Source organism: Andreprevotia chitinilytica DSM 18519 (assembly GCF_000711875.1).
GTDB classification, from domain to species: Bacteria; Pseudomonadota; Gammaproteobacteria; order Burkholderiales; family Chitinibacteraceae; genus Andreprevotia; species Andreprevotia chitinilytica.
Map to the genome: position 1 here is coordinate 1 of NZ_JONM01000004.1, position 57,671 is coordinate 57,671.

At 59.2% G+C, this 57,671-nt stretch carries 54 protein-coding genes (1 of these 54 running past the window's edge); 29 read left to right on the forward strand and 25 right to left on the reverse strand.

The features are described 5' to 3' along the window. The coding region (locus tag BR41_RS06590; protein WP_156970585.1) for a helix-turn-helix domain-containing protein at positions 1-257 on the reverse strand (257 nt) is incomplete at its 3' end. A 198-nt stretch (positions 258-455) separates the two neighbouring features. On the opposite strand from BR41_RS06590, the gene BR41_RS06595 reads away from it, so the two are divergent. The 7 genes from BR41_RS06595 (at position 456) to BR41_RS06630 (ending at position 9,122) form a co-directional block, all read left to right on the forward strand. After that, positions 456-1,097, forward strand: a complete 642-nt coding sequence (locus tag BR41_RS06595; RefSeq protein ID WP_169741259.1) for a FecR family protein — start codon at positions 456-458, stop codon at positions 1,095-1,097. A 44-nt stretch (positions 1,098-1,141) separates the two neighbouring features. After that, positions 1,142-1,387, forward strand: a complete 246-nt coding sequence (locus BR41_RS06600; RefSeq protein WP_035054432.1) for a hypothetical protein — start codon at positions 1,142-1,144, stop codon at positions 1,385-1,387. 416 nt (positions 1,388-1,803) lie between these two features. Next, on the forward strand, positions 1,804-2,562 hold the full coding sequence (locus BR41_RS06610) for a sulfite exporter TauE/SafE family protein (protein ID WP_035054436.1): 759 nt from the start codon (positions 1,804-1,806) through the stop codon (positions 2,560-2,562). Positions 2,563-3,136: 574 nt separating this feature from the next. Continuing rightward, positions 3,137-3,967 (forward strand): NAD(+) diphosphatase, encoded by an 831-nt coding sequence (gene nudC, locus BR41_RS06615; RefSeq protein WP_051710375.1) that lies wholly within the window; start codon positions 3,137-3,139, stop codon positions 3,965-3,967. A 375-nt stretch (positions 3,968-4,342) separates the two neighbouring features. Next, positions 4,343-5,779 (forward strand): TIGR01777 family oxidoreductase, encoded by a 1,437-nt coding sequence (locus BR41_RS06620; protein WP_035054438.1) that lies wholly within the window; start codon positions 4,343-4,345, stop codon positions 5,777-5,779. A gap of 3 nt (positions 5,780-5,782) precedes the next feature. Beyond that, positions 5,783-6,304 carry a DUF4166 domain-containing protein gene (locus BR41_RS06625; protein WP_035054440.1) on the forward strand — a complete coding sequence of 174 codons (522 nt, stop codon included), beginning with the start codon at positions 5,783-5,785 and terminating at the stop codon, positions 6,302-6,304. 379 nt (positions 6,305-6,683) lie between these two features. After that, the gene (locus tag BR41_RS06630) at positions 6,684-9,122 is read left to right on the forward strand and encodes a PEP-utilizing enzyme (protein WP_035054441.1); all 2,439 of its coding nucleotides are present in this window, start codon (positions 6,684-6,686) and stop codon (positions 9,120-9,122) included. Positions 9,123-9,129: 7 nt separating this feature from the next. On the opposite strand, the gene BR41_RS06635 is transcribed toward BR41_RS06630, so the two are convergent. Beyond that, entirely contained in the window at positions 9,130-10,287 is a 1,158-nt protein-coding gene (locus BR41_RS06635; protein WP_035054443.1) for a benzoate/H(+) symporter BenE family transporter, read from the reverse strand. Between the two features lie 867 nt (positions 10,288-11,154). Here BR41_RS06635 and BR41_RS06645 point away from each other — a divergent pair. From BR41_RS06645 to BR41_RS06680, 8 genes are all read left to right on the forward strand, one after another. After that, positions 11,155-12,066: a DMT family transporter gene (locus BR41_RS06645; protein WP_035054447.1), complete on the forward strand. Its 912-nt coding sequence runs from the start codon at positions 11,155-11,157 to the stop codon at positions 12,064-12,066. Positions 12,067-12,113: 47 nt separating this feature from the next. After that, a complete protein-coding gene (locus BR41_RS25390) occupies positions 12,114-12,689 on the forward strand; it encodes a sugar O-acetyltransferase (RefSeq protein WP_051710377.1) in 576 nt (191 codons plus the stop codon). A gap of 291 nt (positions 12,690-12,980) precedes the next feature. Then, positions 12,981-13,466 carry a 5-(carboxyamino)imidazole ribonucleotide mutase gene (gene purE, locus BR41_RS06655; protein ID WP_035054921.1) on the forward strand — a complete coding sequence of 162 codons (486 nt, stop codon included), beginning with the start codon at positions 12,981-12,983 and terminating at the stop codon, positions 13,464-13,466. A gap of 13 nt (positions 13,467-13,479) precedes the next feature. Continuing rightward, complete coding sequence (locus BR41_RS06660; RefSeq protein WP_035054453.1) at positions 13,480-13,752, forward strand: hypothetical protein; 273 nt, start codon at positions 13,480-13,482, stop codon at positions 13,750-13,752. After that, positions 13,752-14,891 carry a 5-(carboxyamino)imidazole ribonucleotide synthase gene (locus tag BR41_RS06665; protein WP_035054455.1) on the forward strand — a complete coding sequence of 380 codons (1,140 nt, stop codon included), beginning with the start codon at positions 13,752-13,754 and terminating at the stop codon, positions 14,889-14,891. The genes BR41_RS06660 and BR41_RS06665 overlap by 1 nt, the downstream gene beginning before the upstream one ends. Beyond that, on the forward strand, positions 14,892-15,575 hold the full coding sequence (locus BR41_RS06670; protein WP_035054458.1) for a DNA alkylation repair protein: 684 nt from the start codon (positions 14,892-14,894) through the stop codon (positions 15,573-15,575). A 243-nt stretch (positions 15,576-15,818) separates the two neighbouring features. Further along, complete coding sequence (locus BR41_RS06675) at positions 15,819-17,738, forward strand: GAF domain-containing protein (protein ID WP_035054460.1); 1,920 nt, start codon at positions 15,819-15,821, stop codon at positions 17,736-17,738. A gap of 429 nt (positions 17,739-18,167) precedes the next feature. Continuing rightward, positions 18,168-18,692, forward strand: a complete 525-nt coding sequence (locus tag BR41_RS06680) for an REP-associated tyrosine transposase (protein WP_035054462.1) — start codon at positions 18,168-18,170, stop codon at positions 18,690-18,692. A 236-nt stretch (positions 18,693-18,928) separates the two neighbouring features. On the opposite strand, the gene BR41_RS23510 is transcribed toward BR41_RS06680, so the two are convergent. Together BR41_RS23510 and BR41_RS06685 are read right to left on the reverse strand one after the other, a co-directional pair. Continuing rightward, the gene (locus BR41_RS23510) at positions 18,929-19,180 is read right to left on the reverse strand and encodes a DUF3761 domain-containing protein (protein ID WP_084186890.1); all 252 of its coding nucleotides are present in this window, start codon (positions 19,178-19,180) and stop codon (positions 18,929-18,931) included. A gap of 38 nt (positions 19,181-19,218) precedes the next feature. Then, positions 19,219-19,557: a DUF2185 domain-containing protein gene (locus tag BR41_RS06685; RefSeq protein WP_035054464.1), complete on the reverse strand. Its 339-nt coding sequence runs from the start codon at positions 19,555-19,557 to the stop codon at positions 19,219-19,221. Positions 19,558-19,677: 120 nt separating this feature from the next. Between BR41_RS06685 and BR41_RS06690 the strand changes: the two genes are divergently transcribed. Next, entirely contained in the window at positions 19,678-20,556 is an 879-nt protein-coding gene (locus BR41_RS06690; RefSeq protein ID WP_035054466.1) for a phosphoribosylaminoimidazolesuccinocarboxamide synthase, read from the forward strand. Between the two features lie 59 nt (positions 20,557-20,615). On the opposite strand, the gene wrbA is transcribed toward BR41_RS06690, so the two are convergent. Both wrbA and BR41_RS06700 read right to left on the reverse strand, forming a co-directional pair. After that, entirely contained in the window at positions 20,616-21,218 is a 603-nt protein-coding gene (wrbA, locus tag BR41_RS06695; RefSeq protein WP_035054467.1) for an NAD(P)H:quinone oxidoreductase, read from the reverse strand. Positions 21,219-21,360: 142 nt separating this feature from the next. Continuing rightward, a complete protein-coding gene (locus BR41_RS06700; RefSeq protein ID WP_169741260.1) occupies positions 21,361-22,440 on the reverse strand; it encodes a GGDEF domain-containing protein in 1,080 nt (359 codons plus the stop codon). A gap of 276 nt (positions 22,441-22,716) precedes the next feature. Here BR41_RS06700 and BR41_RS06705 point away from each other — a divergent pair, with 276 nt between their 5' ends. After that, positions 22,717-23,658 (forward strand): carbohydrate kinase family protein, encoded by a 942-nt coding sequence (locus BR41_RS06705; RefSeq protein WP_035054471.1) that lies wholly within the window; start codon positions 22,717-22,719, stop codon positions 23,656-23,658. A gap of 93 nt (positions 23,659-23,751) precedes the next feature. After that, entirely contained in the window at positions 23,752-24,366 is a 615-nt protein-coding gene (gene trhA / locus BR41_RS06710; protein ID WP_035054473.1) for a PAQR family membrane homeostasis protein TrhA, read from the forward strand. A gap of 141 nt (positions 24,367-24,507) precedes the next feature. On the opposite strand, the gene BR41_RS06715 is transcribed toward trhA, so the two are convergent. From BR41_RS06715 to rpmH, 14 genes are all read right to left on the reverse strand, one after another. Then, the gene (locus BR41_RS06715) at positions 24,508-25,305 is read right to left on the reverse strand and encodes a sulfite exporter TauE/SafE family protein (RefSeq protein WP_035054475.1); all 798 of its coding nucleotides are present in this window, start codon (positions 25,303-25,305) and stop codon (positions 24,508-24,510) included. Continuing rightward, a complete protein-coding gene (locus BR41_RS06720) occupies positions 25,305-26,285 on the reverse strand; it encodes a bile acid:sodium symporter family protein (protein ID WP_035054477.1) in 981 nt (326 codons plus the stop codon). Before BR41_RS06720 ends, BR41_RS06715 begins: the two co-directional genes overlap by 1 nt. Before the next feature lie 69 nt (positions 26,286-26,354). Further along, entirely contained in the window at positions 26,355-26,807 is a 453-nt protein-coding gene (locus tag BR41_RS06725; protein WP_035054478.1) for an EVE domain-containing protein, read from the reverse strand. Next, positions 26,807-27,127, reverse strand: a complete 321-nt coding sequence (locus BR41_RS06730) for a YkgJ family cysteine cluster protein (RefSeq protein WP_084186891.1) — start codon at positions 27,125-27,127, stop codon at positions 26,807-26,809. The genes BR41_RS06725 and BR41_RS06730 overlap by 1 nt, the downstream gene beginning before the upstream one ends. A 137-nt stretch (positions 27,128-27,264) precedes the next feature. Further along, positions 27,265-28,050 (reverse strand): sulfite exporter TauE/SafE family protein, encoded by a 786-nt coding sequence (locus BR41_RS06735; protein WP_245615820.1) that lies wholly within the window; start codon positions 28,048-28,050, stop codon positions 27,265-27,267. A gap of 159 nt (positions 28,051-28,209) precedes the next feature. Beyond that, positions 28,210-28,770 (reverse strand): kinase inhibitor, encoded by a 561-nt coding sequence (locus BR41_RS06740; protein ID WP_051710379.1) that lies wholly within the window; start codon positions 28,768-28,770, stop codon positions 28,210-28,212. Positions 28,771-29,041: 271 nt separating this feature from the next. After that, positions 29,042-29,869: a helix-turn-helix transcriptional regulator gene (locus BR41_RS06745; RefSeq protein WP_156970586.1), complete on the reverse strand. Its 828-nt coding sequence runs from the start codon at positions 29,867-29,869 to the stop codon at positions 29,042-29,044. Then, positions 29,866-31,002: an Hsp70 family protein gene (locus BR41_RS06750; RefSeq protein ID WP_245615821.1), complete on the reverse strand. Its 1,137-nt coding sequence runs from the start codon at positions 31,000-31,002 to the stop codon at positions 29,866-29,868. Before BR41_RS06750 ends, BR41_RS06745 begins: the two co-directional genes overlap by 4 nt. Before the next feature lie 206 nt (positions 31,003-31,208). After that, a complete protein-coding gene (locus tag BR41_RS25395; protein WP_281173998.1) occupies positions 31,209-31,337 on the reverse strand; it encodes a hypothetical protein in 129 nt (42 codons plus the stop codon). 115 nt (positions 31,338-31,452) lie between these two features. Next, positions 31,453-32,787, reverse strand: coding sequence for a tRNA uridine-5-carboxymethylaminomethyl(34) synthesis GTPase MnmE (gene mnmE, locus BR41_RS06755; protein WP_035054486.1), 1,335 nt, complete (start codon positions 32,785-32,787; stop codon positions 31,453-31,455). 76 nt (positions 32,788-32,863) lie between these two features. Further along, positions 32,864-34,510: a membrane protein insertase YidC gene (gene yidC, locus BR41_RS06760; RefSeq protein WP_035054488.1), complete on the reverse strand. Its 1,647-nt coding sequence runs from the start codon at positions 34,508-34,510 to the stop codon at positions 32,864-32,866. Between the two features lie 24 nt (positions 34,511-34,534). Beyond that, positions 34,535-34,744 (reverse strand): membrane protein insertion efficiency factor YidD, encoded by a 210-nt coding sequence (gene yidD / locus BR41_RS23515; protein WP_084186893.1) that lies wholly within the window; start codon positions 34,742-34,744, stop codon positions 34,535-34,537. Next, positions 34,729-35,094 (reverse strand): ribonuclease P protein component, encoded by a 366-nt coding sequence (gene rnpA, locus BR41_RS06765; RefSeq protein ID WP_373278334.1) that lies wholly within the window; start codon positions 35,092-35,094, stop codon positions 34,729-34,731. Before rnpA ends, yidD begins: the two co-directional genes overlap by 16 nt. A gap of 45 nt (positions 35,095-35,139) precedes the next feature. Further along, a complete protein-coding gene (gene rpmH, locus BR41_RS23520) occupies positions 35,140-35,274 on the reverse strand; it encodes a 50S ribosomal protein L34 (RefSeq protein WP_084186894.1) in 135 nt (44 codons plus the stop codon). A 262-nt stretch (positions 35,275-35,536) separates the two neighbouring features. Here rpmH and dnaA point away from each other — a divergent pair, with 262 nt between their 5' ends. From dnaA to BR41_RS06800, 7 genes are all read left to right on the forward strand, one after another. Beyond that, the gene (gene dnaA / locus BR41_RS06770) at positions 35,537-36,910 is read left to right on the forward strand and encodes a chromosomal replication initiator protein DnaA (protein ID WP_035054489.1); all 1,374 of its coding nucleotides are present in this window, start codon (positions 35,537-35,539) and stop codon (positions 36,908-36,910) included. A 151-nt stretch (positions 36,911-37,061) separates the two neighbouring features. After that, positions 37,062-38,168 (forward strand): DNA polymerase III subunit beta, encoded by a 1,107-nt coding sequence (gene dnaN, locus BR41_RS06775; RefSeq protein WP_035054491.1) that lies wholly within the window; start codon positions 37,062-37,064, stop codon positions 38,166-38,168. Positions 38,169-38,233: 65 nt separating this feature from the next. Next, positions 38,234-40,657, forward strand: a complete 2,424-nt coding sequence (gyrB, locus tag BR41_RS06780) for a DNA topoisomerase (ATP-hydrolyzing) subunit B (protein WP_035054493.1) — start codon at positions 38,234-38,236, stop codon at positions 40,655-40,657. 629 nt (positions 40,658-41,286) lie between these two features. Then, positions 41,287-42,756, forward strand: coding sequence for an ATP-binding protein (locus BR41_RS06785; RefSeq protein ID WP_035054928.1), 1,470 nt, complete (start codon positions 41,287-41,289; stop codon positions 42,754-42,756). Between the two features lie 2 nt (positions 42,757-42,758). Continuing rightward, complete coding sequence (locus tag BR41_RS06790) at positions 42,759-45,464, forward strand: Z1 domain-containing protein (RefSeq protein ID WP_051710383.1); 2,706 nt, start codon at positions 42,759-42,761, stop codon at positions 45,462-45,464. Next, entirely contained in the window at positions 45,457-46,410 is a 954-nt protein-coding gene (locus tag BR41_RS06795) for a PD-(D/E)XK motif protein (RefSeq protein ID WP_035054497.1), read from the forward strand. The genes BR41_RS06790 and BR41_RS06795 overlap by 8 nt, the downstream gene beginning before the upstream one ends. Beyond that, on the forward strand, positions 46,380-48,479 hold the full coding sequence (locus BR41_RS06800; RefSeq protein WP_051710385.1) for an AIPR family protein: 2,100 nt from the start codon (positions 46,380-46,382) through the stop codon (positions 48,477-48,479). Before BR41_RS06795 ends, BR41_RS06800 begins: the two co-directional genes overlap by 31 nt. On the opposite strand, the gene BR41_RS06805 is transcribed toward BR41_RS06800, so the two are convergent. Continuing rightward, positions 48,455-50,065 (reverse strand): DNA cytosine methyltransferase, encoded by a 1,611-nt coding sequence (locus BR41_RS06805; protein ID WP_035054499.1) that lies wholly within the window; start codon positions 50,063-50,065, stop codon positions 48,455-48,457. The genes BR41_RS06800 and BR41_RS06805 overlap by 25 nt on opposite strands. 65 nt (positions 50,066-50,130) lie before the next feature. Here BR41_RS06805 and BR41_RS06810 point away from each other — a divergent pair, with 65 nt between their 5' ends. The 3 genes from BR41_RS06810 to BR41_RS06825 all read left to right on the forward strand — a co-directional run bounded on the left by BR41_RS06810 (position 50,131) and on the right by BR41_RS06825 (position 53,604). Then, complete coding sequence (locus BR41_RS06810) at positions 50,131-50,589, forward strand: very short patch repair endonuclease (RefSeq protein ID WP_035054501.1); 459 nt, start codon at positions 50,131-50,133, stop codon at positions 50,587-50,589. Between the two features lie 146 nt (positions 50,590-50,735). Then, positions 50,736-52,757 (forward strand): ATP-binding protein, encoded by a 2,022-nt coding sequence (locus BR41_RS06815; RefSeq protein ID WP_035054503.1) that lies wholly within the window; start codon positions 50,736-50,738, stop codon positions 52,755-52,757. A 352-nt stretch (positions 52,758-53,109) separates the two neighbouring features. After that, positions 53,110-53,604, forward strand: coding sequence for a 3'-5' exoribonuclease (locus BR41_RS06825; RefSeq protein ID WP_051710387.1), 495 nt, complete (start codon positions 53,110-53,112; stop codon positions 53,602-53,604). Between the two features lie 286 nt (positions 53,605-53,890). Here the strand turns inward: BR41_RS06825 and BR41_RS06830 are convergent, their stop codons facing one another. From BR41_RS06830 to BR41_RS23525, 3 genes are read right to left on the reverse strand one after another with little or no spacing between them, the layout of a single operon-like run. Next, positions 53,891-54,790, reverse strand: coding sequence for a hypothetical protein (locus tag BR41_RS06830; protein ID WP_035054512.1), 900 nt, complete (start codon positions 54,788-54,790; stop codon positions 53,891-53,893). A gap of 20 nt (positions 54,791-54,810) precedes the next feature. Then, positions 54,811-55,122, reverse strand: a complete 312-nt coding sequence (locus BR41_RS24040; protein ID WP_156970589.1) for a hypothetical protein — start codon at positions 55,120-55,122, stop codon at positions 54,811-54,813. A gap of 26 nt (positions 55,123-55,148) precedes the next feature. Beyond that, positions 55,149-56,417 carry an nSTAND3 domain-containing NTPase gene (locus BR41_RS23525; protein WP_169741261.1) on the reverse strand — a complete coding sequence of 423 codons (1,269 nt, stop codon included), beginning with the start codon at positions 56,415-56,417 and terminating at the stop codon, positions 55,149-55,151. A gap of 554 nt (positions 56,418-56,971) precedes the next feature. Here BR41_RS23525 and BR41_RS24045 point away from each other — a divergent pair. Beyond that, a complete protein-coding gene (locus tag BR41_RS24045) occupies positions 56,972-57,271 on the forward strand; it encodes a hypothetical protein (protein WP_156970590.1) in 300 nt (99 codons plus the stop codon). 108 nt (positions 57,272-57,379) lie between these two features. On the opposite strand, the gene BR41_RS06845 is transcribed toward BR41_RS24045, so the two are convergent. Then, positions 57,380-57,671: the end of an OsmC domain/YcaO domain-containing protein gene (locus BR41_RS06845; protein ID WP_035054516.1), read on the reverse strand. It continues 1,913 nt past the right edge of the window; only the last 292 of its 2,205 coding nucleotides appear in the window; its start codon lies beyond the right edge, outside the window — the gene reads right to left on this strand; its stop codon occupies positions 57,380-57,382.

Sequence of the window (57,671 nt, forward strand, 5' to 3'; positions counted from 1 at the left end):
CAGGGATAGGCGTCATGCAGCGCCAACAGCAGGGTTTCCAGCGCGCTGCTGCTGCGTGCCGGAGAGTGCAGGGGTCGGCGGGAGCGATCCTGCAACCCGGCGGCGCCGTGTTCAGCGAAGCGGGCCAGCCATTTGTAGCCGGTCTTGGGGCTGATGTTGAAGGCGTGGCACAGCGCACGGACATTGGCGCCAGGGGCTTGGGCCAGCAAGACGAATTCGTGGCGTGAGGACATGGTGGAATACTCCTTCCAAGGCATCGCCTGCTCCTGTGAATGGCAAGGCGATGATCATAAAAGGTGTTACCCATGTCTCCCGACAAGTGTTACCTATGTCTCCCGGCTGAACACACCGCGAAGCCCAACAGCTGATGGTAGCCATTACCCATGTTGGGCTTCATTTCATTCAACCCAACCTACAATGCCATCATCATTACGCCATTCGGGACGAGGTTTTTCATGAATCAGATCGCTCGCTCATCATGGCTGCTTGCCGTGCTTGCCCTGATGAGTGCATTGCAGGCAAATGCCGCACCGGCGCTGACTGCGACGGTGAGCAAGCTCAACCAGCCGGCCTGGCAGGAAATCAACGGCGAACAAATCCCGCTGAAACCCGGCATGGAAATCGCAGTGCAAAGCACCGTGGTCACCGGCAACAGCGGCCGCGTGGTGCTGCATCTGCCCGACGGTAGCGATCTGCAAGTGGGTGGAGATACCCATCTGCGCATCGATACGCTCGACAAACCCAGCGCCAAGGCACCGGTGAGCGAATCGTTCAAGCTGATCACCGGCGTCTTGCGCTTTGTCACTACCAAGCTCGCCAAAACCAAGCTGCGCGATGTGACGGTGCGGCTAAGCACCGCCACCATCGGCATCCGCGGCACGGATTTCTTTGCCGAGGTCGATGGCCCGGAAGAAAACGTCTGTCTGTTTGAAGGCAAGGTGGTCGTCAAAGACATGGATGGCAGCGGCTATCCACTGACCCAGGCGCGGCAGTTCTTCCATAAGGACACCGCGCAGGCCAAGCCGGTGCTGTCGTTTGCGGATGAGAAGCAGATTGCCGAGTGGCGCGGAAAGTGGGTCTTCCCGGCCAAGCCGTGAATCGGGGCGGCTTTGCTGCGCCCTGCGAACAGGAGCAAACAACCATGAACAAGATCCAGATAAGCATCGCCATGCTGGGGATGCTGTGGGGGCTGGCGACGTTCGCCAGCGCGGCGGAAGAGAAGATGGCTGCACCCGCCGCCGCCCCAAACGCGCCGGCTGCACCGGCCGACAAGATGGCGATGCCGAAGAAGCACCATCGGCATCGCGGCGCACATCAAGATGCCCGCGAATGCCTGAATCGCGACGGCGATATCAAGATTGCCGCCTGTGCGGAGCGGTATCGCTAAGAGCCTGTTCAAAGTCTTGCAAACCACCAACTTGAATCGCCGCAGGTTTTTACTTCCCCCTTTTTGTGCCGTGCGAATCTTTTGATTCGTTCAGATATTGGGGACTGAGGGGGATTTCGACGCTGGTAGATATTGAGATGTCGCAGAAATCCCCCCTAGCCCCCTTCAAAAAGGGGGGAATAACAACGTAAACGTTGCCAAAAAAGACTTGAACAACTTCGAAGGCCATCACCGGAAGACAAAATCTGCTGGCATGGAGAACACCGAGCAACGCAAAACCAGTACACAGAGAAACCAAGGCCCTGTGGATGATTTGCTTTTCTCTGTGGACTTTGTGTGCTCATTGCCCTCTGTGCCTACAGGTTTGAGGTTTTCGCGGTTGCGCATTGCCGCGTTTCGCAATCCAATAGCGCCCCATGACCGATAGCCTCATCCTCTTCACCGTTTCCCTGATCGCCAACACGCTCTCCGCCCTCGCTGGCGGCGGTGCCGGTTTGTTGCAGCTGCCCATCCTGCTGTTTCTGGGATTGCCGTTCGGCGTGGCGCTGGCAACGCACAAGCTGGCCTCCGTCGCACTCGGCGTAGGCGCAACGGCCCGGCATTTGCGCGCCGGCACGCTGGATTGGCGCTTTTCCAGCTTCATCCTGCTGTGCGGTCTGCCGGGCGTGGGGTTGGGCTCGTTGCTGATCCTGCATGTGCCGGAACACGCCGCGCTGTGGGGCCTGGCGATCCTGACCATCGGCTTGGCGCTGTATTCGATGGCCTCGCCAGGGCTGGGGCAGCACGCGACCGCCAGCAATCGTAGCGGACCACGCTTCTGGCTCGGCGGCTTGGTGCTGTTCCTGATCGGCGTACTCAACGGCTCGCTGACCAGCGGCACCGGGCTGTTCGTCACGCTGTGGCTGGTGGGTTGGTACGGACTGGATTACAAGGCCGCCGTGGCCTACACGCTGGTGCTGGTGGGGCTGTTCTGGAACGGCACCGGCGCGCTGACGCTGGCGATGCAGGCCGGCATCTACTGGCCGTGGGTGCCGGTGCTACTGGTGGCCTCGGTGCTGGGCGGCTATCTCGGCGCGCACTGGGCGCTGCTGAAGGGTAACCGCACGATCAAGCGGATGTTCGAGGGGGTGACGCTGGCGACGGGGTTGTATTTGTTTTACAAGGCGATGCGGTAGGCGGGTGGTGCGCTGGCTCAATCAGTTATGCGCCTACGGCACGGGTAAAGGCGTTACAGCGCGTTCCGCCGCGCGGCCGGGGAGGGGACTTTGTCTCGGGCTGTACGTATTCCTTTGGGCCCCCTCCACCCCAAAGGCGACCCTGCAAAAGCGTCTGGCACAAGCGCCAGATTCCCCCGCCAGCCAGCCCGACACGGGCGGGAATCGAAAACTCGGGCCAAGGCCCTCAAACACTCGATCCCCGAAACCCCCGTGCCGGACTGGCTGGCGGGGCGCTTTTGAAAGGGGGGGCAGACCATCTACTCCCCGGCCCTCTTCTTGAAGAAGAGGGTGACTTGGGTTGATGCGGCAATGCTGTTTCGTATCGCGGTGCCGGTGTTTTGCTCCCCTCGCCCGTTTACGGGAGAGGGGCGGGGGGTGAGGGTCGTACAACGTGCCGCGTTCTTTTCAGGCACCCTCTCCCTAACCCTCTCCCGCATGCGGGAGAGGGGATAAGTCTCCACAGCTAAAGACGTTTTACCCATGTTGCAGGCAAAATCATCCCCAGCCCGCCTAACTCCCTCCTGCGCAAGCCATGAAATTCCTCCCCACCGAGCGCTTCACCCCGAGCTTTTCCGCCCAAGCGCCCAGCGATGCGGCACACGTGCTGGCCTTTGTCGGCGACGACCTGTTGCTGACCGATGGCGATGCCCTGCCGCATCCGGCCTTTCTCACCGCGCTCGGGCAGCCGGAGTGCGATTACGGCATCGGCGATCTGGCGGGGGTGCCGTGCCGCTTGATGGCTTGGCCGCAAGGCACTGCAATGCCGGCAACGCTTTACACCGTGCCACTGCGCGCTGCGCATGGCCGCATTCACGACGAATTTTTCCTGGTTGCCGCCCGTGCCAAACAACTGCTGCATTGGGATCGCGATCACCGTTTCTGCGGCCGTTGCGGCACAGCAACCCGAGCAGCCGAGCACGAAGCTGCCAAGGTCTGCCCGGCCTGCAATAACCGGATGTACCCACGCGTATCACCCGCCATCATGGTGCTGATCCGCCGTGGCGATGAGCTGTTACTTGGCCGCTCTCCCCACTTCAAACCCGGCGTGTATAGCGCGCTGGCCGGCTTTGTGGAGCCGGGCGAAACGGCGGAAGCCTGCGTACACCGCGAGGTGATGGAGGAAGTCGGCATCAAGGTCGATAACCTGCGCTGGTTCGCCAGCCAGAGCTGGCCGTTCCCTCATTCCTTGATGCTGGCCTTCACCGCCGATTACGTCTCCGGCGAAATCGTGCCGCAGCCGGGCGAGATCGAAGATGCCCGCTGGTTCCGCTTCGACGCGCTGCCTGAGATGCCCTCCCCGGCGAGCATTGCCCGTGCGTTGATCGAGGCGGGGGTAGCGACGTTGCGGGATGACGCCCGCTGACCCGTAGCCCGGACGCATCCTGCGGCCGGGGTTTTTGTCACCTGATCCATTGCGACCAATACGCCGTTCGCAGGGTGGATTAGCCCTCGCGTGCGAAACTTGCTTCGCTCAGCTAAAAGGGGCGTAACCCACGCGAACGACATCGGCCCAGACTCCAACAGACGCTCCACCGCAATACACCGCGTGGGAACGCACCCGACAAAATCCACACCTCGAAATCCGGTCGGCATCACCCGATGACCCATTGCCACCCCGGCCGGCCAAGCCGTCCGGGCTACGTTCAATTCCATCGCCATCTTTCATTTTATCTTTTATTTCTGTATAAACAGAAATAACAGTAATTAACTTATCCAGGCAACGACGGAGGAAAGCATCATGGACATCGTCATCACCCTGCTCATCGCGCAAGGCTTGATGGGCGCATTCGATACGCTCTATCACCATGAACTCACCGTGGCCTTGCCGCGCAAGCCATCGGCGCGATTGGAGCTTTCCATCCATGCCATCCGTGCCTTGTTGTACGGCGTAGTGTTCGGCGGCCTCGCGTGGTTTGAATGGCGTGGCGCGTGGGTGCTGGTGTTGGCCGCCTTGGTGCTGGTCGAAGTCGGCCTGACGCTGTGGGACTTCGTGGTCGAAGACAACTCACGCAAGCTGCCATCCACCGAACGCGTGCTGCACACGGTATTAGCCATCAATGGCGGCGCGTTGTTTGGACTGTTGGCGCTGCATGCGGCGCAACACTGGTGGCCGCAGCCCAGCGCCTTGGTTAGCGCGGACTACGGCTGGCGGGCGTGGGTGTTGAGCGTGTTTGCGCTCGGCGTCGCGATCTCCGGCGTGCGGGATGGCATCGCCGCCTGGCAATTGGGCCATCGCGCACCGGCCGACAATGATCTTGCCGAACTGTTCTCCGGCCCGCCGCAACGCATTCTGGTCACTGGCGGCACCGGTTTTATCGGCGAGGCGCTGGTCAATCAATTGCTCGCCGATGGCCACGACGTCACCGTGCTGACCCGCGATCCGCTGACCGCCGCCTACCTGTTCGACGGCCGCGCCCGCTGCCTGCGCGATCTGGATACGCTCCACCCCGATTCTGCTTTCGATGCCGTGATCAATCTGGCCGGTGCGCCAGTCGTCGGCGGGCGCTGGAGCGCGCAACGCAAGGCGCGTTTGCTCGCCAGCCGCGTCGGCACAACAGAGCGGGTGGTCGATCAAATGCGGCTGGCAACCCACAAGCCTGCGGTGTGGATCAACGCCTCGGCCATCGGCTACTACGGCGACCGGCCGGCCGACGAGCCGCTGCCGGAATCCGCCGCAGCGGGTAGCGGCTTCATGCATGAGCTGTGCCAACGCTGGGAGGATGCAGCGGCCGGTGTCGATGCGCTCGGCATCCGTCGCGTGGTGCTGCGCTTCGGTCTGGTATTCGGCCCCGGTGGATCGCTGCCCATGTTGCTGCTGCCGTTCCGCTTCGGCTTGGGTGGCCGCATGGGCGACGGTCGGCAGGTGATGAGCTGGGTGCATCGCGATGACGTGTTGGCCATGATCGCCCGTGCCCTGCATGACTCGACTATGCGCGGCATCTACAACGCCGTCGCGCCGGAAGCCGTGCCGCAAGCCGAATTCGCCCGCACCGCCGGCCGCGTGCTGCATCGCCCAGCGTGGTTCCCGGTGCCGGCTTGGCCGATCCAGCTGTTGGCGGGCGAAATGGCGCAGCTGTTCATCGGCGGCCAACGCGTGGTGCCGCAACGTTTGCTCGATGCCGGTTTTGTCTTCCGTTACCCGACAGTGGAATCAGCACTACGGGCGGAGGCATGAAGCATGGCTGCGCTCTATGAATCCGTACTCGGCAGCGACTTTGGCCGGCTGCTACCGCTGCTGCAGAGGCTGCATCGCAACCACGATCTGCTGTGGCAGGGTGAAGCCGATATCCAATGGGGACACCATCCGCTGCTGCGGGCATTGCTGAAACTCGGCGGCTTGCCACGTGAAGGCCGGGGAGTGCCTTGCTCAGTGCGCTTGAGCGCGGACGGAACCCGCGAATGCTGGCAGCGCAACTTTGCCGGGCGGGCGATGGTGTCTTGGCAGCATGCCGACCAAGCCATGCTGTTCGAAAGCTTTGGGCCGTTTCGGCTGCGACTCACCAATCGTCTGGTTAGTGGCCGGCTGGTGCAACGTAGTGTGGCAACGCGATTTCTGGGGCTGCCGTTGCCGAAGCGTTTCGGCCTGCGTGTACGCGCGCATGAACAGGTGCGGGATGGGCAGATGCGGTTCGATGTGAGCATCGGTCTGGCGTGCGGGCTGCGGTTGATTCGGTATCGTGGCTGGCTGGTCGCGCAATGACCCACTCTACAAAACCCACCACGTAGCCCGGACGGCTTTGCCGGCCGGGGTGCAGTTAGAGCCTGTTCAAAGCCTCTTTTGGCAACGGGTTACGTTGCCATCCCCCCTTTTTGAAGGGGGGTCAGGGGGGATTTCTACGGCATATCAATATTCACCGGCGTCGAAATCCCCCTCAATCCCCCTTCAAGGAAGGGGGAGGTTAAAACCCCTGGCTTCGATCGATGCCATTGGCAAGATCGTAAACAGCCTCTTAGAACGCGGCCCCGGCCGGCAAGCCGTCCGGGCTACGGTTGCAGCATCAAACATGGCTATCGCGAGCAAGCTCGCTCCTACACAATGCGGCAGCGCCGAAACGCGCGTAATCACGAGCCTAAACCCGATGACCTCCCCCACCCTCTACCTGCTCGGCGGCAACGGCAGTTGTGCCGAATGGTGGCAAGACGCGCTGTCGTCTTTCCAGCACTACCAGCCCGAACCGGTCGAGCTGCCCGGCTTCGGCAACAACCCGCAGCCGCCATGCAGCAGCATCGCCGAACTGGCTGATGCGCTGCTGGCGCAAACGCAGCCGGGGCAGGCGATCTACGGGGTGGGGGTCAATTCGCTGGTGGTGCTGCACGCGCTGGTCAAGCAGCCCAGGCATTTCAGCCGGGTGATTCTGCAATCGCCAGTTGGTGCATTCCTGTGGGAGCGGCGCTTGCCGAAAATCATGGGCTGGCGGCCGTTGCGGGCGTTGGCGCATTGGCTGGTCGGCCATTATCCGCAGCGCTTCCATCGCAAGTTCTCGACGCAACGCTGGACGACAGCGCAATACGCCCGCATGGGCGACGGCTATCGGCGTTGCCGGGCTTTTGAGCCGTACTGGGACATCATGCGCGCCGATGCGGCGCTGACCTTGTTCGACCGGATCGAAACGCCGATCGAACTCATCTGGGGCCAACACGATGGCGTGATTCCTTGGGAACAGGCGGCAGCGTGGGAAGGGGTTCTGTGCCGCGCCGAACTGAGCGTGACCTTGCAACCGGATTGGGGTCATTACCCGTGGATCGATGATCCGGCCGGCTTTGCGAGTTGGGTTGAAGCGCCAGCGCCGGGCTTTGCCGCGCACACCAAGGCCGGACGTTTGCAGTTGGCGGAAGTCGCCGGCCTGCCGGTGCCGGCGCGGCTGACGCCGCAATCCGCTATCGATCCACGCCTTGCCCGTCTGCTGGCCGCCCACCCTGCCGCCACTTGGGCCGTGCGTTCATCCAGCTTCATGGAAGACAAGATCGATCACGCCAATGCCGGCCTCACGCGCACCTTCTTGCGGGTCACTGCTGCTGACGTACCAGCCCGCGTGACCGAGCTATTGGCCGATGGCGTCGAGGAAGTGGTGGTGCAGTGCTTTATCGAGCCAACCGTCTCCGGCATTGCCTTCGCCCGGCATGTGGCAGCCGAAGTGGAATGGGTGGACGGTCATCTGGAAGCACTGGCGGATGGCCACGTGGTGCCTCATCGAGCAGTGCTATCCCGCATTGGCGGCGCATGGGAAGTTAGCGATTTTCCGGCCACGCAGGGGCTGACGCGACAAGCGTTATGGGCCTTCCTGCAAGCCGTGGTGCGGACCTTCCATTACGCCCATCTCGATATCGAATGGGCGTGGGACGGTCAGGCATTGCATCTGCTGCAAGCCCGCCCGGTAACGACCTACCCGTGGCGGCGGCATCTGACGGCGGCCAATATCGGCGAAATCCTGCCGCCTGCGCCTAGCCGCTTGGTGGAATACGCCCAACGCCGCGCCGCCGCCAGCATCCCCGCCATCTGGGCGCGTTGGGATGGCCGCGTACTGGCGGACAACGAACCGTTCACCGCGCTGGCGGGAGACGCGAGCTACATCAACAACGATCTGTTCCTGGCGCGATTGGCCGATTGGGGACTGCCGTCGACGCAATATGCGGCGGAAGTCGGTGGGGCCGCACCTGCCTTGCCATTTCGGCCGGGCCGCTTGCTGCGCAATGCACCGACTTTGCTGTCGATGCTGTACCAGTCACGCCGGGCCTTGGCGGAGCTGGAGCCCGGCTTGCGGCGCTTCGATGCCGAATTGCGTCAGCTCATTGCTGGCGGCGCGGATGGGCAAACGCTGGCGGACTGGTTCACGCGGTTTTACGTGTTCGTGGTGCAAGGCAATCTGTGTATTGGCGCGGCGATTTCGACTGCGGGCGGCGGCTGGCTCGGGCAGCGGGCGACGGCGTATCAGGCACTGGCCGATGCACCGCATCGCGTGCCGTATGAAACCGATCCAGCCTCGCCACGCACTTCGGGCGCGGATTTGCCGATTCAACCTTTCCCGGTTTGGCCCGCCGCCATCCGCTTGGCGCATCACGCCGGGCTGCCGGGGCTGCGCGGCTATTACACCGAAGTGCGCGAGTGGTATCGGGACAACCTGATGCGAGTGTTCTATCGCCTGCATCACGCCGTTCCAGCCGAGGGCCGGGCGCACTGGTTTGCGCCGCACACCTCACCACGCGAGCACAGCGGCAGTTTCTGGCAGGACGGCAGCGGGCAGACGGCGCAGGACTTCGGCTTCGTGATCGTGCCGGGCAGTGCGGAGGGCATCGTCGGCGTGGATATCCTGCTGGTCGATACGCTCGACCCCGGCCAATACACCAGCTACCGCGCCGCCAAGGCGGTGATCGCCCGCTCCGGCGGCAAGCTGTCGCACGGTTCGACGTTGCTGCGCGAGCTGGGCAAGCCATCGGCAATTGCACCGGATACCGATCCGTCCTGGCTGGGGCGTGCGGCGCGTTATTGCGATGGACGTCTGGAAGCGACGGAGACCTAGCGGACGATCAGCCTTTGCGGTGATTCAACACCAGCATGGCAATGACGCCGGCGACCAGCCCCCAAAATGCAGCACCAATCCCGAACAGCGTGACCCCGGATGCAGTCACCAGAAAGGTGATCAGCGCCGGTTCACGCTGGGTGTCGTCACGCACGGCGGCGAGCAGGCCATTGCCAATCGTGTTGATCAACGCCAAGCCGGCGACGGCCAGCACCAACTCTTTCGGGAAGGCGGCAAACAACGCCCCCACCGTCGCACCGAACAAGCCAACCAGCAGATAGAACACGCCGGCAGCCACGGCGGCGAGGTAGCGCTTGTTGGCGTCTTCGTGCGCTTCCGGCCCCATGCAAATGGCGGCGGTGATAGCGGCGAGGTTGGCGGCGAAGGCTCCGAATGGCGCGAGGATCAGCGCGGCGATGCCGGTCCAGCCGATGATGGGCGAGATCGGTGGTTGGTAGCCGGATGCACGCAGCACGGCCACGCCGGGAATATTCTGCGATGCCATGGTCACGATGAACAACGGCAAGGCCACGCCGACAATGGCATGCCACGAGAACGTCGGCATGGTGAACACCGGCTTCGCCAATTCGAAATGCACATCGCCCAGATGCAACTGGCCTTGCACGCCAGCAATCGCGCAGCCCACCGCCAGCACGCCGACAATGGCATAGCGCGGCAACGCGCGGCGCAGGATCAGGTAGGTGGCAAACATCGCCCCCACCATCGCGAGCTGCGCGTGCATGGCGGAAAACGCCCCCATGCCGAAGCGCAGCAGCACACCCGCCAACATGGCCGCGGCCAGCGCAATCGGCACCTTGACCATCGCCCGCTCGAACCAGCCGGAAAAGCCTGCCAGCGCGATCAACGTGGCGGATACGAAAAACGCGCCGATCGCCTCCGGCATCGATACGCCTGCGACGCTCGTCACCAGCATCGCGGCACCGGGCGTCGACCAGGCCGTGACGACCGGCACCTTGTAGCGCAGCGACAGGCCGATACAGGTCAGCCCCATCGCCAAGCCCAGCGCCCACATCCACGATGCGATCTCCGCCGGCCCGGCACCCAGCGCCTGCGCGGCCTGGAAGACGATGACGGCGGAACTGGTAAAGCCGACCAGCACGGTGACGAATCCTGCGGTCAGGGTGGAGAGGTGGAAGCGGGACATGGGGACATTCCGTGGCGATTTGTTTGGCATTGTTGCGGATCAAGACCCACAGCGGGCAGAGACACAAGTTTGGGGGATTGGGGCGAACAGTCTTGTGGGCCGCCGTGTGCTCGAAGAGTGGGTAGAGCAATGCCCACACGGATTCGCGCAATCCATGATCGAAGGGTATCGCTGTGTGCTCAACCCATCCTGCAAAAGCGCCCTCACCCCCGGCCCCTCTCCCGTAAACGGGCGAGGGGAGCAAAACGCCAGCATCACAACACGAAACACCATTGCCGCATCAATCCAAGTCACCCTCTCCTTCAAGGAGAGGGCCGGGAAGTAGATGGTCTGCCCCCCTTTCAAAAGCGCCCCGCCAGCCAGTCCGGCTCGGGGGTTTCGGGGATCGAGTGTTGAGGGCTTTAGCCCGAGTTTTCGATTCCCGCCCGTGACGGGCTGGCTGGCGGGGGCATCTGGCGCTTGCGACAGACGCTTTTGCAGGGTCGCCTTTGGGGTGGAGGGGGCTTTGGCGAGACAAAGCCCCCTCCCCGTCCGCGCGGCGGAACGCGCTGTAATGCCTTTACTCGCGCCAACGGCGCATAAATCAGTAGCGCTGTTTCAAGCCGCGCAACTCGGTGGGTTACGGCCTTCAGGCCTAACCCATCCCACAAAGACTGACACCCCGTTGACGCCAATCCACCCCACACGTTATGGTATTGGCATGTCGCATCGCACCATCCCCACTTCCGTCGTCGTATCCATTACCTGGTGGCTAAAAGCCCCCAGGCGGTAGTGCGTTGCCGACGCACCACCGCTTAGCCGCGGTGGTGTGACAATCCAGAATTCCTCCCCCATCGCGGCCCTTTCGAAGTCCCCAAGGAGCCGTGCATGAACCAGACCGTCGCCCTTCCCGCTGCCACTAACCGCAATGCCGAACAACTCGGCGTGCTGTTTGCCGTGTTGTCCGCCACCGGGTTCGCCACCAAGGCCGTCTTCGTCAAACTCGCCTACCGCTATGGCGTGGATGCGATCACGCTGCTGGCGATGCGCCTGATCGGCACGCTGGTAATTCTCGGCATGATCCGGCTGGCTTGGCGGCGGCCGGCGCAAGCGCCGATTTCGCGGCAGGATTATGGCTGGCTGATTTTGCTGGGGCTGCTGGGCTATTACCTCTCTAGCGTGCTGGACTTCATCGGTTTGCAAACCGTGAGCGCGGGTCTGGAGCGACTGGTGCTGTATCTCTACCCGACTCTCACGGTGCTGTTCTCCGCCCTCTATCTGAAAACAGCCGTGACCGGCCGGATGATCAAGGCGCTGGTGCTCACCTATGTCGGTATCGCGCTGGTGGTCGGGCCGGGGCTGCTGAACGCGCATGGCGATATCGCCGGCGTGCTGTGGGTGGCCGGCAGTACGGTGGCGTTTGCGCTCTATCTGACTTTCAGCCCGCCGGTGATCAAGCGCGTGGGTTCGATGCGCTTTACCGAGCTGGCGCTGACGGTCTCTGCCATTGCGATGCTGGCCCACTTCTTCGTCACCCATCCGGCCAACGCCTTGATCCAGCCGTGGCCGGTGTATGCCTATGCCGGCATCACCGCGCTCTTCGCCACCGTATTGCCGCTGTACATGATGGCCTTCGCCATGAGCCGGATCGGCGCGGGCCGGACGGCGGTGGTGGGCAGTTTCGGGCCGATCATCACCATCGTGCTCAGCCTGGGCATCCTCGATGAACATCTGAGCCTGATCCAGTGGCTGGGCGCGGCGGTGGTGTTTGCCGGGGTGGCGCTGGTCAGCCGCAAATAGCCGAACATTGCGCTAAGCTCCGCGTATCCGCTCAAGAGGAGACACCGATGGCCGACGACAACATCACCCGCTTCCGTTTCGAAGACATCGGCAAAGGCCGCGACGACTGGATGCGCGAACGTGAGCTGCTGCAGCGCTTCAATGACGAGCACACCAGTCACGAGGAACGGCAGGCGTTGTTGCTGGAATTGTTTGCCGAAGCGGAGGGTGCGAATGTTTCCCCGCCGCTGCTGCTGGCCAGAGGCCGGCAGGTGCAGCTGGGGCGCAAGGTATTCATCAACAGCAATGTGGCGATTGGGGGTGGCGCGCCCGTCACCATCGGCCATCACACGTTGATCGGGCCGAACGTGCAGATCATCACCGGCACCCATCCGGTCGATCCGGCCGAGCGCCAGCGTTGGGCGTTCTGGGCGGCACCGATCACGATTGGCGAGAATGTGTGGATCGGCGCATCGGCCATCATTTGCGGCGGCGTCACCATTGGCGACCACAGCGTCATCGGTGCCGGCAGCGTAGTGACCAAGGATATTCCGGCCTGCGTGCTGGCGGCCGGCAATCCGTGCCGGGTGATCCGCGAGCTTGATCCGCCTGATCCGGCGACGTTGTACGAGCTCAATCCCTAGTTGCCGCAATCCATTAAGCAAAAAAAATGGCCGGAGCAAACGCCCGGCCATTCAATCGGATGGAAACGAAACCATGCCAACGGCATGACCTCATGGAGGCCATATTTGCCCAACCGCAAGAATTAGTCAACGCTGATATTCGATTCATTTGCAATTCGATCACACCTGAATCGAACGCTCACTTCGGCCCACGTCATGTTCAACACGGGCCATGCCAGCATCCCGAACATCGGCAGCCCTTATCCGCGGCCGATTTGTTGGGTAAAATCAACGCTTTTTGGGGTCGGGCACATGATTCAGGTCGGCGTGGTAATGGGCAGCAACAGTGACTGGGAAGTCATGAAGCACGCGGCCGAACAGTTGCAAGCCTTTGGCGTTGCATTCGAATGCAAGGTGGTCTCCGCCCACCGTACGCCGGATCTCATGTTCGAATATGCCGAGACGGCCGCTGCTCGCGGCATTCAGGCCATCATCGCCGGCGCGGGCGGTGCAGCGCACTTGCCGGGCATGCTCGCCGCCAAGACCATCGTGCCGGTGCTGGGCGTGCCGGTGCCATCCAAATATCTGCGCGGCGAGGATTCGCTGCTCTCCATCGCACAAATGCCCAAGGGCATCCCGGTGGCGACCTTCGCCATCGGCGAAGCCGGTGCTGCCAATGCCGCGCTGTTTGCCGTTGCCATGCTCGCCAATGGCAACCCGGAACTCGCCGCCAAGCTGGCCGCCTTCCGCGAACGCCAAAAGCAGACCGTGCTGGCGATGGAACTGCCGCCGGTCTGACCGGTAATCACCGATGGACGAGCTGGAACGCTGGCAGCGCATCATCAACGGCGGCTTTGTGCGCTGTCTGCTGGTACGCGGCCTGTTGGGCTGGAGCCTGCCGTTCTGCTTGCTGTTCGGCGCAGTGCGCACAATGCTGAATGATCCGGGCCCGTACTGGCGGCATGCCGTCGCCGGTTGGCCATTGGCCATTGGCGCCGGGCTGATTTACGGGCTGGGCCTGTGGGGATTTGCCAAGCTGCAACTCACCCGCGCCCGCCAAACTCAAGAAAAAAAGGAAGACTGATGGCTGGAAAGCCGATTCTGCCGCCCGCGATGCTCGGCATCCTCGGTGGCGGCCAACTGGGCCGCATGTTCGCGACCGCCGCCAAGACCATGGGCTACCGCGTGACAGTGCTCGATCCGGACGCCCACGCGCCGGCTGCCGATTTCGCCGACGTACACCTGGTCAAGCCCTACACCGATCCGGAAGCACTGGCCGAACTGGCCCGCACCTGTGCCGCCGTCACCACCGAATTCGAGAACGTCAACGCCGACAGCATGCGCTGGCTCGCCAGCCACGGCGTGCCGGTCAGCCCGTCCGGCGATTGCGTGGCGATTGCACAAGATCGCGTGGCGGAGAAGAACTTCATCCGCAACGCCGGCCTCGCCACCGCGCCCTTCCTCGCCATCAACAACGCGGGCGATCTGAACGTCGACCTGACCCCCTACCTGCCCGGCATCCTGAAAACCGCCCGCCTGGGTTATGACGGCAAGGGCCAGACGCGCGTGCAAACCGCCGAGGACGCTCGCGCCGCGCACGCTGACCTGAAACACCAACCCTGCGTGCTGGAAAAGATGATGCCGCTGGAGCTGGAAGTCTCGGTGATCGTCACCCGCACCAGCGCCAACGAGATCGCCTGTTTCCCGGTGGCAGAGAACGAACACGCCAACGGCATTCTCGATGTTTCCATCGTACCGGCGCGCATCAAGCCGGCCGTCACCGACCGTGCCCGCCAGATGGCAATCACGCTGGCGCAGAAGCTCAATTACGTCGGCGTGCTGGCGGTCGAGTTCTTCGTGCTGGAAGGCGATGAGTTGGTCATCAACGAAATGGCGCCGCGTCCGCACAACTCCGGCCATTACACGCTCGACGCCACACTCACCAGCCAGTTCGAGCAGCAAGTGCGTGCCATGTGCCACCTCTACCCAGGCAAGACCGATCTGCTGCGGCCAACGGTGATGGTCAACCTGCTCGGCGACGTGTGGAAAGACGACGGCGGCGAACCGAATTGGGATGTGCTGCTCACCGCGCCCAACGTCAAGCTGCATCTGTACGGCAAACGCGACGCCCGTGTGGGCCGCAAGATGGGCCACTACAACGTGCTGGCCGCAACGGCCGACGACGCGCTCGAACAGGCGCAGGCGATCAAGGACACCTTGTAAATGGCCGACGTGACGGACTGGCTGGCGCGTTTCCAAACCGCGCTTTCCCCCGCCGCCGATCCCGCCGGCGCTACTGCAATGGCCGCCTATATGCGCGGCCATTTTGCTTATCTGGGCGTGGCCACGCCGTTGCGCCGCCAGCTGACCAAAACGCTGGTACGCGAAGCCCGCAGCAGCCTCGACGAAGTCACGCTGCTCAACCTGTGCGACGCCCTCTGGCGCGAATCGCAGCGCGAATATCAATACGCCGCCTGCGATCTGCTCGATGCCTGCAGCAAATCACTCACTCCTGCCGCCTTGCCACGGCTTGAAGCACTGGTCACCAGCAAGTCATGGTGGGATACCGTGGACGACCTCGCCGGCGACATTATTGGTGGCTTGGTATTGCGTCACCGTGCACTGGTGCCACGCATGGATGAGCTGGTGCGCCACCCTGACCTGTGGCTGCGCCGTACCGCGATCCTTTACCAGCTCGGCTGGAAAACGGAAACCGACCAGCCTCGTCTGTTCGCCGCCTGCCTCGCGAATGCCGCCGACCCCGATTTCTTCATCCGCAAAGCCATCGGCTGGGGGCTGCGGCAATATGCCCGCGTTGCGCCGGATGAGGTACGCAACTTCCTGCTGGTCCATCGCAATGTGCTCTCGCCGCTCTCGGTGCGCGAGGCGGGCAAGCATCTCGGCTAAGCGCATCTGTCGATGCACTGGACCTTGTAGGAGCGAGCTTGCTCGCGATTGCAACATTTCAAATTCAACGGTGCTATCGCGAGCAAGCTCGCTCCTACAGAGGTGACACCGGGGGATGCGGCCGCCCCGGCCAGCAAGCCGTCCGGGCTACGGTTAAACACACTCCATCCGCTCCGCTGGCTCGCCCGAGCCAAGTGCGTTACGCTGGGCATCAGTCTTTCACGACATTTCCTCAAAATCGCAATGACCGAAAGCAGCTCTTCAACGCCCAGTGCCGACAACGAACTCGACCAGATCCGCGCCCTGCTCAACAACCACAAGGACGAAGCGATTGTTCGCTGCGAACGGCTGATCCAGCGCGCTCGTGCCGAGCGGGATACCGACACCCAGCTGGCCGCCGCCGAGCTGTATGGGCTGGTGAAGAATTTCGAAGGCCGCAATCTGCTGTTCGAAGCCCTGCAACTGGCGCAGGCCGTGCACGCCTTTGCCGCCGAGGCGCGCCTCTCCGAGCAGATCGCCCGCAGCTACTACACCACCGGTGACTATCGGCTGGCGCTGCAATATTGGACGCGTTGCGTCGAGCTATCCGACGAACAAGGCGGCGAGGTGCAGACCTGGATATTTGGCAAAGTCGGGCTGGGACAGGTACACGATGCGCTCGGCAATCACGCCCAAGCCGTCAACCAGCACCGGGCAGCACTATCGCGCATGACCGAGCTGGATGACCCCTATCTGGATGCCAAGATTCGCATCAATCTGGCCGTCAACCTCGCGCCACTCGGCGCCACACTCGAAGCCAAGGTGCTGTTGTCTGAAGCGCTGACACTGTGTCTGGAACACTACCTGCTCGATTACGCCGCCGAGGCGCGTTACCGCTTGGGCGAAATCGAGCTGAACGACGGTGATCTGGCCAACGCAGCGGTCGATCTGGCCGAAGCGCGCAGCCTGGCGCAACAAATCAATTACGTCTGGGCCGAAGTCGGCATCGTCACCCTGCAGGCCGAAGTGCAGGCCCGGCAGCAACAGGCTGCCGCAGCGCTCGTCACCGTCAACGAAGGCATTGCGCTGGCCGAGCGCAGCGATTACCAGCACCACCTGCAGAAATTGCACGCCGCCGCCGCGCGCTATGCCGAGATGATCGGCGATGTGGCACTGGCCTACCGCCATCTGCAGGCCCATGTGCGCTATCAAGGTGCGCTCGGCAAAGCCACCCAGCCGGTTACGCAAGCGGCGGATGGCCTGCTGCCCAGCGCCTCACGCCGGCTGGCCGAACTGGCCTCGAACCCCGAACTGGAACAATCGCAGCCCGATGCCGCTCGCTCGACGATTCTGGGCGAGGCGGTCAGCATTCTCACCGTCGCGGCGGCCAGTGTGTGGCGGCTCGACGACGGCGGCGACACCCTACGCTGCGTCGATGCGCACGGCACCTCGCGGCCGGTACGCGAATGCACGTGGACACGCGCCCGTTTCCCGGCCCTGTTCGCTTGGCTGGATCACCCCACGCCGCTGGTCGCCCACGATGCCATCCACCACCGCCACACCTGGGAGCTGGCGGCCGAAGAGCTACGGCTGCGCGGCATCAAATCCCTGCTGGCCTGGCCGATCCGCGCCGGTGGCCGGGTACGGGCGATTCTCCTGGTTGAACATTGCGGCAGCCAACGCAACTGGACGCCGGATGACTGTCTGTTTGGCGGACTGCTGGCCGATTTGATGAACCGCGTGCAAGTGAATGCGGAGCGGCAAAGTCTGGAAGCCGCGCTCGCCAACCTGCAAACCGAGTTGCAAAGCGCCAACCGCCTGCTGGCCGAGCACGCCAAGGCAACACCACCCTCAACACCAACCTCCGCCACCGCCTCTGCGGCCATGCGTGCGGCACTCGGTCACCTCGCCCGTGCTGACGAAATGTTGCAAGGCGGCCAGCACCTCGCCGCACTCGCACAAAGCGTTGAAACCCCGCTCGCCACCGCGCAGTCCGCCACCGCCAGCCTGGTGCGCCAGCTACACGCCGTCGATATCGAGCTGGAGCTGGGCCAACAGCGCACCATCGTGCTCCGCGATGTGCTCGTCAGCTGCCGCCGCACCAGCCAGATGGTGCAACACCAACTCGACCGTATCGAAAACGCGCTGCATGAGTTTCGCCAGGAAGCGCGCCCGGTTCGCTGATTTGCCATATCAGATACGGATCGGCCGCAATGCTCCAGTAGCCCGGACGGCTTCGCCGGCCGGGAGCTGCGGTGGATACGGAGCAACCCCGGCCGCAAGAAACGCGTCCGGGCTACAAAGGCCGACGCTTCCACATCAACTATCGAGCACTTAAAACAGGAAGTACCGCGCAACTCGCGGTCGTGACCCGTAGCACGGACGGCTTCGCCGGCCGGGAGCTGCGGTGGATACGGAGCAACCCCGGCCGCAAGAAACGCGTCCGGGCTACAAAGGCCGACGCCTCCACACCAACTATCGAGCACTTAAAACAGGAAGTACCGCTCAACTCGCGGTCGTGACCCATAGCCCGGACGGCTGCGCCGGCCGGGAGCTGCAATGGATACGGAGCAACCCCGGCCGCAAAGAACGCGTCCGGGCTACACTGGGCGGATGGTTCAATACCGACGCAACCTTATTCCCGGTGGTACGTATTTCTTCACGCTCACGCTGCACGACCGCCGTTCAAGCTGGCTCACCGACCATATCGACGCCCTGAGAGATGCAATCGCCGAGGTACAGGCTCGTAGGTCATTTCAAATCGTTGCCGCCGTGGTGCTGCCCGAACATTTGCATATGGTCTGGCGTTTGCCCGATAGCGACAGTGATTACGCCAGCCGTTGGGCGCAAATCAAGCGTCGTTTCAATGGCCATCTGAAAGCAGCTGAAATCCCAATCCCCAAAGATGCGCGTGGCGAAACGCTGATCTGGCAGAGACGCTATTGGGAACACACGATCCGCGACGATGCGGATTTCGCAGCGCATGTCGACTACATCCATTACAACCCGGTGAAACATGGCTTGGTCGAACAGGTGATCGACTGGCCGTATTCGTCATTTCACCGATATGTATCAGCGGGCCTTTTGCCGCAGGATTGGGGCGGTAGTGACTCCGTCATGGCGACGGGCGAGCCATAGAGCGGAACCGGCATCGGCGATTGTGCCCTAGTCACCCCGGCCGCAAAAAGCGCGTCCGGGCTACAGAAGCCGACGCTCCCACTCCAACTATTGAGTGCTTAAAACCGGGAAGTGCCGCACAGCTCGTAGCCGTGACACGTAGCCCGGACGGCTTCGCCGGCCGGGAGCTGCAATCGATACGAAGCGACCCCGGCCGCAAAGAACGCGTCCGGGCTACGTGGGGTACCGGTAGACGCTCACTTCAACCATCGATCTACCCCCATATGCCCCGCACACGGCTTCGGTGTTTTCTTGAAACTGTAGCTGCGGTCATTGCACAAGGCCGTCGCCCCCTCCGGCACATCATGGTGGGTGGCTTCGAACGTCATGTGGGGTTTGGTCGGTTGTGGCGCGGGCACCGATGCGGTGATGTCGGCGGCGCAGAGGCCGGACCACGCTAGCGCCAGAAGGGCCAACGTGGTCGGAACGATGGGAAGACGGCATCGCATCGGAGTTCGCCTGGCTACCCGTACCGCAGGGGCGGCGCTTATTCCCAGTCTTCGACTTCGTAAAACTCATCGCCATCCGGGTAGCGCTCGAAGGCGCTGCCGACCGGCGAGTCCAGCAGTGGCACGATAGCCGGGTCGTAATTCGCCAGCGTATTCATCTTGAAGATGCCGTGATTCTTCGGGTTGTCCATGTATTCGTCGGACTCGTCACCGGCGAGGAAGCGCCAGCCGCTGTCGTCCGGGTCGACCGGCTCTTCGCGAAACATGAAGCCAACCAGTGCGCCGTCGACCACGATCCGGTCGGTGGCAAAGCAATCGCCGTAGCCGCTGACAAGCGGTTTGAGTTCATGGGTGCCGAGTTTGTAATGCTTGGCCATGGTCGTCTCCTTTATATAAGCCGTATATCTACCCAGCGTGCCGCCTTGCTGTTCATAACGCAAGTTAAAGTCTGCAACGGCGTTATACAATTGCGGGATTCTTTCTCACGGAAATTCGCCATGCCCGGCCTGACTACGACCGACCTCAAAAGCCTCAAGAAAATCTACTCCGGCAAGGTGCGCGATCTGTACGAGATCGATGACCAACGCATGCTGATGATCGCCACGGATCGCCTGTCCGCCTTCGACGTGATCCTGGCCGAGCCGATTCCAGACAAGGGCAAGATCCTCACTGCGATTTCCAACTTCTGGTTCGACAAACTCAAGGACGTAGTGCCGAGCCACTTCACCGGCGACCAACCGGAAGACGTGGTCAGCGCGGAAGACCGCCCGCAAGTCGAAGGCCGCGCCGTCGTGGTCAAGCGCCTGAAGCCGGTGCCGGTGGAAGCCATCGTGCGCGGCTATATCGCCGGTTCGGGCTGGAAGGAATACAAGGCGCAGGGCACGGTGTGCGGCATTCAGCTGCCGGTTGGCCTGCTAGAAGCGGACAAGCTGCCGGAGCCGATCTTCACCCCGTCGACCAAGGCGGCGGTCGGCGATCACGACGAGAACATTTCCTACGAGCGTTGCGAGGAAATCCTCGGCGCAGAACTCGCCGCCAAAGTGCGCGACACCGCGATTGCGCTCTACAAGACCGCCCGCGAATTCGCCGCCACCCGCGGCATCATCATCGGCGATACCAAGTTTGAATTCGGTCTGGATGAGCACGGCACGCTGTGCCTGATGGACGAAGCGCTCACCCCCGATTCCAGCCGTTTCTGGCCGGCCGACCAATACAAGCCTGGCATCAGCCCGCCCAGCTACGACAAGCAGTTCGTGCGGGACTGGCTGGAAACCACCGGCTGGAACAAGACCCCGCCAGCCCCGGCGCTGCCGCTGGAAGTCGCCGAGAAGACGGCAGCCAAGTATCGTGAAGCGCTGGAAAAGCTGACCAAGTAATCGTCAGCATCAATGAAAAGGCCGGGCATCCCCGGCCTTTTTCAATGGCGTTGCGCCACTCACGCAACCAGCTTCTTCGCAATCTTCGCCACATGCTCGCCCTGAAAGCGGGCCACCTCCAGCTCGTTGTTCGAGGGTTGCCGGCTGCCATCGCCACCAGCCAGCGTCGAGGCGCCATAGGGACTGCCGCCGGTAATCTCGTTCATGTTCACCAGGCCCTGACACGAGTACGGCACGCCGACGATGACCATGCCCTGGTGCAACAACGTGGTGTGGAAGGAAGTGATCGTCGTTTCCTGCCCGCCGTGCTGGGTGCCGGTCGAAGTAAACACGCTGCCGACCTTGCCGATCAGCGCGCCTTTCATCCAGAGCCCACCGGTCTGATCGAGGAAATTGCGCATCTGCGCACACATATTGCCGAAGCGGGTCGGCGTGCCGAAGATCACCGCATCGTAATCGGCCAGCTCAGCCGGCGTGGCGATGGGCGCATCCTGATCGACCTTGGCACCGGCCTTGCGCGCCACGTCTTCCGGCAACAGATCGGCGACACGCTTGAGCGTGACTTCCACGCCTTCAACCCGTTTCGCACCTTCGACAACGGCCTTGGCCATCGTCTCGATATGGCCGTACATCGAGTAATACACCACCAGAATCTTGGTCATTACGCTGCTCTCCATCGTTCGCTTGCGGGCATGGCGACGGGACCGCGGGAATCGAACCCGTGGCCGGTGCCGGGCTTTCCAGCATAGCGACGGCTGATGGTTTTGTTGGCAGTGCGTCAGCGGATCAGCAGCCGGGCGGCAGTCAGCCCGGCACAGGTTCCGGGGGCAGAAACGTGGAGATAAACGCCGCGCCGGGTGCTTGGGACTGGGCGAGCTGGCGCGTGGCAACACGATAGAGCGATTCGAAATCGCTGCCGTCATGCGGATAAATGGCGAGGCTGGCGCTGGCGGCGACCGGCACCGCCACCTCGTCATGATCGACCACCCAATCGTGCAGGGCAGCCCGTACCTCGCCAAGCAGCAAGCGCGCTTCTTCGCTATCGCGGCATGCGCTCAGCACGCAGAACGCATCACCGCCGACGCGGCCCAACACATCATGCGGGCCGAGCGCCTTGCGCAAGCGGATGGCGCAATCCTGCAGCACCAGATCACCAGTGCCATGCCCGTAGCGTGCGTTGATGGCGCGGAAGCGATCGAGATCGATCAGGATCAGGCCGTGTGGCTGCCCTTGCTTGCCGGCGCGGCGGAATTCACGCCGTACGGTTTCCTCGAAACCACGCCGGTTCAACGTACCGGTCAGCGCATCGAAACGCACCAACCGGCCGATGCGCTGCTTGAGCCGCAAGGCATGCAGCTGCGGCCACAGCAAGGCCTGCACCAATAGCATCTGCGCCGGCATGCTCAGCACAAGCGCGGTACTGAAGCCGCTGCCAAAGCCAAAACGAGACGTCGCTGTGTCGGTAAAACCCCGCACCAAGACCACGCCCCAGCACAGCGCATACACGCCCTGCCCGATCAGCAAGGCAATGCGCGGCGAGGATTCTTCCTTGCCGGCGCGAAGCAACACGCCAATCCGCAGCACCGTGAACAACAGACAAGCCAATGCCAATGCGGCCAGCTGAGCGCTTTCGGCAAAGGCATTGAAGGATAGAAATGCAGCGAGGGCGATCGCCAGGGCCGGGGGCATGAAGATGGTGACGGTATTGCTGCTGCGCCCATAGTACTCGCGGCAGCCAAAGAGGAAGAACGCTTCGGCCAGTGCCCACGCGCCGACGGCCAGCCAGACCGGTGCCAGCGCGGAGAGCACCGCAGCCAGCACGCCGGTCAGTGCTGCCAACGTCAGCGACGATAGGCCACGTTCCGGGTGACTGGTACTCAACATGGCGAAACTGACAAATCCAAGCACTGCCAATAGGCAGGAAATAAGCGCCACGGTCTCAAACATTCTTGTATCTATTTGATCTTATTGAATGAATTGGAAAAATTGCTTGAATTTACGAACCGGCTGCAACTTACCATTGGCGTTATTTCTGCAAACATCCAGTCAGCCAGCCGGCGATTCTGTCCGATATTCGGTGGGCCGACCGACAAGAATGTGTGGCGCAGATCACAGATTCGCGCTAAACAGCGGCATCTTCGTTCTCATCATGAGATTGTCATGTCCGTCCTGATTTGCGGCTCCCTCGCCTACGACACCATCATGGTCTTCCCGGACCAGTTCAAGCGGCACATCCTGCCGGACAAGATTCACATGCTGTCGGTGTCCTTCCTGGTGCCGGAAATGCGCCGCGAATTCGGCGGCTGCGCCGGCAACACGGCATACACACTCAAAATGCTCGGCGATGACCCGTTGATCTTCGCCACTGCCGGCAGCGACTTCGGCCCGTACGCCGCACGGCTGGATCAGCTGGGCATCTCCCGTGACGGCATCAAGGTGTTGCCGGAACACTTCACGGGCCAGTGTTTCATCACCACCGATCTGGACGACAACCAGATCAACGCCTTCCACCCTGGCGCAATGAACTTCGCCCACTTCCTGCGCGTGGCCGATGTGCAGCAACCGCTTCGCTTCGGCATCGTCATGCCGGATGGCAAGCAGGGCATGATCGAGCACACCGAACAGCTGGCAGCCGCTGGCATCCCGTTCATCTTCGACCCCGGTCAGGGCTTGCCGATGTTCGATGGGCCGGAGCTGCTGCGCCTGATCGAACTGGCGGACTACCTGACGCTGAACGACTACGAGGCCGAGATGGTGATGCAGAAAACCGGCCTGTCGCTGGAACAGCTGGCCGCAGAGGTAAAAGCCCTGGTCGTCACGCTGGGCGGTGAAGGCGCACACATTTACGCCGACGGCGTACGTCACGATATCCCCGTGGTGCCAGCCAGCGCCGTGGTCGACCCGACCGGTTGCGGCGATGCGTTCCGCGCCGGCCTGCTGTACGGCATCACGCGTAACTGGACATGGGCGCAAACTGGACGTCTGGCGAGCCTGTTGGGATCGATCAAGATCGAGCAACGCGGTGCGCAGAATCATGTGTTCACACCGGCCTCGATCCGGGCGCGATTTGAGGCGACGTTTGGCGAAGGATGGCCGGGCTGATAGCCAGCCGAATATCCCGTGTGAATAAATAGCGTTCCAGCACAGGCAGGTTGGCGGTTATCTTGCTCGCTTGCTCTCACCGGATCACCCCACATGTACCAAGGCGAACGCTTCAATACCTGGTCTCACCTTGCCGGCAGCGTGTTCGCGCTCGTCGGCCTGGTACTGCTGATCGTGTTCGCCAGCCTGGATGGCAATGCGTGGAAGATCGTCAGCGTGAGCATCTATGGCGCAACGCTGTTCCTGCTCTACCTGATCTCGACGCTGTACCACGCGCTACGCGGCAAGGCGAAAGCGGTATTCCAGCGGCTCGATCATTGCGCGATCTATTTATTGATCGCCGGCAGTTATACGCCGTTCGCGCTGGTCACATTGCGCGGCCCGTGGGGCTGGACTTTGTTCGGCGTGAATTGGGGCCTGGCGGTAATCGGCATCGTGCAGGAGCTGTTGCTCGGCAAGCGCACGCGGTTTTTCTCGCTGTTGATCTATGTGCTGATGGGCTGGTTGATCCTGATCGCCATGAAACCGCTGGTCGCCACACTGGCGCCCGCCGGCCTATGGTGGGTGGCCGCCGGCGGCGTCACCTACACCGTGGGCATCATCTTTTTCATCTTCGACGAGAAGATCAAACACGGTCACGGCATCTGGCATCTGTTCGTGCTGGGGGGCAGCATCTGCCAGTTTGTGAGTATCTTGCGGTACGTTTGACTATCCGTAGCCCGGACGGGTGTTATCGGCCGGGGTGACGTCATAGCCAGTCGCACTGCAGCCGGACTTTGATCCGCAACAGCCCCGGCCGGCCAAGCCGTCCGGGCTACGATAGCGTCGCAATTCCGACCAAGCTCCTTCCTACAACAGCGACACCAACATCTTCGTTGCCAGCAGGATCAATAGCGCAGCAAAGCATTTCTTGAGCACCGGCACCGGCAACTTGTGCGCCGCCGCGGCACCCAGCTTGGCGAACGGAAAGCTGGCAATCACGATGCCTGTCAGCGCTGGCAGGAACACATAGCCGGCGCTCCCGGCTGGCAACCCGGCGACGCCCCAGCCACTCACCACGTAGCCCAAGCCACCGGCGAGCGCGATCGGCAAACCAATCGCCGCCGAGGTGCCAATCGCTTCTTTGACCGGAACGTTGTGCCAGACCAGAAAGGGCACCGAGAGCGAACCGCCGCCAATGCCCACCCAGCTCGACACCACGCCAATCACACCGCCCATGGCGCTGGTGCCGACCACGCCGGGGAGTTGCCGATTCGGCTTCGGCTTGGCATCCAGCAACATCTGCGCCGCCACCGTGTAGGCAAAGATGATGAAGAACCACTGCAGCGCATTGGTGCTCAACAGACCGGCCAGCTGCGCACCGACAAAGGTGCCGATGACGATGCCCGGCGTAATCGCCCGGAACACCGACCAACGCACCGCGCCACGACCGTGATGCGCCTTGAGGCTGGAAATCGACGTGAACACGATCGTCGCGAGCGACGTACCCAGCGCCAGATGTTGCATATGCGCCGGCGCCACGCCGATCTGCTGAAAGACGAACAGCAGCGCCGGCACGATCACCAGACCGCCGCCGACCCCCAGCAGCCCGGCCAGAAACCCGGCCACGCAGCCCACCGCCACGCAAGCCAGAATCGCCGTCAGCATCAGACTTGCTCCGCCCGTTCGGCATAGCGCCGTGCCAGCACCGAGCACACGATCAGCTGCAGCTGGTGATAGAACATGATCGGCAGCACGATCAGGCCAAGGCCGGGGTGGCCGGCGAACAGCAGCTTGGCCATCGGGATACCGGTAGCGAGGCTCTTTTTCGAGCCGCAGAACACGGCGGTCACTTCATCCGGCAGGCTAAACCCGACAGCACGGCTGATGCGCGTGGTGCTGAACAACACCGCCGCCAACACGATACCCACCAACACGAACACCACCGCCAGCATCCACCACGCATAGTTGTGCCACAGCCCGGCCACGGTCGAATCGCAGAACGACGAATACACAATCAACACCACTACCCCGCGATCGATCTTGTTGATGATCGGCTTGTTGCGAGACAGCCAACCGGCCAGCCACGGCCGCAACACTTGGCCAATCGCAAACGGCAACAGCAGTTGAATGGCGATATCCGCCACCGCCTTGCCCACTGACAGATGTGCGCCGCTGGTGGCGACCATCAGCCCGATCAGTAGCGGCGTCGCCACCATGCCGACCAGATTGGAGAGCGAAGCATTGAAGATCGCCCCCGGCACATTGCCCTTGCCGACGCTGGTCATCGCCACCGACGACGAAATGGTCGATGGCAACACGCACAGGTAGAACACACCGAGCACCAAATCAGGCGGCAGCACCGGCTTGATCAGGAGTACCAGCAACACGCCGATCAGCGGGAACACGACATAGGTCGTCGCCTGCACGAACACATGCAAACGCCAGTTCGATACCCCCGCCTTAAGACTCTGCCGCGACAACGCGGCGCCATGCAGGAAGAACACCACCGACACGCCCAGATTGGTGATCACGCCTAAATGCAACGGGCCATCGCCGGTGCCGAGCGTCGGATAGATGAGCGCCAGGACCACGGCAGTCAACATGGACAGCAGGAAGCCGTCGATTCTGAATGGAAGCTTTTTCATAGCCCGATAGCATAAAGGGCCATAGACGGACCGCCAAGTACGGGATTGGCCTGTCAACGCGACGGTGAGCTAACTCAATAACGACCGAATAAACGACCACTCCACCGCCGTCACCGGCGTGATCGACAAGCGATTGCCGCGCTTGAGCACCGGCATCTCCGCCAATTCGGGATAGCGGCGCATTTCTTCCAGATTCAAGATGCGGGTCTTGCCGATGAACTTCACATCCACCTGCTGCCAGCGCGGTTGGTCTGAAGTGGATTTGGCGTCGAAGTATTTGGAGGTTGGGTCGAACTGGGTCGGGTCTGGATACGCCGGCTTGCAGACCTCGGCAAACCCGGCCACGCCCGGCTCGGCGCAGCTGGAGTGATAGAACAGCACGCCGTCACCCACCTGCATCAAATCCCGCATGAAATTGCGCGCCTGATAGTTGCGCACGCCATACCAGCCGACGGTGCCGCGCTGTGCCAGATCATCAATGGAAACATCGCCGGGTTCGGACTTCATCAACCAATAGTTCATCAGGCACCTCTAGGCTCTGTTGACGTAGTGGGGAGTGACAAGATTGGAATCCGCTTGCGCTGCTCCAGGCAATCATGATCGCCCAGCTCGTACTCGCGGCAGATCAGCGGGCGCTGCAGATAGATCGAACACAGCATGGTCTGGCGGTTGAGCGCGGCGCACCAGCCGTCCTCCAACCGATGCATGATCTCGCCGCCCCAGGCATCTTTCTCGATGTATTGCGGCGGCACGTCATCATCGCCAGCCATCAGCATGACTTCGAGCTGGCAGCAGCACGCGCGGCAGCTGCTACAGGAAAGGGGTTCGGCGTTTGGATTCATGCCGCCAGTTTACGCGCTGGCTGCCGTTTGGTTTGGCGCGATGAAGAAACCCCTCATGGCTAGGCGCACAGTCGCAGGCAGTACACGTGGTACGGCAAGACTGTGCAACAACGCCAGGAGGGGTTTATTCGTCGTGCTTACCCGGCCAGCGTTTGCCAGATCAGGCGAGTCAACAACACCACCGCCAGCACAATGAACAAGCGGCGTATCCACGTGTTGCCGCCCTTGAGCGCCAAGCGGCTGCCGACTTGTGCGCCGGCCACATTGGCGACCGCCATCGGGATTGCATAGCTGAAATACACCATGCCGGCCGGAATGAAGTAGACCAGCGAGGCCAGGTTGGTGGCGAGGTTGACCACCTTGGCCGAGGCCGAGGCGCGCAGGAAGTCGAAGTGAAAAAAGCGGATGAACAGAAAGATCAGGAAGGAGCCGGTGCCGGGGCCGAAAAAGCCGTCATAGAACCCGATGGCAGCGCCGATGACGAGGCCGATATACAGATCGCGCCGGGTCAGCGGCCGGCCGGCATCATCTGTGCCAAAAGCCGGTTTGAACCAGGTGTACGTCAACATCACCGCCAACAACACGATCACCAGCGGGCGCACCGAACTGGCCGGCAGGTAATGAATCGCCCGTGCCCCGAGATACGCGCCAACGAACGCCGCCGCGGCGCTCGGCAGCAGGATGTGCCAATCCAGCTTCACCTGCCGCGCATAGCGCACAGTAGCCGAGGCGGTGCCCATGATGGAGGCGAACTTGTTGGTGCCCATCAACGCAGCCGGGATTTCCTTGGGGAAAATCGCGAACAGCCCCGGCACCTGGATCAACCCGCCGCCACCGACAGCGGCATCGACCAGACCGGCGATGAAGGACAAAGGAATCAGGAGGGCGAGGTAGGCGAGTTCGAAGCTGTGCATGGACTGCATGGTGCATCCACCGCGCAACAACAGGCAATCGCGGTTTGCCGCAATCGATTGTCATGTCGCCAATCAAACTGTAGGAGCGAGCTTGCTCGCGATGACTATGGTGGATTGGTCAAAGCAATCGCGAGCAAGCTCGCTCCTACAAGATTTGGATAGGCTTGTTCAGTGCCCGTACTTCGCAGTCAAACTCGCCTTCCCCAAAGTATTGAAATGCAGGTTGAACCCAACCAGCGCTGCCGATGAATCCGCTGTGACATCGAGCTTGTCGGTCTTCAAGGCATAGACGGTGAAGATATAGCGGTGCGGCTTGTCGCCCTGCGGTGGGCAAGCGCCACCAAAACCGGGTGCGCCGAAATCGGTGCGCGTTTGCAGGCTATTGGCCGGCAATGATCCGCCTGTGCTGCCTGCGCCATGCGCCAGACCGGTCGCGCTGGCGGGGATGTTGACCACCAGCCAATGCCACCAGCCGCTGCCAGTCGGCGCATCCGGGTCGTACACCGTGACGGCGAAACTCTTGGTGCCGGCCGGGGCGTTTTTCCACTCCAGCGCGGGCGATACGTTCTTGCCAGTGCAGCCGAAGCCGGCGAACACCTGTTCATCCGACAGTTTCTTGCCGTTGGCAACGTCCGGGCTGGTAAGCGTGAAGCCGGCGGCCTGGGCCAGACCGGCGGCGGCGAATGCCAATGCGGCGAGTGTCGGGGCGAATATGGATCGAGTCTTCATCGGGGTCTCCTGAGGAAATACGACGGGGTGTGAATGACAAACCCATCTTAGGCATGGATGCCGCGCAGCACTGTTCCGTAACGCGCATGCATCGCTCCGATTCGCTCATGAGATCGACAGGATTGGGTCGTGTGATGCGGCCCCCGTAGCCCGGACGGCTGTGCCGGCCGGGGTTGCGATGCGGGAGACTGAGTAAACCCTGGCTGAAATGTATTGGCACACAACCCCGGCCGACGCAGCCGTCCGGGCTACGAGTAGGGCTTGTGCGTAGCTAAGCCTGCTGGCTCTCACGCAACGCCGATGGCGTCACCCCGAAACGCTCACGAAAACGCGTGGTGAATTTCGAGGCCGAGTCATAACCGCTGGCGTTGGCGATCTCGCCGATGGGCCGGTTGCTGGACTGCACCAACCCGAGGCCGTGGCTCATGCGAACGGCTTCCAGCAATTCGCGAAACCCCGCCCCTTCCGCCGCCAGCTGCCGCCGTAACGTGGCGGCGCTGCGATGCAGGCGCTGGGCAATCTCCTCCCCCGTCCACGCGTAGGCCGGATCAAGCTGCAACAACAGGCGCACCTGTTCGGCCAATGGCGCAGCGGCAGGCTGGAACAAGGCGTGACCATGACCCGCCAGTAGCAAGGCCAGCAATACGCCGTGCAGATGATGCGAGAGCAGCGAATCGGCAGCGTCTTGCTCCCACCCCGCTTGCAGCGCTTGCCAACTGACCTCGAATGCCGCGTCGGCCGGCAAGATCAGCTGTGGCGAAGCAGATCGGCTCAGCAACTCAGCCAGCGCCACACCATGCACTGCGCGAAACTGCCGCAGCAGTTCCGGCCCGATTTCGATGAATACCGCCGCATAGCGACCAGTACGTGCATCCGGCGCATTGGTAAGGTCGATTTCCGCCCCGGCCGGCACGGCGATCAACTGGGCCGCGCCAGCCGTTTGAGCGCCGTACGGGCCAAACAGCTGCTTGCTGCCAACCAATACCCGCATCAACGTCGGGCGCGTGAACGGCACGCGGCGAATGGTTTGCACGTTGGCGGCGACCACCGCGGCCATGCCACTGCCGTCAGCCAAGCGCCGCGCGGCGGGAAAGCTCACCCGAAGCGCCTCGCCGCATCGATGGCAAGACCGCTGCCGATACTGCCGAAGCGGTCGCCTTCCACGTGTTTGGCGTTCGGCAGGCAGGCGGCGATCTGGGCACGCAGCAGCGGCACGCCGGATGCGCCACCGGTGAAGTACACCGTGTCGACCTGATCCGGCTGGATGCCGGCATCTCGCAACAAGGCATTGACGGCGTTTGCGATCTTGTCGAGCAAACCGGCGATGGCGGCTTCGAAGCTGGTGCGCTGGATGGTGTGCTCCAGGTCTTCCTCGATCCGGCCCAGTGCCAGCGTGTGCTCGTCGGCATCCGATAGCGCGATCTTGGCCGCTTCCGCCTGCGTGGCGAGCCAGTGGCCGGAGCGGCGGGCGATCAGGTTGAACAGGCGATCCAGCTTGTCGCGCTCGCGGGCATCGCGGAACAGATCCTGCAAATCACCGCTTACCCGCCGCGTGTAGACGAAGTTGATGGTGTGCCAGGTGGCGAGGTTGAAGTAATAGCTGGACGGCATTTCCGCGCCACTTTTCAGCAGCGTCTTGTAGCCCAGCAGCGGCATCAGCTCAGCGAGGCTCAATGCGCGGTCGAAATCGGTACCGCCGATATGCACACCGCCCCAAGCCAGAATGTCGCCGTGGCGCTCGGCAGCCTGGGCGCGCTCAGGCGAGAGCCGCAGCAGCGAAAAATCGGACGTACCGCCGCCGATATCGACGATCAGCGTCAGTGTTTCGTGGCTCAGCGATTGTTCGTAATCGAAGGCCGCCGCGATCGGCTCGAACTGGAATTCGACCTCTTTGAAACCGGCGGCACGGGCGATATCGGCCAGCGTGTCTTGCGCCAGTTGATCGGCCGCCGTGTCGTCATCGACGAAGTGCACCGGCCGGCCGAACACGGCGGCATCGAAGCTGCGGCCTGCGGCTTGCTCGCCACGCGCTTTCAGCTCGTTGATGAAGGTGGAGAGGATGGTCTGGAACGCCAGCGGCCGACCGCCGACTTCGGTCTGCGCGCTCATCAAGCCGGTGCCGAGGATGCTTTTCAGCGAGCGCATCAGCCGGCCTTCAAAGCCGTCCATGTATTCAGTGAGGGCCGCCCGGCCGTAGCTGACGGTGTCTTCCTCTGCATTGAAGAACAGCATCGACGGCAGCGTGGTCTTGCCGTCTTCCAGCGCAAGTAGTGCAGATTGACCGGGCCGACGCCAACCGACCGTTGAGTTGGAGGTGCCGAAGTCGATGCCGAGGGCACGGGGAATAGAAGTAGCGATGATGAAATCCAGCGGGAAAACAAAAAATGATCAGCCCAGTATCCACCGGGGAGCCAGCCGGCAAAGGCCTGTTGGTTTTTTCAGGCTCGTTTCGCAACATACATCGCATCAATGGCACGACTCAATACCGTTTCGGTCAGCACGCCGTTGTGTTGCGTATTGAGCCCAACGTCGACACGCGTCGTCACTGGCATGCGAGACAAAAGCATGTGGACACCCAGACAAGATGAACCATTCATATGATCGGCACATGAATTTGCCGAAGGCGGCAGGTTACGCCCCTTAACGCGAGCCCGGATCTGGGTTCGCATTCGGTTGGGATGCTTATTTGCCAATACAGAATCGGCTAAAAATCACCCCCAGCAAATCGTCCGACGTGAACGTGCCAGTAATCTCATTAAGGGCGTTTTGCGCCAGCCGCAGCTCTTCGGCGAAGAGTTCGATCTGGTAGTAGGCGGCATCGGCTGTATCCAGATTGGCTTGGGCGCGGCGGATGGCGTCAAGGTGGCGCTCGCGGGCGATGAAGATGCCATCATCCGTGCCTTGCCAGCCGACACGGGCGAGCAGTTTCTGCCGCAGCTCGGCAATGCCTAGCGCAGCCTTGGCGGAGACGTGGATTTCGTCATCCGTCGCAATGCCAACCGCTTCGCCAGTGAGGTCGATCTTGTTGAACACACGCAGCACCGGCAGCTTGGCGGGCAGCTTGGCGAGGATGGCTTGATCGTGGGCGGTGACGCCTTCGCGGCTATCCAGTAGCAGCAACGCTAGATCGGCTTTTTCCACCGCCTGCCATGTGCGTTCGATACCGATTTTCTCCACCACGTCGTCGGTATCGCGCAGGCCGGCGGTGTCGATGATATGTACCGGCACGCCATCCAGTTGGATCAACTCACGTACCGTATCGCGGGTGGTGCCGGCGATGTCGGTAACGATGGCGACTTCTTCACCGGCCAAGGCATTCATCAGGCTGGATTTGCCGACGTTGGGCTGGCCGATCAGCACGATATGCGCGCCTTCGCGCAGCAGCTTGCCTTGAGTGGCGGTGCCGAGCACCGTTTGCAGCTGTGCTTGCAAGCCATGCAGCTTGCCGCGTGCGTCGGCCGCTTCCAGAAAATCGATGTCTTCCTCGGGGAAGTCGAGCGTGGCTTCGACCAACATGCGCAGGTTGATCAGCTGATCGACCAGCGCGTGGACTTCGCGTGAGAACGCGCCATCAAGGGACTTGAGCGCCGAGCGGGCAGCGGCTTCGGATTGGGCATCGATCAGGTCGGCGACGGCTTCGGCTTGCGCCAGATCGAGCTTGCTGTTGAGGAAGGCACGTTTGGTGAACTCGCCCGGTTCCGCATGGCGTGCACCGAGTTCGATGCAACGGGCAAGCAGCATCTTGAGCACCACCGGGCCACCGTGGCCTTGCAGCTCCAGCACGTCTTCGCCGGTGAAGGAATTCGGGCCGGGGAAATAGAGCGCGATGCCTTCGTCGATCACGCTGCCATCAGTCGCCTTGAAGCGGGCAAAGTGGGCAAAGCGTGGCTTGAGTTCGCGCCCGATCAGGCCGGCGATGAAGGCATCGAGACCGCGACCGGAGATTCGGATCACGCCAACGCCGCCTCGTCCGGGGGCGGTGGCGACTGCTGCAATGGTATCTGGGGTGTAGAGCATGGCTTGAGGCTAACTTTGCAAAACCACAAAAGCAAACCGCCGCTCAAAGGCGGCGGTTTGCGGGCGACAGATACGCTTAGGAGTTCTTGGCGCGCTTGTCGGCGTTTTCGATCGAGCGGGTGATGTACCACTGCTGGGCGATCGAGAGCGAGTTGTTGACCACGTAGTAGAGCACGAGGCCAGCCGGGAAGAAGAAGAACAGCACGCTGAACACCAGCGGCATGATTTTCATCATCTTGGCTTGCATCGGGTCCGGCGGCGGTGGCGACAACGACTGCTGCACGAACATGGTCAGCGTCATCAGCACCGGCAAGACGAAGTACGGGTCTTTGGTCGACAGATCGGTGATCCAGCCCAGCCACGGCGCCTGGCGCAACTCAACGGCGGCGATCAGTGCCCAGTACAGCGCGATGAACACCGGAATCTGTACCAGCATCGGCAGGCAGCCGCCGAGCGGATTGACCTTCTCGGTCTTGTACATCTCCATCACCGCCTGCTGGAACTTCATGCGGTCTTCGCCATGACGCTCCTTCAGTTGCTCCATGCGCGGTGCGAGCTTGCGCATCTTGGCCATCGACTTGTAGCTGGTGGCGGCAAGCGGGAAGAACGCGAGCTTGATCAGCAGCGTGAGCAGGATGATGGACCAGCCCCAGTTCGGCGCCACGTAGGTGTGAATCAGATCCAGGCCAGCGAACAACGGTTGGGCGAAGATTTTGAAGATGCCGTAGTCCTTGATCAGCGCAAAGCCCGGTGCAACGGCTTCGATCACATTGGTTTGCTGCGGGCCGACGAACAGCTCGACGCTGTTTTCGAATTTGGCACCCGGTGCAATCTGCGGCAGTGCAGTGATCACACCTGCGGAGTACAAGTTGCCCGGCAATGCCTTCAGCTCGTATTGGCAGGCGGCCTGTGCGCAGATGCTCGGCTTGTTCAGCGGCGACACCACCCAGGCAGAAGCAAAGTAATGCTGGATCATCGCTACCCAACCATCCTTGGCGGAATGCGGGTATTTAGCCTCGTCCTTATCCATATCCTTGAAAGCAACTTTCTGGAACTTGCTCTCGTCGGTGTAGACGGCCGGGCCGGTGAAAGTGTGCGTGCTACCGATGCCACCACCGTTGCCGGCTGGCTCCTTGCCATCACGCAGCAAGCGATAGTAAGCGGATGCGCTCAGCGCCTTGGCGGAGCCGTTGACGATCTCGTACTTCACGTCGATCACGTAGCTATCGCGCTTGAAGGTGTAGATCTTGGCGACTTTCACGCCATCCGGGCCGGGGGCTTCCAGACGCACGCTCAGGTCGTTCTTGCCATCGGCAAGCTGGTATTGCGCTTGCGGCGAGGTGAACAAGGTCTTGTGTGTTGGCAGGCCATCCACACCGATCAGGCCGGTTTGCGCCACGTAGGTGTGCTCGCCCTGATCCTGCAACAGCACGAACGGGGTAGTCGGCTTGCCGATTTCACCGTACTTGAGCAGGCGCACCGAGCGCAGATCAGCACCGTTGACGTCGATTTCGGCGTCGTACAGGTCGGTCTTCACATGGATGCGTTGGCCGCGCGCCAAAGCGGCGGTATCCACGGCCGGGGCAACCGGCTGGCCGGCAACGCCGCTGGCTGCTGCCGGCGGGGTCTTGAGCTGCGGATAACGTTGGTCCATCCACTTCTGCCAGAAGAAGAGGATCCCGAACGAGATCGCGATAAAAGTGATGAGACGCTTGATGTCCATGAAGGGGCTCGAAGGATCGGGGAGTCAGGGTACTGGGTCGTGCCCGCAACCGCCCCAAGGGTGGCACCGGCAGAGACGGCGAATTGTAAGCCACCCGCCACGCGCAGCGCCATATTTACCAATGGCTTCAACGGCATATTGCGAGCAACTGGGCGTGTAACGGCAGCGCGGCCCCAACAAGGGGCTGATGCCGAGCTGATACGCGCGTACTAACAGGATCAAGGGGCGGGACATCGCTTCACGGCTCGTTGCATCAGCTGCAAGAGATTGGCGCGCGCATCCATCGCCCCGGCACGCGCGAACGGCTCCCGCACACGCACGACGAAATCAAACCCGGCAAATGCCGAAGCATGCTGCCGAAATGTTTCACGCACTGTGCGCTTGAGAAAATTGCGGATGACCGCGCGCTTGTCGCAACGACGCCCGACCACGAGGCCGAGCCGCGCATGCGGCAAACCGTTGGGTCTGGCCAACACCTGGAACGGACCGTTGCTCGCGCTGGCGCGCAAAGTAAAAACGGATGAAAACTCATCCGTTTTTAGCAGGCGCAATACCCGCGGAAAGCCGTATCGGATCGCGCCCACTGTAGGAGTCACCCGGGGGTCACCCGAGGGCGTTACCGGCAAGACTTAAGCGCTGAGGCTGGCGCGGCCCTTGCCGCGACGTGCGTTCAGAACGCGACGGCCGCCTTTGGTGGCCATGCGAGCGCGAAAGCCGTGGGTACGCTTACGACGAATAACGGAAGGTTGGAAAGTACGCTTCATGATGGATTCCTGACCGGACTGATAGCAAGTAAACCATTAATTACACAGGCAAAGACAAACGTTGTCAATGAGAATTACGTCTGTCAAGTCATCTGCTCCGCACACGCCTCATTCGACCGGGGCTGTGGATAAGTCTGGCCGGTGCGGGTAGAATCCACCCGATCCCAACTCAACGTCTGCGTTTTACGCGCCCGCAGCCGCCCTATCCGGGCCGCCGCATAGGGATTCTTTTCGCGTTCGCCAGCCCAATAAGATCGATACCATGCCGCCACTGGAACACTGCTGGACTCATTGCTTGTCCGAACTCGAGCGCCGGCTAGGGGCGGATCAATTCCGCATCTGGATCAAGCCGCTGGTGGCTGAGGCCGACGACGATGGCATCAGCTTGGTCGTCCCCAACCAGATCTTCCTGCAGTTCATCCGCGACCGTTATCTCGGCATCATCGAAGAAGCTGCCGCCAGCTTTGGCCAAGACCCGGCGCCGGCGATTTCGCTCAAGGTCGGCCAAGCCAAGAAAGCAGCCCCCGCACCCGCCGCACGCAGCATGCAGCCACAGCAAACGTCACCGATTGCCACACCGCCACCGATCATTCAGGCCGGCTCGGCCAATCACGAAACCACGCGACTCAACCCAAACTTCACCTTCGAGACGCTCGTTACCGGTAAAGCCAACCAGCTTGGCCGCGCCGCCGCGCAACAAGTCTCGGAAAACCCCGGCGTGAGCTACAACCCACTGTTCGTCTATGGCGGCGTCGGTTTGGGCAAGACCCACTTGATTCAAGCCATCGGCAATCTGGTGCACCAGCGCAATCCACGCGCCAAGATTCGCTATATCCACGCCGAAAAATACGTGGCCGACGTGGTGCGTGCCTACCAGCACAAGGCGTTTGACGAGTTCAAGCGTTACTACCATTCGCTCGATCTGTTGCTGATTGACGACATCCAGTTCTTCGTCGGCAAAGACAAGACGCAGGAAGAGTTCTTCTATCTGTTCAACACCCTGGTCGAGAGCCACAAGCAGATCGTACTGACATCCGACCGCATTCCGCGTGAGATCGACGGCCTGCAAGAACGCCTGACCTCGCGATTCTCGTGGGGCCTGACGGTCGCCATCGAGCCGCCAGAGCTGGAGATGCGCGTAGCGATCCTCTTGAACAAGGCCGAGCGCGAGAACTTCAAGCTCGACGCCAACGTCGCCTTCTTCATCGCCAAGCACATCCGCTCCAACGTGCGCGAACTCGAAGGCGCACTCAAGCGCGTGCTGGCCTACGCCCGCTTCACCAACCAGCCGATCACGCTGGAAGCCGCCAAGGAAGCGCTGAAAGACATCCTCGCCTCGGGCAATCGGCAGATTTCGGTCGAAAACATCCAGAAAACCGTCGCCGACTTCTACAAGATCAAGATCGCCGACATGCACTCGAAAAAGCGCACGCGGGATATCGCCCGGCCGCGCCAGATCGCCATGACGCTCACCAAGGAACTCACCCAGATGAGCCTGCCCGCCATCGGCGATGCCTTTGGCGGCCGCGATCACACCACGGTGTTGCATGCCTGCCGCACCATCGACGACTTCCGCCAGAACGACTCTGAACTGGCGCACCAATATGGTGTGTTGCTGCAAATGTTGCGCAGCTAAAACGCCACTGCTCCACCTCTACCAATCGCACATTTTTCGCTGAGCAAAACCCGGTGGCGAATGCGCAGTTCAGGCCCAAAGCATGGCCCGATTCAGGTAGAATTCAGCGGTTTACCTCCTGCCGTCCAACCACTACTGCGGAAACCTCGACATGCAACTGTTGCAAGCCGAACGCGACGCTCTGCTGAAGCCGCTCGCCACCGTCACCGGGATCGTTGAGCGCCGGCATACGCTGCCGATTCTGTCCAACGTACTGATCCAGAAAAACGGCGACCGGCTCAGCTTTACCGGCACCGATCTCGAAATCCAGATCGCCAGCCAGCAGACAGAAGGCTTCTCCGGCGGCGACTTCGCCATCACCGTTTCAGCCAAGAAATTCTCCGACATCCTGCGCGCCATCCCGGACAAGACCGTCGTCAGCCTCGAAGAAGCCGATGGCCGCCTGACCGTGAAGGCTGGCAAGAGCCGCTTCTCGCTGCAAACCCTGCCGGCGGGCGACTTCCCGACACTGGCGGTCGATACCAACCTGAAAGCCACCGTGCGCATGTCGCAAGGCCAGCTCAAAGCGCTGCTGGGCCGCGTGCAATACGCGATGGCGCATCAGGACATCCGCTACTACCTGAACGGCTTGTTCGTCGTCACCGAAGGCAACCACCTCAAGCTCGTCGCCACCGATGGCCACCGCTTGGCGTTTGCCTCGGCCGAGCTGGAAACCAGCTTCGACAAGAACGAAGTGATCCTGCCGCGCAAAACCATCCTTGAGCTGTACAAGCTGCTGCAGGAAGTGGACGACGAAGTGGCGGTCGAAATCGCCGGCAACCAAGTCAAGTTCACTTTCGGCAACGTCGTGATCCACTCCAAGGTCGTCGACGGCAAGTTCCCGGATTACAACCGCGTGATCCCGCAGAACAACGACAAGTTGCTGCTGATCGAGCGCACCGGCCTGCTGGCGGCCCTGCAACGCGCGGCCATTCTCTCCAACGAGAAATTCCGTGGCGTGCGCCTGGTACTGACGGATGGCGTGCTCAAGATCCTGTGCAACAACAATGAACAGGAAGAAGCGCAAGAAGAAGTGGAAGTCGCCTATGTCGGCGCACCGCTCGATATCGGCTTCAACATCCAATACCTGCTGGACGTGCTGACCAACAGCTCGGTCGAGCAACTGCACTTCGCCTTTGGCGACGTGAATTCCTCGGTACTGGTGTCGATTCCCGACAACGAAAACTTTAAATACATCGTCATGCCGATGCGAATTTAAGCATCAGTTTGACGCCAGGCCAGGGCACTCCTGGCCTTTTTGCATTTTTAGAAGAAGCAACAGCCATGAGCGAACAGAACCCTCCGCAAGTCCCGAGCAACCCGGCAGAATACGGCGCCGACAGCATCCGCATCCTGAAAGGCCTGGAAGCCGTACGCAAACGCCCCGGGATGTACATCGGCGACACGCAGGACGGCACCGGTCTGCACCACATGGTGTTCGAAGTCCTCGACAACGCCATCGACGAAGCACTGGCCGGCCACTGCGACACCATCAAGGTCATCATCCACGCCGACAACTCGATCTCGGTCGAAGACAACGGCCGCGGCATTCCCACCGCGATCAAGGAAGACGACGAATTCAAGCGCTCCGCCGCTGAAATCGTCATGACCGAGCTGCACGCGGGCGGCAAGTTCGACCAGAACAGCTACAAGGTCTCCGGCGGTCTGCACGGCGTTGGCGTCTCCGTCGTGAACGCGCTCTCTGACTGGCTGCGCCTCACCATCCGCCGCGACGGCAAGATGCACAGCATGGAATTCCGCCAGGGCGTTGCCGTCGAGCCGCTCAAAGTGGTCGGCAACAGCGACCGGCGCGGCACCGAAGTGCACTTTTTCGCCTCGATCGAAACCTTCGGCCTGATCGAATTCCACTTCGAAATCCTCGCCAAGCGCATCCGCGAACTGTCGTTCCTCAACAACGGCGTGAACATCTCGCTGATCGACCGTCGCCACGGTAAAGAAGAAAACTTCAACTACACCGGCGGCGTGAGCGGCTTCGTGGAATACATGAACCGCAGCAAGAGCGTGCTGCACCCGCATATCTTCCACGCCATCGGCGAAAAAGACGGCATGACGGTCGAAGTCGCCATGCAATGGAACGATTCCTATCAGGAATCCGTGCAGTGCTTCACCAACAACATTCCGCAGCGCGACGGCGGCAGCCACCTCACCGCTCTGCGCCAAGTGATGACCCGCACGCTCAACCAGTACATCGAGGCCGGCGACTTCGCCAAGAAAGCCAAGGTGGAAACCAGCGGCGACGACATGCGCGAAGGCCTGACCTGCGTGCTCTCCGTCAAACTGCCGGACCCGAAATTCAGCTCGCAAACCAAAGACAAACTGGTTTCCAGCGAAATCGGCCCGATCGTCAACGAAGTCATCAACAAAGCGCTCTCTGAATACCTGCAAGAGCAACCGATCGACGCCAAGATCATCTGCGGCAAGATCGTCGACGCCGCCCGCGCCCGTGAAGCCGCCCGCAAAGCGCGCGAAATCACCCGCCGCAAAGGCGTGCTTGATGGCCTCGGCCTGCCCGGCAAACTCGCCGACTGCCAGGAAAAAGACCCGGCGCTGTCCGAACTCTATCTGGTCGAGGGTGATTCCGCCGGCGGCTCCGCCAAGCAAGGCCGCGACCGCAAGTTCCAGGCCATCCTGCCGCTGCGCGGCAAGGTGCTCAACGTTGAGCGTGCGCGCTTCGACAAACTGATCGGGTCCGAGCAGATCACCACCCTGATCACCGCGCTGGGCTGCGGCATCGGCAAAGACGATTTCAACATCGAAAAGCTGCGCTACCACCGCATCATCATCATGACCGATGCCGACGTCGACGGCTCCCACATCCGTACCCTGCTGCTCACCTTCTTCTACCGCCAGCTGCCCGAGCTGGTGGAGCGCGGCTACATCTACATCGCCCAGCCGCCGCTGTTCAAGGTCACGCAACGCAAGACCGAGACCTATCTGAAAGACGAGCAGGAAATGAAGCAATACCTGCTCAAGAGCGCGCTCAACGGCGCGGCGCTACTACCGGGCGACGGCAAGCTCCCCATCGAAGCCGACGCGCTCGATAGCCTGGCCCGCATGTACTTCGTCACCGAAGCCGTGATCGAACGCAACAGCCGCTTTATCGATCCGCTGGTGCTCAACGCCCTGCTCCGGCTCGACAAACCGCTCGACCTCTCCAGCGAAGACGCCACCCGCGACTCCGCCGCGCGCCTCGCCGCCGTGGTGACCGATCCGATCTACACCTTCGAGCCTAACGGCGCCGAAGAAGGCCACGCGATCAAGATCACCCGCAGCCAGCACGGCGTAACGCACATCCAGCACATCGACGACGTGTTCGTGCGCACCGGCGACTACGCCCAACTCGCCCGCACCGCCGCCGCCCTCGTCGGCCTGATCGGCCCGGATGCCCAAGTGAAACGCGGCGAACAAGTGCAAACCGTGAAGACCTTCAAGGAAGCACTCGACTGGCTGCTGAACGAAGTCCGCCGCAGCATCTCCATCCAGCGCTACAAAGGCCTGGGTGAGATGAACGCATCCCAGCTGTGGGAAACCACCATGGACGTCACCGTCCGCCGCCTGCTCAAAGTGAACATCGACGACGCGATCGCCGCGGATGAGATTTTCACGACGCTAATGGGCGATCAGGTGGAACCGCGTAGGCATTTCATTGAGCAGAATGCGTTGATTGCTCGGAATATTGATGCGTGAGGTTGTAGGATCCCACTGAAGTCTGGATTTTTCCCGAATCTCTGGATTTTTGGGAATCTGCTAGTTCAGCGTAGTTAAGAAAAGGCCCCTTGCGGGGCTTTTTCTTTTTCATTTTACGGGGAGCCTCCATGAAGCACGTAGCGGCTCACCGCGCATTGTCGACATTCTGCGTAGTAAACATGGACCTGATCTGATGGTGATGTTTTTGCAGAAAGTTTTCGGATAAGGAATGATCGTGTGAGATAAGCTATGCAAACATTGTGGCCTGCATCGCGCGATATATGGCGAAGATCCCTCAGATAAAAAGAAGAAACAGAAGTACTCCATGGTCAATTAGTCTCATCAGCGGGCATCAGATGGGGAAGCAAATTATAGCGAGCTCGATTGCTGCTACCTGCAATGTCTTGTCGAACGCCTTATTCAGACTCTTGGGCCTCTCGATCTACCTCTAGCGGACTTGGTTCCGCTGCGCGGCGACGCGCGTCGTATTCCAACCTCGTCCTTCCGCCACATCAGCTTTTACAGCAATCTACGCCAATAATAGTTGATACGAGTTAGTCCAAGATCATCCAGATCTAGGCAAACCGAAAATTGATGGATTGATTTGCAGAAGATCAATGGTAATTGCAATGGAAGAAAGCGTTCTACCACCCGCACCGGCAGCAATGATCGAAGCACTCCGTGACATTGGCTATTCGCTACAAGCTGCGGTCGCAGACATCATCGACAACAGCATCAGCGCAGGCGCGCGTCTAGTAGATATTCGATACGGATGGCAAGGTGACCAGCCTTGGATTGCTATCATTGACAATGGGGATGGGATGAGCCCTCCCGAGTTGATCGAGGCCATGCGGCTAGGAAGCAAGAATCCACGTGCAACGCGATCTCGAAATGATTTGGGGCGATTCGGACTTGGTCTAAAGACTGCTTCTTTTTCTCAATGCAGGCAACTGACCGTCGTCACTCGTCAATCCGGGCAGCAAAGCGCCTGGCAATGGGATCTCGATAAGGTAGCAGCTCGAAACGAGTGGGTGTTGCTTTCATTTGACACCACACAGCAGGCGGGCCTGCCCGGGATCGAAGAGTTGCAGTCGCAGGGAACGTATGTCCTCTGGAGCAAGCTCGATCGTCTCGACTTGGGAGGCAATAGCGCCCAGGTACAAGCAGTAATGAATGCCAGGATCGATGCGACCAGGCAGCACATATCATTGGTCTTTCATCGTTTTCTATGTGGGGAAAAGGGGCTCAAGAGAGTTGACATACGTGTCAATTACGCCCCGATCGCCCCTTTCGATCCTTTCAATGCAAAGTCGCTTTCAGGGAACGTGTTACCAGGGGAAAGAATTTTTATTGGAAATGAAGTCGTCAAAGTCCAGGCTTACACCCTTCCTCATCACTCCATGGTCTCTCCGGATGAATATGAGAAATACGCAGGGGAAGATGGGTATCTGAAGAATCAGGGATTCTACGTTTATCGAAACTGTCGACTCATCGTCCATGGAACATGGTTCCGAATGGCGAAGATGGCGGAACTGACCAAACTGGCCCGAGTGAAGGTAGACATTCCCAATACCCTAGACCACCTGTGGACTCTCGATGTTCGGAAGTCGCGCGCCATTCCCCCCGAGATTCTGCGACGGCGCCTTAAGCAGGTTGTCGACCAAATATGTAATGGGTCGAGAAGGCCCTATACACACCGTGGCACCGTAATGGCCAATCGACAGACGAAGTCAGTGTGGATGAGGCGAATCGATCGCGACGGGATCAACTATCAGATCGACCTCGAACACCCGATTATCAGCGAGCTGAGAATGGATCTCGCCAACGAGGAGCGCCGAAGACTGGACGCCATTCTGAGGCTGGTCGGCATGGCCTTTCCTGCACCCCAGTTCTTCAACGACTTTGCAAACGAACCGAATAGGATCGACCAAGGAGGCGTGAACTCGGGATTGTTGCAGGAACTGTTGACCCTCATTCTTGAAGGGAATACCGGATTGAGTCGCGAATCCTTCTTCGACCTAGTGTCCTGTATTGAGCCATTTGCATCGAATCTCGAAGCTACCAGACAAATCATCCCCAAGCTGATTCAGGAGAACTGACCGTGTCCCTTTCCTCTGTCGAAGACACCGCTATTGGCATACTCAATAAAATGCCCACGCGAGATGCTGACTCGGTGCGCAAGACTTTGCGCACCGTACTGCCGCTGTTTCCGGATCTCGCAGAATCCGTGACAGAGTATCAGCTGGAGCAGGCAGCTCGCCGCATAGAGCACAATCTTTCGATAACGGCAGCAGATGCATCCAAGATTCAACACTTGGACTTTGAAGAGTGGCTACCTGCAAAGCGCGGGGTAATGGAGATGTGGTACTACACACGCTATCGTCGCTGGCTCGAGTCGGAACGGAGTAGAGCAAGGGCGGTACTGGGTGTACTTGATCGGGATACCGACAAGATCGTCGGATTTCTCCAGGATCCAGAGAGATCAGGCAACTGGAAAAGACGTGGCCTGGTCGTCGGCCATGTGCAGTCCGGCAAGACCGAGAATTATTCGGGAGTCATCTGCAAGGCAGCTGACTACGGCTACCGATTCATTGTGGTGCTAACCGGAATGCAGGAGGATCTTCGCGTCCAGACCGTGGAACGAATCGAGGAGGCCTTCATCGGATTGAATTCCGAGAAGGGCAAGAGCGGGGAAACAACTATCGGCGTAGGCCGATATGGGCTGGATAGACGTCCACCTTCCCTGACAACACGGGACGACGACTTCCGGATCAATCAGTCGCGCCTCCCGGTGTCGTTGCAGTCGGTCAAGGAGCCCCTGATCGTTGTAACCAAGAAGAATTCAAGAATCCTGGGAAATCTGATTTCCTGGCTGAAGGATAAGAGTTTCGAGTCCGGTGGAACCATCTCCAGCACTGCGCTGCTGCTGATCGATGACGAAGCGGACAACGCGTCGATCAATACCGCTGCGGTCACTACCAAGCCGACGAGCATCAATAGGCTGATACGCGAATTGCTCGCGATGTTCGACCGCAACGCCTATGTCGGATATACGGCAACACCGTTTGCGAACATCTTTATCGATCCCGAACCCGCCGAGGGTGCGGAAGAGGATCTCTTCCCGCGGCACTTCATCTGCTCGCTGGATGCCCCAACCAACTACGTGGGCGCGTCGAGAATATTTCCATCCGATGGTGATCTGCACTACTGCCTGAAGCACGTGAGCGATCATTCAAAGATCATCCCCGAAGTGCACAAGGCCGATTACGACCTCCAAATTCTGCCGGCAAGTCTCTACCAGGCAGTTCGGACCTTCGTCTTGGCGCGCGCCTTGCGGATCGTTCGAGGACAAGGGGCGGCCCACTCCTCCATGCTGATCAATGTGACGCGTTTCACAGATCTACAGACAAAGGTAACCGGGCTCATCAACGACTATCTCAACCAGCTGCGATCAGCGTGTCAGGGGCATTCAGCGCTTCCCCTTGATCAAGCTCTCCTGGATAAGGATCTGATTGACCTACATGCCACTTGGATGGAGATCTATGACGGCAAGGTACCTGAGACATGGGGGGATGTTCAGCCCCTACTGATCCAATCGATTTCGCCAATCGAGGTCCGGAAGATAAACAGCAAGTCTCCAGACAATCTTGCATATCGGCAGCACAAGGCGACCGGGCTGCACGTCATTGCAGTGGGGGGGCTTGCCCTCTCCCGAGGCTTCACGCTCGAGGGACTCGTGGTTACCTACTTCCTTCGCAATTCGCAGATGTATGACACGCTGCTGCAGATGGGCCGCTGGTTCGGCTACAGAAACGGATTCGAGGACCTTTGCCGCATCTACATGACCGAGGAGGCGATCTCGTGGTATGCCCATATCAGCGAAGCATGCGATGAGCTTCGCGAAGACTTCCGCCAGATGGAAAGAATGAACAGGGAACCCGAGGATTTCGGGCATAAGGTCAGGACCCATCCCGTTTCACTCATCGTGACGGCAAGGAACAAGATGCGAACTGGAAGAATTGTTCGTCACTACACTCAGTTGGGAAACCGCTTGATCGAGACCACCGCAATCAAGCCAGACCAGGCATCGATCCAGTCCAATCGTGCCACGCTAGCCAAATTGGTTCGCAAACTCGACACACTTGCTCAGCCCACGTTCCCCAGTGGCCTGGGCCACGTCTGGCGGGGCATGCCTGCAGCGCTTGTTCGGGAATTCGTGTCTGGCTTCAAGAACCATGATGACATGTCGCCAAGCACGCAATCGGCTCCTGTCATACGCTACATCGACGCCCGCGCCAAAGACGAGGCGCCCTTATGGGATGTCTGTCTGTTCAGTCTGGGAGCCGATTCCGGTACCGCAGCGGTTAGATATGAAACCTGCGATGTGCGACCTCAAACACGGTCGGCCACGGTCAAGACAGCCCGAAAGGGTGACGACTACGTGAAGATCAGTGGCGAATCGTCTCGTGTCGCATCGCGCGGGCATGAGAAGGCTGGAATGACAGATGACGAAATCGCTTTGGCGGTACAGGAATTCAAGAGGGACAATCCCGGAAAGCAGATGAGTGATCGGGGATATCGCCATCTGAGGAAACGTCCTCTCCTCATGCTGCACGTCCTGAATCTCAAATCGGAGGATGACCCCGAATTTGCACTCCAGAACGTCGTCGCGTGGGGGATCAGCTTTCCATCGACAAAAATTGTCGATTCAGAAGTCGAATACCTCGTGAACACGACGTGGTGGGAGGAGAACTTCGCCCGTGATATCGAAGAGTATGAAGAGGCGGAGGCTGCCTCCTATGAATGAGAATCCTTGGTTCCCACTCAAGGTCAGCGCGCCGGAGAGCGTCGAGCTCAGGAGGGCTGACCCTACCCAGCCTCACAACTTCTTCTGGGGCCGCAATTCCGCAGGTCATTATCTCTTAGTGCTGCAGTTACGGGACGCACCGGATGAACCTGTCCATCTTCACAGTCTTCGCGGAATCACGGTGGAATACTTCGATGCAGCGAAGGAGTTTCGACTGACATTGCGGAACGGCGACAACTTGGAGCTATTCCACTCCCTCTGCCAGGATCTGCTTCGTTCTACCTATGGGCAACCCGACGAGACCCATCTGATCTCTACACTGCTGGGAAGACTCGAACGCTGGCAGAAGCTGCTGAGCCATGGCGTCGACAGACTGCTCGGCGAGATGGAAATCCGTGGACTTATCGGTGAGCTGCTGTTCCTGAAACAGGAGCTCATCCCACACTATGGTCCCGCGGCGGTTACCACTTGGCACGGACCGGAGCGGAAGCCGCAGGACTTCTTGGTTCGGCACCGGCTGTTCGAGGTCAAGACTTACCAGGCCGGCGCCAGTCCGAGGCTGGTCGTTTCGTCGCCGGAACAATTGTGGGCCAATCAAAATCCGCTCTACCTCGTCGCTTATTCGTTGACCAAGGTTTCCTTGGGCGGGCTCAATCTGCCTGACCTGGTCGACGAGTTGATAGCCCTTCTCGATGGAACCGAGTATGCAGAGGTGTTCGAGTCAAAGCTGTTGGCGGCCAAATATATCCGCACACCCGAGTACGAGGAATATCGATATGAAGCTTCCACGCCGACCATGCTAGAGGTCAGAGATGGCTTTCCACGACTCCTGCAGGATGTCGTGCCGGCTGGTGTCGAGGAATTGTCATATTCCATCAGGCTCGACGCATGCATGCCATTCGCGATTAAGCCAACATGGGCGGCGTGGGCGTCAGAACAACTATGACATTGGAAGCATTCAACGAAGAATTGCTACAGGAAGTTGCGGTCAGAGCGGAGGCATCGGAAAACTCCACCGAAAGCGCCTTCGCCGCCGTGGTCAGCGACCACCTGATCGAAGATGGGGTTCTCTCAGACTTCGTTCCATGCTTGGTGAGACAGCGGGGATATCGTGTGGACGGCTACGCCTTCGTTCCTGAAGAAGCTACCCTCGATCTGTATGTCACGGAATTCTCTGCGACCGCGGAAATCGAAACGCTGACCAAGACCACCATGGATCAGGCATTCCGTCGCGTCGAGGGATTCTTCGAGAAGTCGCTGTCGCCCGCATTCGTGAAGGAGCTGGAGGTCGCTCATCCTGCCTGGGGCCTGGCACGCCAGATCCAAGAAGAAGCTGCCTCGCTGAGCCGGGTCCGCTTCCACTTGTTCACGAACAGGAAGCTTTCATCGTCCATCAAGGAACTGCCATCTGAGCCACGTGGTGAACAGGAATGGGCATACCGTGTATTTGACATTACCACGTTGCAGCGATTGCTTACGCCAACGCAGCCAGAAGAAATCGTTGTGGATTTTGTGGAATTGTTCGGCAGACCACTGACCTGTCTTACGACCACTTCCGCGACTGACTCGATAACCTCATACCTTGCCGTTATCCCGGGAGACTGGCTGGCAACAATCTATGATCGATTCGGGGGGCGACTGCTGGAACAGAATGTCCGAACCTTTCTGCAGGCTCGGGGGAAGGTGAATAAGGGTATACGCAAGACGATCCTAGAAGAACCTAACATGTTCTTTGCCTACAATAACGGGATTTCGACCACCGCCACCGAGGCGCATGTTGAGGTTGAGGGTACTTCAGGAAAGCTGCATCGCATTCGGCATCTTCAGATTGTGAACGGCGGGCAGACTACTGCATCGATATTCCACGTCAAGATGAAGGAGAAAGGCGTCAATCTGGCCGACATTCGTGTACAGATGAAGCTGACCATAGTGCCGTCGGAAAAGATTGATGAAATCGTCCCCCGCATTTCACAGTATTCCAACAGCCAGAATAAGATAAGCGAGGCGGATTTTTTCTCAAACCATCCTTTCCACATCAGGGTGGAAGGCATCTCAAGACATGCATGGGCTCCGCCAATCGGCGGTACATCTGTCCAAACGCACTGGTTCTACGAACGAGCTCGAGGCCAATACGCGAATCAACAAGCCTATCTGCGCGACGCCCAGAAACGCGAGTTTCAACTGCAAAATCCACGCGGACAGCTCATTACAAAGACCGATCTGGCCAAGGTGATCAACAGCTTCCGTGGCCTGCCTTACATGGTTAGCTTGGGAGGGCAGAAGAACTTTGCGCATTTTGCCAATTCCATTAATGGCGAGTGGAAGCAGAACGACGCAAATTTCAATGAAGCATGGTATCGCACCGTTGTCGCATCCGTGATCATCTTCCGAACCACTGAACGACTGGTCCAAGATGCTAGCTGGTACGCACTCGGCTATCGCGCCCAGATCGTCACCTATTCTATCGCCCTGTTCCAGGAGCGCCTTGCGCAGGCAAAGCAAACGATAGACATGGAAAGTATCTGGCAGCAGCAGCAGGCTGGGCCGGAGCTGAAAGCGGCGCTGTTGGAACTATCGGAACGGGTACAAGAACGGCTTATCCAAGCGGCCTTAGAGAACGGCATTGTGAATGTCACGGAATGGTGCAAGAGAAGGCCATGTTGGGACGACATATTGACGCATGTCCAGTTTTCCACCCCCTCCGGCCTGACCAACGAGCTGCGGTCCTTGGACGACGAGATGGCTGATCGGAAGGCTGCTCAAAGAGAACAACACATGTTCAACGAGATCGACGCTCAGGTTACGGTGGTCAACCGTGGCATGGAGTACTGGTCCAAACTGTTGGCGTGGGGAAATGCAGGGATCGTTTTATCACCATCCGAAGTACAGCTACTGCGGATCGCCGCATCCATGCCACAAAAGATTCCGAGTGCTCAGCAAAGTATCAAACTCTTGGAGATCGAGAAAAAGGCAAGAGCAGAAGGGTTCAGTCAGGTTGCCGCCAATTCCATTTGATCTGCGACCTCTTGTGGGGCTGCAATGGGTTGTTCTGGCTCTTCAGCTAGCAATTGGTCCACTACATGAGCAATCTTGTACGCCAGTAAAGGAGGCACGGCATTCCCTACTTGATGGAACTGTTGCGTTCGGTTTCCTTGAAAGAAGTAGTTGTCCGGGAAGGTCTGGAGTCGCGCGGCCTCCCGAACAGTTAGACTTCGACACTGGACTGGATCGTAATGGATGAAATAATGCCCGTCCTTGGAGATGTGGCTTGTGATGGTAGTTGAGGGTCGATCCGCCACCTGAACGCGGAAACGATCGGGAAATTTCCCGCTCTCCCAATTTTGGTGCGCGGGACTGAGACCAGGAAGGTCGAACTGCTCATGTCCGAAAGGCGAGGCGCCGGTAGTCTTGGCAAACGCAGCGGCGTATGCGTATCGCTTCAAATCAGATGTCATGTGACCGCGAGCTTCATGATTTAGCCACCTCGTCAACTTGGGATCCAGTAGCCAACTGTCCAGCGTTGCCATACCTGTGCTTCCTTCCCCATTGACCTTCGGATATCGCAATCCTCCTCTATCGAGAGGTCCCCCGACACTTTCACCGGCAAGCAATAGTTGGTCGGCAAGTTCATTCTTTCCCGCCTCATATGCCGCCGTACGTAGATCATTGAAGTGCCGCTTGACCTCGACATTCCAGTTTGTGTCGGAATCGACCTGTTTGCTGAGCGTGCTCCGAAGTTTGGGAAGAGAGCCGATGAGGCTCTTCACTGTCGGAGCCTGTGCCTTGTCGATCGAGCCAACTCGCACACGGACATCGTCGCGGATACCGAGCAAGATCACACGATGCCTCGCCTGGGGAATCCCGTGCTTTTCCGAGCAGATGACGAACTGGCTAGAGTCGATATCCTTCGGGTTCATTCCTTTAGAGAACGTGGCGTCCGCGACCAAGGAGTGTATCGTGTATCCGGGGAGGTCTGACTCGACGCCAAGCGCAGCATCCGGGTCAGCCAAGTCGACCAGGATTTCATGGAAGATTTGCCTGTCAGCCACCTTGGCTGTAAGTATTCCTCGCACGTTTTCCATTACAAAGATGGAAGGACGGTATCGCTGGATGATTCGCAGATATTCGCGATATAAGAAATGCCGATGATCCTCTTCCGGCTTGTATTCCGCATTGCCACGGTTTCTCGAGCGTCCGACGACCGAGTAGGCCTGGCAGGGAGGACCTCCTATCAGCACCCATGGTTTCGTAACATCTAGATGCTTCGCAAGGACCTTGTCGAGTTCTTCGTTTCCGTCCTGAGTCCCGAGTGTAATCTGTCTCGCCTCATGGCCGGCGGCAGTCCACGCTTCTTCTGTGTCGGTAGTCCATGGTTGTGCTGCTTCACCGTTGCAGAATTTGTAATAGTCCTCAAGCCCAGGCGATTCAGTCGACTTGAGAAGGCGGTAGAAGGCACGCAGCCTGAGAGTTTGCCAAGATGAATAGTCCATCTCTGCAGACACAACTATCTTGAACGTCTTCCCGTCCGATAGCGACGAAAAGCCCTCGCCCAGGCCGCCTGGCCCAGCGAAGAGGTCAACAATAGGGATTCGATCGTGCATTTTGCATAATAACTTGGAAACCGTTCTGCGGCTCCAGGATACCAGGAACAAGAGAAGGATGGAATGTGGACATCGTAAGCAAAACCGTCCGTTCTCGGATGATGTCAGGCATACGAGGACAAGATACCAAGCCAGAACTGCAGGTACGGCGCTACCTTCATGCCAACGGATTCCGCTTCCGTCTGCACGACAAACGGTTGCCCGGCCACCCTGACGTCGTGCTGCCCAAGTATCACGTCTGCATATTCGTGCATGGTTGCTTCTGGCATCGTCACGTCAGCTGTCGCTATGCAACGACGCCGCATACGAGAGCAGACTTCTGGGCAAATAAGTTTGCTGATAACGTCCGGCGGGATCAGGAGGTGCGTGACCGTCTGCTAGAGATGGGGTGGCGCATCATAGTCGTTTGGGAATGCGGACTCAAATCCAAGGTGCCAGAGATGTTGGACTGGTTGCCCGATTTCATCGTTTCAGGCCCGGCATTCATTGTCTGGCCTAAGGGAGTGAAACTTGGTGAGAATTGACGTAGGCTCCTGCGATCCAACGCGGCACTAGTGTTTCGGTAGTCCATGGATAGGGCCAAGCATTCAGGCACAAGTGGCAGTACCGTCAGAGCATAACGAGCAACCAACCTGACAAATTAAAGCGGAAACTTAGGGGAGATTAGCGAATGGCGGCGGCAATTGAAAGCTTTGAAGCATGGGATCCACTTGAGTCTACGGCAGGGGCCGATCCAGGCATCTTAATAAGCGCTCAACGCCGAGAGATCGCGAATATCCTGCGAAGTTATACAGGATATTACGATCTATTCGCAGAACTATTGCAAAATGCCCTTGATGCGGTCGAGTCTAGAATTGCGGAAGGAGACCTAGGGAGCGACGCGGGCAAGATTTGGATCGAAATCGACCTGCGTACTCAGACCGTGGGAGTTGTTGATAATGGCTGCGCCATGACACTGCAGCAGGTTCAGCAATTCCTCAGGCCCAACTTCTCCTTTAAGTCTGGGCCAGTTACCCGGGGTAGCAAGGGAGTAGGCGCAACATATCTCGGCTATGGCTTCAACAAATTGCTCATTGCGTCGCGACTGCCAAGCAAGACAATTTGTGGGACCATCGAAAATGGTCGTACTTGGGTCGAAGACCGAACGGGAACAGTAGCTCGACCGAAAATCGTACCGACAGACCTCCCTGTGGGTGCATTCGCAGATATCAAGAGGGGAACCTGCGTAACGGTACAGCTCAAGGGTGACAACATTCGCCCAAAAAACCTTTCTTGGTATCAAGCTAATACGGCAGATCAATGGTTGGCGCTCTTGAGAATCATGACGCCGATTGGTGGGATTTACATCAACGGCAATGGAACACCTAAGGTGACGATTTCCTTGTGCGTAGTGGACCAAGATGGAAAACGAACCGAAGCGACTCTAAAAGAACCGAGTTATTTATATCCTCATACGCTGATTTCAAGAAGTGGCAGCATGGTTGAATTTCTAAGCACCCAGCAAAAGAAGATAGCCAACGGCCAGGATGCGGCGAAGATCCCCCCCAAGTTTACTGGGCTTAACGGATTATGGGGCCAATGGACAGCCACGCAATTGGTTGACAATCCTGTAGAGTCATTTTGTCCTATCAGACTAAGCTTGGATGCAGAAGAAAGATTACTCGCTAAAGTTGCGGGATTATCAATCTATGTTTACCTTGCCTTTTCGACCGACTTGTGGGACAACCTGAACGACGTGCAACTCAAACTTCGAAAGGGGTTGCGTGTATTACGCGGTGGTATTCAGTTAGCCACGCGACATATGCCACAGGGCATGACGCTGACAATTCCAATGACGAACAATGTTGGATTCCAAAATCTAGTTCATGTGATCATACATTTTGATCAGGCGGAGCCGGATCTTGGACGCAAGGGATTTCAGCCTGAGTATGTACACCTCGCAGAGAAGATTGCTGTCTCGGCGACTACAGCGTTCAGGCGTCGATATGCGCTACTAAGAAAGCCAGGCGTTGCGAAAATTTTTAATGACGAGTTAAAAATTGAGCAATGGATAAAGAATCAAGAGCAACACGAGCAGACCCATGGACTTACCATCAAGGGTAAAGGCTTGTTTTTGCCAACGGAAGAATTGCCAATTAGATCCGAGCCTCTTGTGGAGCAGGACGTAGTTGCACTATTTAATCAGATGCTATCCGCAGGGGTTATTCGCGGCATTCAATTGATTTCCAGTAGCCAATACAATCAATACGATGGGCTTTATCGGGTGAACATGCAAGCCCCATATGAGAAATATGTCTACGGGTCGGAAAATCCTCTCGGAATAGAGGCTGAAATGTTCGCTAGCGAAGGATCATTTGTAACCAAAGTAAAGGTTCTTGAATACAAATATAATCTGAACGGATTGATTGAAGAGCTCCAAAGTGGCGAAAAGGATGTTAATGATATTGGCTTGGTTGTTGTGTGGGACATGGGAGAAAAGTGGTCTGAAATGTTTGAAGTTACTTGTCTCTTGGATCCCGACTTACAGCATCATCGACAGATTCATGGCACAACTCACCGCTTCGTTCACTCTGTGTCTGGGAGCCATGCGTTTGAGGCCATCGTCCTTCACGATCTCGTAAGATACCTTTCCGATCCTGAAGCTGAGGTAAAGCGACAGCGCGCGATTGATGAATCTGGCGACGCTAATTGATCTGGACAGTTGGTGCCTACACTAGGATCTGTAATTTGCTGGCACTGCCAGCAAATGCTTACGTCTCCGCCAACTCCAGCGCCCCTCGACCAACGACAGTGAATCTAGTCAACAGGCTGCGACTACTGAACACCGCCTCACGCTCGCTGAAAAAGAACTCCAGATGTGCCCATTCCAACTCAAGATCATGCGACAAGTGGGCGAATGGCTTCCGTCCGACAAGCAGTTCCTCTATGCAAATCGCGACGAGAAGGATGGGTCGACGTATCTGCCATGCTATGCCGACACGCCGTGCATCGTTCGCCGAACAGCCAATCGACGCACCAAACCATGACAAGAACGTAGCGACTGCATGCTGATCTTCCTCGACACCGAATTCACCGACTTCATCGACTGCGAGTTGATCAGCATCGGCATGGTGTCCGAGGACGGTGCTCACATCTTCTACGCCGAACGCAGCGACTACCGGCGCGACTGGGCGAACGAGTTCGTCAAGGGTACTGTGCTTCCGTACTTGTACAAGCGCCCAGAAGCCATCTGCACACGCACCGAACTGCAAGCCCGGTTGTGGGCGTGGTTCACCACGCTGCCGCGCCACGTCCAGATTGCATGCGACTCGCAGCAGGATCAAGACTTGCTGTGGGACGCCTTCGGCGAGGGGCTGCCGGCGAACCTCGATCGCAAAAGCTACGAGCTGGCGCAACTGATCGATACGACGGTCTTCCACAAAGCCATCTGCGACTATCAGGCCAAACACGGCGGCTGGCATCACGCGTTGCACGACGCGCAAGCAAACCGCGCCGGGTGGCTCGCGTGGACGGACGCGAACATGGGAGAGCGGGCGTGACGACGCACGAGCTCGGCAACGAGGGTTGGCGACCACCCCAACCGTCTTGGCCTCCGGAATCACGCGTTCTGCGCTGCCTCTGATGAACCACAGGGGAGAATGTGCAAACTACTCAAGCCATTGCGCAACCTCTTCCGTCGCCGCACTTTCGCTGAGCATATGTACGATTGAACCCTAACCGGGTTCACGGAGGCATGCCAGAGATCAACCTCAAAAGCATCGGCAAGTTGCGGCGAAATGTCGTCGACAGCGTAAAGAACGCGCTTATTCGTCTCAGTGCGATGAATCAGCGTATTAGCAAGATGCGTTCCGCAATTTGCCGAGGGAAGAAGAACTCGGGCATCACACAGGCTTGAACGCGCATGTTGTTCGTCGCATAAAGCAGGCTGTGTAGTCCCGCCTGCCGAGTCCTGCGGGTTTTCGAGTTCGCTGGTGGTCTACTGGCAGCCCGAGCTTCGTACTCTTTCCGGAGTATGCGGACGCACGCAATGAATCCGTCGGGGTCATAGAACTCTCCCGCGTTGAACCCGGCGACGAGCGGGTAAACACGCGCCAGGAAATATCGGTACAACAGCCCAGCCATTGCACGATACGGCTCATCAACGCACAGAATCAGCAGGCAGATCATGATGCTGCGGCTGATTGCGTGCGCTTGTTCTGCCTCCCCACACGCACTCGTGTTCTGTAACTGCACAACCAGATAGGCCAGCACACCCAGCCCGGCTCGTCGTTCGAGTTGTTGCAACAGCCTCAGGCCAAGGCGGCCAGCAAACGGGCTCCCACAGCGCTGCAATATCCGGCTGCGGGTCTCCGGAGGAAGTGCCTGATAAACCCGCCGCTGCAGGGTCGGAGTTATTCGATCTCCACCCAGGATGTCCCACAGTGGATGGCTCAATATGTCGGCGGAGCCGGGTACCACTCTGGCCACCGCGGCGACCAGAGCGTGCTGCGGGCTACGCCTGCCCGCTTGATAGTTTTGCCACTTCTTTTTCCACGCAGCCTCGCTTGCTTCTGGCATGCCCAATATCGCCGAGTTAAGTCGACGGGCAAGTTGATTCGCGCTGCTGCAGCGTAACGCGCACTTCACCCAACAGGTCCAGAACATCAATTTGAGCGCGCGCGCGGCCCGTTTAGCGGACTCAATCGGCGCAGCCTTTTGCAACGGGAATTCAATGCAAAAGCTCATCGGATTTTATCTTTTCTAATTCAAATCAATAGGTTGAATGCGTCATTAAATAATGCGTTGGGCACATTTATGGCGGCTATTCGCTCGCTGGCCTCAGATATAGCATGTGTGACACCACACCACATTGAGTAAACATCAATCAACTCTGGATTTCCACCTACAAAAGTTGCATATGCGTCACGAATTGTTGGGTGACGAAATATCCAATACTCAGAATTACCTTCTCGTATTCTTTTAAGCAGTGAGTCATCTAGACCTACTAACGCAGCTTTTACTTCGCCCAAAGTGACCCCCAATAGTTCCAACGTACCCGCGACCTGTTGATCAGCCATTACAGGTATTGCCCTTCGCCCCCCAGCTATGAATACGAGTCCAATTGCTGCTTTTTCTGCAACGGCCAAGAACTAACAATATCAAGAAGTACATTTACCGGCTTCTCAAAAAAAGCTTTAACCCCTTCGTTCGTAGCGTGCATTTTGGATGTGAATTTTGGATTTCCAAATCTACGGGCAATCTCTGGCAAAAACTTCGGTACCTGTATTGCGTCTTCTAGAAAAGGCTTTACTGCACTCTTGAATTTGATCGGTTGTGCGCCTGCCTTTATATGATTGTAGAGAATCATTTGGCGCTCACTTTCAGTAAGTTTTTCCACTTGAATGGCAACGCGACTATCGTCAAACAACTCGAATGCACTTATCTTAAGATCGCGTTTAGCTGCACTAAAGATGTAATCCCTAGATGTGAACACTACACGCGCACCTGACTTTATCGCAGCCTTTAACTTAGGAAGAAGTTGATTCCACTCACCAACACGGTTGGCATCATATTGAGTAGCACCAAACGCATCGTCAACCCATAAAAACTGGCCCGGATCATCTGGATTCCATGACTCTGAGAAATCCGCGGGGCTTGTGATCATAAGCGTTTGGAGATTCCATTCATCAGCTGCAGACAATGCCATCAGATTAGCAATCATTGTTTTTCCGCTAGCTGGTTCGCCTAAAAGCAATACGAATCCATATTCTTGAAGGGCGTGGGCGCATTGGCGATATGCTCCGGTTGGCACAAAGCAGGCTAGATCGGGAGAAATTGAATCCAATACTTCTCGTGCTTGCCTATAAGCTTGGTGCGTAACAATTTGCGTTAAATCACCAAGCCCATAGAGTCGCGGAACCAATCGCCTTAGCCTTGGATTTTCCGAAATAACGTCGGCAATCCACTCGCTACCATAAATACGAGCTGTTTTGGCACCCGAAGCGATGATGCATTCCTCAGCTTTTTCAACGACACCCGCCGGTAATGTGTGGTTTGTTACTAAGATATAGTTATCACACAGTCCTGCAGAGGCTAGTCGAGTAACTTTAGCAAGCTCATCTTCAATTGTGGTCAATGAAAGAGATCGCGACGGCTTACTCGTATGCTTGCATTGAATACAAAAGCTTCCAGCCATGCTTTCCAATGTTGCATCTTTAAGTGCCCAAGTGCCCCTGAATGCAGCGTCACGCCCCCCATCAGGACCCTCAGCAAAAACTTGCAATGTTTGGCCCAAAATTTCTCGAAAAATACACCCGACTAGATCTTCGAAAGCTTTCCAACCAAGAACATGCAAATCAAATGAAACGGACACATGGATTTCCAGGAAGTTAATCAGATAATGGATAGTAGCCCATGGTGAGGATCAGGGATCGTCACGAGGTTTGTAGAAAATTTATATCTGCTAAGACCAAATCACGAGAGGCCCCACATATCATCGCGAACGTCAACCGTCCAGAATACTGCTGACGTTCATTTCCCCCATTTGCGAAGCGCATGAACGACCGGAGGTGGCCGAAAGCAGACACCGGCAATGCCTGCTGAGCATCACCGATCGTGTTGAGCTACGGCATGCAGGCCAAGCCTCCAACAGCACACCTTGACCAACCCCACCCATAAAGCAATACTTTCCCCGTCGCGCCTCACAGCGCGACACGGGTTTGACAGCCCGGTTATGTAGGCGGACAACCGCCGCAAGGCGGTGATTTTTTGTCCGCAGCTTTGGCACGTCTTCAATGCGGGCCAAGGGAGGGGCACCTTCGGGTGCGCCGGTTCCTACATTCCGGTCTGTCAAACCGCCCTTGCGCCCGCCCCTTCCGTATGACAGCGGTTGGGGCGCGACAAAACCCGCAAATGTAGGAGGCATCTATGCCCAACTCCCCCCAAGGCACACCCGCACCACCCCCACGCCCTATCCCCCGCTTTGCCTACGCTTCTCCGTCTCGCACCGGTCACACCTATGACGAAATTGCCAGCTATGGCATGGATAGCGTTGCGGAGTTAGGTCGGCTGTTCCAGATCGTGGCAGCACTGGTCGAGCCGGCTTCCGCCGCGTATCAACTGGCGCAGTCGGGAATTGCCGTTGCATCAGAACGGCGGGCAGCAATCGATCATGCCCGACGGTCTGCCAAGGCATTGAAGGAATTCACCGAGAAAGACCGGAAGTAAACGGGGTAGGTACAGGGAGGCCAGCACCTGCAAAGGCGCTGGCCTTTTTGCTTTTTGCGGCGGAGCGGGTATTGCGAATTGCCGACTATTGTCTCGTCACATCAGTGGCTAGCTGGATATCGCCGCCCCATTGGCCCGCGCCACGTGCAGTTTTTTGTAGCTGTCGATCAGGCGCTGGTGCCGATCGAGCCCTTCCAGTTTCATGCTCGTTGGCGTGAGGCCGAAGAAGCGCACGCTGCCGTCCACTGACCCCAGCACCGCGTCCATTCGCGGGTTGCCAAACATGCGGCGGAAATTGAATTCGTAATCGTCCAGCTCCAGCTCGTCGTCCAGCAACACCTCCAATACCGCATTCAGGGCCTGATAGAACAATCCGCGCTCGAGGGTGTTGTCGTTGTAT

What these genes read in the sequence shown, in the direction of transcription:
- gyrB (WP_035054493.1), top strand. Translation starts at nt 38,234, where the DNA reads ATGAGCGAACAGAACCCTCCGCAAGTCCCGAGCAACCCGGCAGAATAC.
- nudC (WP_051710375.1), top strand. Translation starts at nt 3,137, where the DNA reads ATGAAATTCCTCCCCACCGAGCGCTTCACCCCGAGCTTTTCCGCCCAA.
- BR41_RS06660 (WP_035054453.1), top strand. Translation starts at nt 13,480, where the DNA reads ATGGACGAGCTGGAACGCTGGCAGCGCATCATCAACGGCGGCTTTGTG.
- rpmH (WP_084186894.1), bottom strand. Translation starts at nt 35,274, where the DNA reads ATGAAGCGTACTTTCCAACCTTCCGTTATTCGTCGTAAGCGTACCCAC.
- BR41_RS06740 (WP_051710379.1), bottom strand. Translation starts at nt 28,770, where the DNA reads ATGAAGACTCGATCCATATTCGCCCCGACACTCGCCGCATTGGCATTC.
- BR41_RS06665 (WP_035054455.1), top strand. Translation starts at nt 13,752, where the DNA reads ATGGCTGGAAAGCCGATTCTGCCGCCCGCGATGCTCGGCATCCTCGGT.
- BR41_RS06815 (WP_035054503.1), top strand. Translation starts at nt 50,736, where the DNA reads ATGGCGGCGGCAATTGAAAGCTTTGAAGCATGGGATCCACTTGAGTCT.
- BR41_RS06725 (WP_035054478.1), bottom strand. Translation starts at nt 26,807, where the DNA reads ATGAACTATTGGTTGATGAAGTCCGAACCCGGCGATGTTTCCATTGAT.
- BR41_RS06800 (WP_051710385.1), top strand. Translation starts at nt 46,380, where the DNA reads ATGGGCGGCGTGGGCGTCAGAACAACTATGACATTGGAAGCATTCAAC.
- BR41_RS06700 (WP_169741260.1), bottom strand. Translation starts at nt 22,440, where the DNA reads ATGTTGAGTACCAGTCACCCGGAACGTGGCCTATCGTCGCTGACGTTG.
- BR41_RS06705 (WP_035054471.1), top strand. Translation starts at nt 22,717, where the DNA reads ATGTCCGTCCTGATTTGCGGCTCCCTCGCCTACGACACCATCATGGTC.
- BR41_RS06680 (WP_035054462.1), top strand. Translation starts at nt 18,168, where the DNA reads ATGGTTCAATACCGACGCAACCTTATTCCCGGTGGTACGTATTTCTTC.
- BR41_RS06685 (WP_035054464.1), bottom strand. Translation starts at nt 19,557, where the DNA reads ATGGCCAAGCATTACAAACTCGGCACCCATGAACTCAAACCGCTTGTC.
- BR41_RS06620 (WP_035054438.1), top strand. Translation starts at nt 4,343, where the DNA reads ATGGACATCGTCATCACCCTGCTCATCGCGCAAGGCTTGATGGGCGCA.
- BR41_RS24045 (WP_156970590.1), top strand. Translation starts at nt 56,972, where the DNA reads ATGCCCAACTCCCCCCAAGGCACACCCGCACCACCCCCACGCCCTATC.
- BR41_RS06825 (WP_051710387.1), top strand. Translation starts at nt 53,110, where the DNA reads ATGCTGATCTTCCTCGACACCGAATTCACCGACTTCATCGACTGCGAG.
- BR41_RS06785 (WP_035054928.1), top strand. Translation starts at nt 41,287, where the DNA reads ATGGAAGAAAGCGTTCTACCACCCGCACCGGCAGCAATGATCGAAGCA.
- BR41_RS06750 (WP_245615821.1), bottom strand. Translation starts at nt 31,002, where the DNA reads ATGCTGTTCTTCAATGCAGAGGAAGACACCGTCAGCTACGGCCGGGCG.
- BR41_RS06635 (WP_035054443.1), bottom strand. Translation starts at nt 10,287, where the DNA reads ATGTCCCGCTTCCACCTCTCCACCCTGACCGCAGGATTCGTCACCGTG.
- BR41_RS23510 (WP_084186890.1), bottom strand. Translation starts at nt 19,180, where the DNA reads ATGCGATGCCGTCTTCCCATCGTTCCGACCACGTTGGCCCTTCTGGCG.
- BR41_RS25395 (WP_281173998.1), bottom strand. Translation starts at nt 31,337, where the DNA reads ATGCTTTTGTCTCGCATGCCAGTGACGACGCGTGTCGACGTTGGGCTC.
- BR41_RS06830 (WP_035054512.1), bottom strand. Translation starts at nt 54,790, where the DNA reads ATGAGCTTTTGCATTGAATTCCCGTTGCAAAAGGCTGCGCCGATTGAG.
- BR41_RS25390 (WP_051710377.1), top strand. Translation starts at nt 12,114, where the DNA reads ATGGCCGACGACAACATCACCCGCTTCCGTTTCGAAGACATCGGCAAA.
- purE (WP_035054921.1), top strand. Translation starts at nt 12,981, where the DNA reads ATGATTCAGGTCGGCGTGGTAATGGGCAGCAACAGTGACTGGGAAGTC.
- BR41_RS06645 (WP_035054447.1), top strand. Translation starts at nt 11,155, where the DNA reads ATGAACCAGACCGTCGCCCTTCCCGCTGCCACTAACCGCAATGCCGAA.
- BR41_RS06675 (WP_035054460.1), top strand. Translation starts at nt 15,819, where the DNA reads ATGACCGAAAGCAGCTCTTCAACGCCCAGTGCCGACAACGAACTCGAC.
- wrbA (WP_035054467.1), bottom strand. Translation starts at nt 21,218, where the DNA reads ATGACCAAGATTCTGGTGGTGTATTACTCGATGTACGGCCATATCGAG.
- yidC (WP_035054488.1), bottom strand. Translation starts at nt 34,510, where the DNA reads ATGGACATCAAGCGTCTCATCACTTTTATCGCGATCTCGTTCGGGATC.
- BR41_RS06630 (WP_035054441.1), top strand. Translation starts at nt 6,684, where the DNA reads ATGACCTCCCCCACCCTCTACCTGCTCGGCGGCAACGGCAGTTGTGCC.
- BR41_RS06610 (WP_035054436.1), top strand. Translation starts at nt 1,804, where the DNA reads ATGACCGATAGCCTCATCCTCTTCACCGTTTCCCTGATCGCCAACACG.
- BR41_RS06715 (WP_035054475.1), bottom strand. Translation starts at nt 25,305, where the DNA reads ATGCTGACGGCGATTCTGGCTTGCGTGGCGGTGGGCTGCGTGGCCGGG.
- BR41_RS06795 (WP_035054497.1), top strand. Translation starts at nt 45,457, where the DNA reads ATGAATGAGAATCCTTGGTTCCCACTCAAGGTCAGCGCGCCGGAGAGC.
- trhA (WP_035054473.1), top strand. Translation starts at nt 23,752, where the DNA reads ATGTACCAAGGCGAACGCTTCAATACCTGGTCTCACCTTGCCGGCAGC.
- BR41_RS06690 (WP_035054466.1), top strand. Translation starts at nt 19,678, where the DNA reads ATGCCCGGCCTGACTACGACCGACCTCAAAAGCCTCAAGAAAATCTAC.
- dnaA (WP_035054489.1), top strand. Translation starts at nt 35,537, where the DNA reads ATGCCGCCACTGGAACACTGCTGGACTCATTGCTTGTCCGAACTCGAG.
- BR41_RS24040 (WP_156970589.1), bottom strand. Translation starts at nt 55,122, where the DNA reads ATGGCTGATCAACAGGTCGCGGGTACGTTGGAACTATTGGGGGTCACT.
- BR41_RS06595 (WP_169741259.1), top strand. Translation starts at nt 456, where the DNA reads ATGAATCAGATCGCTCGCTCATCATGGCTGCTTGCCGTGCTTGCCCTG.
- BR41_RS06730 (WP_084186891.1), bottom strand. Translation starts at nt 27,127, where the DNA reads ATGAATCCAAACGCCGAACCCCTTTCCTGTAGCAGCTGCCGCGCGTGC.
- BR41_RS06625 (WP_035054440.1), top strand. Translation starts at nt 5,783, where the DNA reads ATGGCTGCGCTCTATGAATCCGTACTCGGCAGCGACTTTGGCCGGCTG.
- BR41_RS06720 (WP_035054477.1), bottom strand. Translation starts at nt 26,285, where the DNA reads ATGAAAAAGCTTCCATTCAGAATCGACGGCTTCCTGCTGTCCATGTTG.
- yidD (WP_084186893.1), bottom strand. Translation starts at nt 34,744, where the DNA reads ATGTCCCGCCCCTTGATCCTGTTAGTACGCGCGTATCAGCTCGGCATC.
- BR41_RS06670 (WP_035054458.1), top strand. Translation starts at nt 14,892, where the DNA reads ATGGCCGACGTGACGGACTGGCTGGCGCGTTTCCAAACCGCGCTTTCC.
- dnaN (WP_035054491.1), top strand. Translation starts at nt 37,062, where the DNA reads ATGCAACTGTTGCAAGCCGAACGCGACGCTCTGCTGAAGCCGCTCGCC.
- BR41_RS06600 (WP_035054432.1), top strand. Translation starts at nt 1,142, where the DNA reads ATGAACAAGATCCAGATAAGCATCGCCATGCTGGGGATGCTGTGGGGG.
- BR41_RS06805 (WP_035054499.1), bottom strand. Translation starts at nt 50,065, where the DNA reads ATGCACGATCGAATCCCTATTGTTGACCTCTTCGCTGGGCCAGGCGGC.
- mnmE (WP_035054486.1), bottom strand. Translation starts at nt 32,787, where the DNA reads ATGCTCTACACCCCAGATACCATTGCAGCAGTCGCCACCGCCCCCGGA.
- BR41_RS06735 (WP_245615820.1), bottom strand. Translation starts at nt 28,050, where the DNA reads ATGCAGTCCATGCACAGCTTCGAACTCGCCTACCTCGCCCTCCTGATT.